This is a genomic window from Deltaproteobacteria bacterium HGW-Deltaproteobacteria-6 (assembly GCA_002840435.1).
GTDB lineage: Bacteria > Desulfobacterota > Syntrophia > Syntrophales > Smithellaceae > UBA8904.
In genome coordinates this window covers 863220-920890 of sequence record PHAT01000005.1, presented here as the reverse complement: position 1 = coordinate 920890, position 57671 = coordinate 863220, and the positions used below count along the sequence as shown (strand labels likewise).

Genomic DNA, 57671 nt, shown 5'->3' with positions numbered 1-57671 from the left:
AATGTCCGGGACCACTCACACACCCTGTTTGCTTCCATGACCGGTATCGTGGCCACCTTTCGCAACCATCCGGCGAAAAATGCCGACCAAGTGATGCAGCACCGCCAGAAAATCGCCCGCCATCTGGCTTTGCTTTTCAAAAAACCCTGAAATAAAAACTTCGCCTAAAAAGCTCCCTCTTTTTAAAAGAACAATAGAGGGAGATGACCCGGCTTAGAACAACCCTGCCCCTGCTTTCCGAATTACATCATAATTATATATGTAATATTAATAATTTACAAAATAACCGCAAATTTCCCCTTGAAAAATAAACACCGTTCATATATGTAAACAGCGTTTGAGTAATGGTGGAAATTACAATAGCCAACTTAAAGGCTGATTTGAAAACCCCAAAGGAGGTCTTCTATATGGGAACATTACAGGCGGTTGCGGCAAAGCAGGTTGATACGGTGGATATGGACAAATTTTTTAACCCGGCTTCCGTGGCCGTCATTGGCGCATCCAATGTTGCTTTCAATCTGGGGGCGACCATTTGCAAAATACTGAGTGATGAGGCTGTCGGCTACCGGGGCCGGTTGTATGCCGTCAACCGCGCGGGTGCTGACGTTTTCGGGGCCAAAGGTTGCCGGTCGCTGGATGAAATTTCCGACCCGATCGACCTGGTGGTGATCATTACACCTGCCTTTATAGTGCCGGAACTGATCCGCAAATGCGGTGAAAAAGGGATTCAGAATATCGTCATTGAAAGCTCGGGATTTTCGGAAGCAGGCCCGGAAGGAAAGCGCTTGCAAAGTGAAGTCGATGAAGCCGCGCGCCCGTATTCGATGCGCATCATCGGCCCGAACTGCCTGGGCATTCTCGACAACCACAGCCGGTTTTGCTGTATGTTTGGCGCCAACGAGCTTGCGCCAAAAGCGGTGCAGCACCAGGGCCTGGTATCTTATATTGTCCAGAGCGGTGGGATTGGCGGATTGATCGTGGAGCGCCTGCTGGACGATGTCTCGGGCATCAACAAGATGGTGTCCCTGGGCAATAAATCGGATCTGGACGAAGCGGAGTTCATCGACTATTTCGACGGAGACAAAACCCGGGTGATCGCACTTTATCTCGAAAGTGTTAAAGACGGACGGAAACTGATGCAGGCGGCAAGGCGGACCAAAAAACCGGTGCTGGTCTACAAGACGGGCAAAAGCGAAGCGGGAAGCGCGGCGGTTTTATCGCATACGGCGGGCATGGCTCAAAACGATCCCGTCTTCGACGGCGCCTGCCGCCAGGCGGGTATGATCCGGCTTCGGACGCCTGAAGAATTATACACTCTGCCGAAGATGCTGACCGAAATGCCGCTTCTCCCCGGGAAGCGTATCGCCGTCTTTACCAATTCCGGCGCGTTCGGCACCATTGGCGCGGATATGCTCTCGGAAACCGATCTCGTCATGGCGCCATTTTCCGAAGAGACAAAAGCCAGACTAAAAAAGCTGCCGGGTGTTTTCAATGCGAGCAATCCGGTCGACATCGGCCCCGCCCCGCCGGACGTTTATCTGGAAATTTACAGAATCCTTCTTAGCGCGGGCGAAGTCGACGGTATTTTGCACATGGTGAGCATGTGGCGCGATTATGTCACCGATGTGATGGAGGCGCTGATCCGGCTTTGCAGACAGTATCAAAAGCCCGCCGCGATGTATGCGTTCAGCGCCCTGGACAGGCTGCGCGCAGCGCAGCTGGAAAAGGGGCTGCCTCTTTTCGGCGAGGTCGAAGACGCGGTGCGGGCGCTGGTGGTCTCTTATCATCAATATTCGTATTTGCAAAAAAAGGAGGAACCTCTGTGGAACAAATAATTCAAAAGGCGATGGCACGGGGACAGAAAGTGCTCTCCGAATATGACTCCAAGCGGATCATTGCAGCCGCGGGCATTCCCGTCAACCGCGAAAGGCTTGCCTGTTCGAGGGACGAAGCCGTCGAATATGCAAACAACATCGGCTATCCGGTCGTGCTCAAAGGTTGCTCGGACAAGGCGGCGCACAAGACGGAAATGGGGCTGGTGAAGCTCAAACTGGGCAGCGCCGGAGAAGTTGCCAAAGCCTACGATGAAATTACCGGCAAGGGTTTGGACCTGGACGGCGTGCTGGTCTGCGAAATGGTCCAGGGCGATCGTGAATTTGTTCTGGGGTTGAGCCACGATCCGCAGTTCGGCCCCTGTGTGATGTTCGGCATCGGCGGGATATTTACGGAAGCGATCAAGGATGTGACGTTCCGCGTTGCGCCGATTACCGAGCGGGATGCCCAAGAAATGCTGGATGAAATTCGCCTTTCCAAATTGCTTGCGGCCTTTCGCGGGAAGCCGGCTGTGGATCGAAAGGCGCTGGTCCGGGCGCTTACGGCGATCGGGGATCTGGGATATCGCTGCAACGAGATCGCTGAAATCGACATCAATCCTGTTATTATATCCGGCGATCAACCGGTTGTCGTTGACGCACTGGTTGTTTTAAACCACCCCTGAGCGGAAAGCACACCGGTCGATAAGAACTCGATTCCGAAAGAGTTGCGGAACAGTTTCGGATAAAGATTATTGGAAAGTTATATGATCACGGCCATTCATGGTATCGCGCCGGGAAGAAGAAAAATTTTTAACGGCAACAAGGGCGCCCTTCGGGACGCCCTTGTTTTATGTGTTGTCATACCGGCGAAGGAGACTGTGTCGTAATTCATTTTCATGTCATTTCGAAGCGAAGCGAGAAATCTTGCTCTTAATAAATTCAAGGCATTAAGATTCCTCACATACGTTCCGAATGACAATGATTACAATTGTGACACATTCTCGAAGGCCGGCATCCAGAATTATTTAAACTGGACCCCAGCCTTCGTAACCTGAAGGTCATCACACCGAAGGTGGCACAGTAAGACCGGGGTGACGATTGTATTGAAGACTGGTCAAATTTCATATTAACAAATTTAAAAATGAAATCAGGACTGCTTAAAAAAATCTGCGATCATCGGATTAATCTTCTCCGCCTGTTCGTGCTGAATCCAGTGGCTCACGCCGGGAAATTTGATGAGGCAACCCTCTTTGCAGTAAGGCATGCTCTCGTCAGCCAATTGGGGAAGCATGGCGACATCATCTTCGCCCCACATTAAAATCATGGGCATGGTCACGTCAAAGCTCGCCAGCGGCTCCTGCTTCGTCTGAACCATCGCCCGATACCAGTTGACCATCGCCGTAAAAGCGCCGGGCTGCCTGAAGGCTTTTCTGTATTCATCGAGTTCGGCAGGTGTAAAGGCCCCCGGATTGGCCGACGTCGTGATCAGATCGACAACCCATTCATAGTTGCTTGCGGATGCCAGATGATCCACCGCGCCGGGGATCTGAAAATAGAAAATGTACCAGCTCTTTTTCATCTGCTCTACATCGGTAAAAACGTGTTTGGCCATCACCTTGGGATGAGGCACGTTCAGGATGACCAGTTTCTTGATGCGGTCGGGATATTTCAACGCGACCCACCAGGAAACAGACGCGCCCCAGTCGTGGCCGACCAGGAAGATCTGTTTGCGGCCGTAAGCGTCGATGAGGCCGACAATATCTTTGGCCAGTTCATCAATTTTGTAGGCGGCAATCCCCTGCGGTTTGTCACTGAGGTTATAGCCGCGCTGATCGGGCGCGACAACCAGATAGCCTTTATCGGCAAAGTACTGAAGTTGTTTGCGCCAGGCGTACCAGAACTCGGGAAAGCCGTGGAGAAATAAAATCATCGGACCATCGGTAGGCCCCGCTTCCATCACATGCAGTTTGACTCCATTGGTTTCAATAAAGCGTTCACGTAAATCCATATCGATCTCCTTACATAGAGGGTTTTAGGCTGAAGACCGAAGGCTGAAGGAAAAACACGTATGGGACTGCAGAATAAAATGAGCGGGTGCGAAGCACCCCTCAAAATAGCCTTCAGCCCTCGGTCTTCAGCCTCGTACGCAGCCTTTCTTTAGATCTCCCAGGCCGCTTTGGCCCCATCCGTTGTCGCCTCAATAATTCTCCTGGGCGCCGAGGCATCGCCGACGATGAAATGCCGGATGCCGCTTTTCGCCAGCATGTCTTTGAGCGTATTTCTGGGCGTGACGCCGATGGCGACCACAACCTGATTGACCGGTGCAAGCGTCGTATCTTCGCCGTTTTTGGTGACAACAACCGATCCTTCCGTGATTTGTTTGACCGTTGTGCCGAGCAGCAGCTTAATTCCTGCTGTCTGAAGACGTTTGTGCAGCATGTAGCCGTGCGCCGCCAAGGCCAGAACCGGTGACGCGGGCAGCATCTCGACAACCGTGATGTCCTTCACATTCTTCTCGCGCAGAAAATCAGCCGTTTCCATCCCCACCAGACCGCCGCCGATAATGACAACATGATCCTTGGGCGCAACTTCGCCATCCAGGATCTGCCAGGCATCACAAACCACGTTCGAATTGATGCCTTCGGCCGGACAGGTGGATTTACCTGCGCCGATGGCCAGGATGACGGCATCGGGTTTTCCTGCTTCGATCATGGCCTCGGTAACTTCCGTGTTCGTTTTGATCGTCACACCCGCCTTGATGACTTTTGCCGTAAGAGTTTTAATGTAGCGGCCATACACCTCTTTGTGGGGTGCTTTTGCGGCGTAAAGAACATTTCCGCCTGTTGCTTTTTCTTTTTCAAAGAGCGTTACCTGATGCCCCAGGCGTGAGGCTTCGTATGCCGCGGTCAGTCCTCCCGGTCCGGCACCTATGACCCACACATTGCGGCTGACAGCCGCGGGGCCTGCCGGGTAAAGCAGTTCCTGACCCGTCTGCGGATTAATGGCACAGCGAATCGGCAGCGCCTCGAGTGACAGGCGTTCAATACATCCCTGATTGCAGGCCAGGCATTCCAGGGTATCTTCCGGATGTCCTTCCCGGGCATTTTTCAGAAAATCGGGATCAGCCAGATGCTGTCGGGCCACGGCGATAAAGTCGGCGTCCCCCCGGGCAATCACTTCATCCATTTCATAGGGATCGACGTAGCGTCCGACGGAAATGACGGGAACCTTCGTGACTTCTTTAATTTTCCTGGCCAGAAACGCCTTGAAGCCGGACTCATATTCAACCGGTGCGCTCGGATTCGGCGTATCGATATTCACGGCCGGGCTGCCATGCGTGCCGAAGGATACATTGATGATATCCGCGCCGGCGCTGACCAGATCAGGAATAATCGTTTGCATATCGGAGATGGTGTAGCCGTTTTTGATGCACTCCTCGCCGGAAATCCGGATGGACATGGGAAAATCCGGACCGACCTGTTTGCGGGCTTCCTTCAGGCATTCGATCATAAAGCGGGACCGTCCGCGGAAATCGCCTCCGTATTGGTCCGTGCGCTGATTGCTGTTGGCCGAAAGAAACTGCATCAGCAGATAGCCATGGGCGCCGTGCAATTCAACAGCGTCAAATCCCGCCTTCTGCGCCCGGAGGGCCGCACTGCCGAAAGCGGCAATGGTTTCCTCGATTTCGGCAAGCGTCATCTCGCGCGGCGCTCCCATGAAACCGAAGATGTAGCTCGGGATGGCGGAAGGTCCGATCGCCAGTTTTTTCTTTTGCAGCAGATAATTTTCACGGCCGGTATGGTGAAGCTGCATGGCGATTTTACTGCCTTCGGCATGCACAACGTCCGCCAGTTTGCTCAAGCCGGGAATGAATTTATCGTCCCAGACGCCGATGCAGCGCGGTGAAGCAAGCCCTAAAGGGTGCACTTCCGTGATCTCCGTGATAATAAGCCCGGCGCCGCCCTGGGCCCGGCGTTTGATGTAGGCCAGGTTTGCATCGCTGACCGTCGAATCAGGATTGCCCAGTGCCGTTCCCATCGGCGGCATGACCACCCGGTTGGGTATTTCCAGCGATCTGACCCGGATTGGTGCCAATAAATGTTCCAATGTCTTCATGTTATCTCCTTTAATTTTTATTGTTGTCATAAACAAGATTCCAGGGTTTCCGTGCTTTTACGCGATACCCGGTTTATCGCAGAAAGTATTTCGTTAACGATCCGCTCCCGGTGCAGCGGGGAGAGGTTTCAGAAATACATCCAGTAAAAGGGAAATACTCCGGCGGATGGGCACGGTCGAATTCTCGATCTTCATGCGCAACAGGCCGCCTTCCCACGTGTCCCAGCAGAATCGGGCAAGGTCCGCTGCCGGAATATCCCGGCGTACGGTGCCTTGCAGTTGGGCGTGTTCCAGAAGCCCGGCCACACGGTCGCACCATTCCGCCATAACCGATTTCATGGCGCCTCTGCATAATGCGCTGGATTCCGCCAATTCCCCGGACAAATTGCCGATCAGACAGCCTGTCTTGATGCTGCAGCCATCCTGGTTCCGGATCATAAACTCGAAAACGTTACGCAACATTTTAAGGGGGTCATTATCCGGCCCTTGGGCAATCAACCGGTCCCACATGGCGGAGATCTGGCCGGCATAGTGTTTGACAATTTCCGAGGCAAAACCTTCTTTACTTTTGAAATAATTGTAGAAGGATCCCTTGGGAACTCCCAGGGCATCGACAATGTCCTGAATGCCTGTTCCATGATAGCCATGTTCACAAAACAATCCGATGCCGACTTCAATCAGCTTTTCTTTTACATCCGCGTTTCCCTTGATCATTTTCATATAATATGACCGGTCGTCTTAGCTGTCGATGGCAATAAATGTTGCAGCGCTTTCACGAAATGATCTCCTTGTCTGAAAAGAAACGGACAGAGGATGTCCGCTTGGCGAAACAGCCCTCCGGCCGCCACCCGTGTCCGGGCAGCGGCTGGAGGCGTCTTAAATTAGTTGAAAGAAAAAACGATTGCTTTTCCTACGCGCTCAGGTGCGTGCTTAAAAGCAGTGCGCCGTCGATGACAATCTCGGTGCCCGATGTATAACTGGATGCATCGGAAGCCAGGTAAATGGCCGCTCCGGCAATTTCATCCGGTACGCCGATCCGGCAGGTGGGCAGAAGCGCGCACAATTTTTCGCGTTCTTTTGCCGCCTCTTCCGGCGTCAGGTTGAACCAGTGGGAGTTCATCATCTTCGTTTCGATCGGACCGGGTAAAATCGTGTTCACCTGGATGTTATCACGAGCCAATTCCATAGCGAAAGCTTTCGTAATATGGCGAACCCCGGCTTTGGAAATGGAATAGACGCTGACGAACGGTTCAGGATTAACGCCGTCGATGGAGGCGACGTTGATGATTTTTCCGCCGCCCTGTTTTTTCATGACTTTGGCTACAGCCTGGCTCATGAAGTAAACGCCTTTCAGGTTGAGGTTCATGATGGTATCCCAGAGGCGTTCATCGGAATCAAGCACCGATCCCATGGCGGGGCTGGCTCCGGCATTGTTGACCAGAATATCGATGCGGCCGAATTTCTGCAAAACCGTGTCCACGACACGCTGATATTCTTCGAACTTACCCAGATGCGCGGGGACAACCAGAACTTCACAGCCAATGGCCGTCATTTCACAGGCGGTTGCATCCAGATCCTGCGCCTTGCGGCTGGTAATAACCACTTTGGCTCCGGCTTTGGCGAAGCCATAGGCGATGGCCTGGCCGATGCCGCGGCTGCCGCCGGTTACTATTGCTACTTTACCTTTCAATGAAAATTGAGAAAGATCGAACATGGAAAAATCTCCTTATATTGTTTTCTTTAATCAAAAACTACCGTCGCCCCGGACTTAAAGCCGGGGCAACGGCACACGATAAACATTCTAACAAAATTGTTTCTATTTAGCCGTTTTGGGCGCCAGTGCTTCACGGTCGCCGCCGCTCATGCCGGCGATGTACTTCACCAGCTTCTTGCGGGACTCGATGTCGTACTGCGTCGTGATGGCAATCTGCTCCATGATCGGGGAACCGCCGCCGTGGTAGTTGCCGATATTCATGATGCCGCCGGTGGCGGAGCACAGATGGTCGCCCAGATAACGCCAGAACTGCGCCTGATCTTCAGCCGACATATTGGGATTACGCTTCGTGTATTTCAAAAGCGCTTCGCCGGTGGCCGGATGCGGGAAGGTCGCCGTGACGCCGCCGGAAATATCGCAAAGAATTTCCGCTTCGCGCCATACCGCTTCACCCGACAGGCAGCGGCCGACGTTGCAGTATATGGAATGCGGAATGTAGGAACCGGGTCCATAAGGAACAAAGCCGATGCCGGGAACATAAACTTCCGGCTTGCCCAGGGATGAAGCCGTATAACCCGCGGCGTAGCCCAGTTCGATGACCATAATGAGTTCCGCCAGTTTCTCGCGGACATGTTCAGTCTTGTGGATGTTGTTCACTTCCGCGGCCAGAGCGGCTGTTCCCAGCAGGACATCGCCGATCGCCGGTTTGCAGCCGGAGTAGGAATGACGATGGAACAGGGCAAACAAAAGCGCGCAGGCGCCGCCGTGCTGATATTCGCCGGCCAGGAAAACCCGTTCCCAGGGAATAAAACAATTCTCAAAAATCATGTAGGAATCGGTCGCACCCGGCATAAAGCCCCGTTTGTAATGCTCACGGGGACGCAGGTTGTGGATCGTCGTCACCTGCTTCAAGCCATCCCAGTCTCCCGGTACGGCAAAAGCAACGGCATAGTCCTTATCTTCTTTGCGCAGCGCCCGGGTGGGAACAACCAGGACTTCATCCGCCACGGAAGCTTCAGAAATATGAACCTTGCAGCCCTCATAGGAAACATTGTAAATGGCGTTCGTGCCGTCAATGCCCATGCAGCGCTGAATGCAGCCGCCGACCTTCTGGCACAGCATTCTGGTCATGTCCTGTTTCTTATGCAGGTCGTCCGTGTTCTGGTGAATGTGCGTATAGCGGTTGATTCTCTCGCCCGTCAGGTGGGAGATCGCCGTACACAGATCCTGGTTCTCCGGCTTGGCCGCTTCGTCATAGGTTGTCCCGATCACATTGAGACAATCCATCTGGAGTTCATCGTCACGGTCAATTAGCTGCCCATCAAAATAAATGTTCCGTTTCATTTTGGAGAGGCCTTTAATATAATCCTGCTTTGTTCTCATGGCGCCATCCTTTCTCTTAAAAGATTTTGATACATAAAGGGGCCTGAATGCTCAGGCCCCTTCTTCTTGCTTAACTTACTTTGCTTTCTTGGGAGCCAATGCATCCCGGTCGCCGCCGCTCATGCCGGCAATGTACTTCACCAGCTTCTTGCGGGACTCGATGTCGTACTGCGTCGTGATGGCAATCTGCTCCATGATCGGGGAACCGCCGCCGTGGTAGTTGCCCACGTTGGTAATGCCGCCGGTAGCCGAACACAGCGTATCGCCCAATGCGGGAAGGTCGCCGTGACGCCGCCGGAAATATCGCAAAGAATTTCCGCTTCGCGCCATACCGCTTCACCCGACAGGCAGCGGCCGACGTTGCAGTAAATGGAATGCGGAATGTAGGAACCGGGTCCATAAGGAACAAAACCAAAACCGGGCATATAGACTTCGGGTTTGCCCAGATCGGACGCGGTATAACCCGCGGCATAACCCAGCTCAATGGTCATGATGATCTCAGCCAGTTTCTCGCGGACATGCTCGGTCTTGTGGATGTTGTTCACTTCCGCAGCCAGAGCGGCCGAACCCAGAATCACGTCGCCGATCGCCGGTTTGCAGCCGGAGTAGGAATGACGATGGAACAGGGCGAACAGTAAAGCCAGAACGCCGCCGTGCTGATGTTCGCCGGCCAGGAAGACTCTTTCCCAGGGCACGAAACAGTTGTCGAAGATCATGTAGGAGTCCGTGGCGCCCGGCATGAAACCGCGTTTGTAATGCTCGCGCTGACGCAGATTATGAACGGTGACAACCTGCTTTAACCCGTCCCAGTCGCCCGGTACGGCAAAAGCAACAGCGTAGTCCTTATCGTCCTTGCGCAGAGCGCGGGTAGGCAGCACCAGGACTTCGTCCGCTACGGAGGCTTCGGAAATATGAACCTTGCAGCCTTCAACAATAATGCCGTCCTTGGTCCGTTCCTTAATACGCACATAGGAACCGGGATTCGGCTGTTCGGCGGGGCGCAGCATGCGGTCGCCCTTGGTGTCCGTCTGGGCGCAGCAGCTCATAGGAAACATTGTAAATGGCGTTCGTGCCGTCAATGCCCATGCAGCGCTGAATGCAGCCGCCGACCTTCTGGCACAGCATTCTGGTCATGTCCTGCTTTTTGTGCAGATCGTCCGTGCTCTGGTGAATGTGCGTATAGCGGTTGATTCTCTCGCCGGTGAGGTGGGAGATCGCCGTACACAGATCCTGGTTCTCCGGCTTGGCCGCTTCGTCATAAGTTGTGCCGATGGTATTGAGGCAGTCCATCTGCAGTTCATCGTCACGGTCAATTAGCTGCCCATCAAAATAAATGTTCCGTTTCATTTTGGAGAGGCCCTTGATGTAATCCTGTTTTGTTCTCATTGTGTTACTCCTTTCGTTCTTTGTACATCCTTTAGTTATTGGTATTTCTTTTTGTCACTTTTTTGTTTTTTGAAGTTTTGGCGCTTTTATCCTGGTCGAGAAAAATCTGCCCCAGAGCCTGGGCATCTTCTAATTTCAGGTGCAGGGTTAGTCCTTGCTCCTGCTTCCTGGCGCGGATCCCGGAGAGGACGATTTCCATAAACGGGTCGAGCATGTCCATCATGCTTTTTTCACGTTTGGGCATCCCCTGCATGTGCCAGTGGATAAAGATGTGTTCAATGGTGCCCATCAGCATGGAACGAATCAGGTATGCGTCGGCATCAGCACGGAATGTTCCGTTGGCGATCCCATCGCGAATACAATCGAGCAGCCGGTGCGCGGAACGCCGGATGGCTTCATGCGCGGCGGTTTGCCGGAAGCGTTTGTTGGACATGAGTTGAAGTAAAACCAGCGCGGAATAATGAGGATTATTCTCATAAAGCCGGACATAGCTCAAAAGAACGGCGCGCATCCGGCCTTCAACATCCTTAATATAGGGCAGGACAGCTTCAGATTCTTCAAACGTATCATTGGAAATTTTTTCGGGGATGGCAAACAGCAGATCTTCTTTGGTGCCGAAATATTCGTAAATGGTGGCGTCGGAAACACCGGCTTCTTTACTGATTTCAGAGATGGTGGCCTCCTGGAAACTTTTCTCTGCAAAAATACGCAGCGCCGCTTCCATGATGCGGTCCTTGCGGGTTTTTGTTCGAGCGTGGTCTGCCATAATGACACCTTTTCCCTCTTGGGCATTAAGCTACATCACCATAGTGCCACTGTCAAGTATTATTTTATTTCATAGTGAGACTCTGTTTTTATTACCGATATTCATAGTGAATGGTCAGTTAATGAGGCTATCTGCTGGTTTTTGCTTGGATAACGAGCAAGGCGCGAAGGCACAGAGACGCAAAGGCACAAAGAAAAGAGGTAATGGTAGGGGCAAAAGATTTTCTGCCCCTTCAGCGTTGGGCTGGTTCAATCGTCCTTCGAGTGAACCGTTGTGTACCAAAATTTCATAGTCCTTGATTTTATGGTGAATTTTAATTTGCATTCGGTCTGAAAAAGAGTAGGATTGCAACAAATCCCGAAAGAAACTTGCCATCTATGTTAATTGATATAAAAAGGAGGAAAATTGATGAAAAAGCAATTGTTGATTGTTCTCGTAGCCCTTATTTTGTCATCACTGGACTGCTTTGCCGAGGATGTTCCGAAAATCATTGAAGATGGATTGGCAGCTTACAAAACATCTGGAACGGATATGGCAGTTACCACTTGGCTCAAGGGATCCCCTTTAGAAAATGAAAAAACTGTGGTGGCAAACATGAAAGGGGGAATTGTTCAGATAGAATCAATGTGTGGGAAGATGAAACTGGTTATGAGATATTAAGGTCCGTCAAGGTGTCATCTGTTAGCAATCGTACATATGCGGTCATTCAATATGAGCAATGTCCTCTATACTTTTTTATTGATTCGTATAAAACACCAAATGGATGGATCATTCCCAAAATGATTTTTAATACCGATGCAGATAAGATACTGCCTGACAGTATGCTTAGATAAAATCATATATCTGGATCAATCCAGCCGGTCACTGCGCTCCGGATGATCTCATCATTCGTTAGAGAACAAATGAAGATAAAACATCTATACCCGATCGCTTTTGTCATCTGCGCCATTATCGGCGCCATCGTCGGAAAGACAACCGGCTATGGCGCATTGCGTGGCATGACCGATGGCATCATCATCGCGGCCCTGCCTTTATTTCTCATTATATTGATTTATCCTGTTCTGACGGCGTGGCGGCCGGTTCTGCCCGTCTGCCGATGCGGAAAATCTCGTGCCAGAAACTACCTTTACATAGGGCCTGCCGACGCGGCTCAAACCGACGGCAGCGTCCGGTTCAAGTGTCCGACGTGCGGAAGGATATACGAGAAGGATCATAATAGGTTTAATGAACTGATGCCGGATGGGAAAATGGTTCCTTACATGAGCCACAGTAAATGGGGAAGATGGAGGCAGACGCCAGCCAGCCAGCCTTCTCCCGGTGACGCCGCTTCCTGAGCCGCGCCTGCGAAGTGACATAAGGCCAACCAGAAGGGGTAATGCTCAAAAGGGCCTTGACATCTGCCGATGCCAAGGCCCTTCTTTAAATCACAACAGTGCTTTGTGCCTTTGTGCCTTTTTTCTATTTCTTTCTCGCCGCCGCCAGTTTCGCCTGAAGGGCATCAATGCGCTGATGATTGTCTTCCGAGCCGATATAGGTCCGGAAGAGCCATTCCTGAATCCGCATCGCGCCGTCGAGGTCTTCATTGAGCACTTTATTGGAAAGGGCTTTGGTTTCCTTGAGACAGCCCCGGTCGTACGTCGCCATCTCGCGGGCGATTTCTCCCACGGATTCCAGAAGCTTACCTTCCGGAAATACGCGGCTGACATAACCCATCTTTTCCGCTTCATGGGCGTCGTAAATCCGGCCCGTGAGTGCTACTTCTTTCGCGCGGCCCAATCCGATGATACGCCACAGCGGATCCATCACCGGCGTGAGCGACAGCACGATTTCGCGCTGGCCGAACTTGGCGCGCTCGGAAGCATAACGGATATCGCACATCAGGGTAAGATCAAAACCACCGGCAATGGCCGCGCCGCCAACGGCGCAGATCACCGGCTGCGGGCAAAACAGGATGGCCCGGTACGCCCGGTGAAACAAATCAATGTAGGCTTCGTTGGAAACTTTCTCCAGCTGGCGGATTTCATTGAGGTCAAACCCGGCGGAAAAATACTTCTCGCCGCCGGTGAGCACAACAACATTAACGTCTTCGCGCGAGGCAATCGACGTAAACACCGTCGCAACCTCATCGAGCACTTGCGGCGCCAGCGCGTTGCCCTTATCCGGCCGGTTGATCGTTACCGTCGCTACCTTCGCGTCGACACTCAGCAATAAATATTTTAAATCCATATTTTCCCCTCCATCATTTCTTATTTCTTTTATTTTGTGAACGACCGCGGCGGCTATCTGTTCTTCCGCCAGCTCCCGGGAATTAACGGTTTTGCCGGCAACAACAACCCAATCTTTGGTCAAATCATTCAGTTCGGGCTTCCTCGCGCAGGCCGTCCCGCAACCGCAAATCAGAAAACCTGCTCCAAAAGATCCAAGGGAAGCGTCTGTCGTAAGGTGATAACCGGTCTGAAGCGAGCTTTCAATATCCCTGATGATCTTTGATCTGTCGATTTGACAATTACAACCGCCGCAGTATTTAACTACAATTTCCAAACGTATTGAACTCCGAATTTATCAATTTTATACAGGAAGGCAGGACTGAATGAAACTGTCAATCTGCTTGTCATTCAGGCCAATACCGGGTCTGCCGTCCAGGCGCTTGACGGCCTGGCCTTTTTCGAAAAGGATCAGCGTCGGCACGACATCGATGCCGTATAAATCGGCGACATGCTCCTCATCGTCGGCGACCAGAAGCAGATTCTGCCGGGTTTCGCGCGCCTGCTTTTCAAACACGGGCAGGACTCTGCGGCAAAAAGGGCACCAGGACGCGTAAACCATGGCGATCACTCTGTCCTTTTCCCTGAGAGCCTGTTCCAGATCACGAAGGTTGTCCACTGATGCGCATGACTCGTTTTCGCCCATAGATGCCTCCCTCTCTGATTAAAACTGCAGGGTGATGTCACGTTTGTTCTGTCATTTCGACGAGTACCCTCCGCGTCACCTTTAGGTGATTAGGGTAAGGAGTTTTGACGGCTGAGAAATCCTGGATTTCTCCCTGCCGTCGAAATGACACTGCCTGGTTGACATAACAGTAGAGAACGGCCGCGATAACCTAATACCCTAAAGGGCACGCGAGGTCACAAGCCGTTCTCTACATTGGCAAAATTATTTTTTTAATGGCGCTCCCTGCATAAATCTCTCCTGCAGCCTGCGCATTCCCTGAAGCCACCGGGTATAATCCGCCGCTTTTCTCTGCATGTAAGTTTTGACTTCCTTATGCGGCAGAATCAAAAATTCGTCGGCCGCAAAGGACTCCATCACGGCGTCCGCCAACTGTTCGGGTTTCATCAGGCCGTCCACTCCTGCCACGCCGCCGCCTTCGGCACCGCGCGTCATTTCCGTGTCCACAGCCTGCGGGCACAGGGCAAACACCTGGATGCCCTGATCGCCGTACGTAATGGAGAGATTTTCCGCAAGCCCCACCGCCGCGTGTTTGGTGACGGAATAAGGGAGCGATCCGATCTGACTTAAGAGTCCGGCCGCGGAGGCTGTAATCAGGAAAGCGCCGCCGCCCCGTTTGATCATCCCGGGCATAACCGCGCGCGCCGCAAAAACGTGGGCCAGCACGTTAATTTCCCAGATGCGCTGCCAGGCTTTATTATCCACTTCATAACCGCCAATGGCAATGATTCCCGCGTTGGAGCAGAAGATATCGACGCCGCCGAACTTTTCTTCGGCAAACTTCACCAGACGGATAATATCCGCTTCTTTGCTCACATCACAGACAACGGCATCACCCTTAACCTCATCGGCTACGGCTTTAGCGCCCGCTTCATTGACATCCGCCGCGATGATCGCCCTGGCGCCTTCTTTCGCAAATCTCTGGCACAATGCCCGACCAATACCGGAAGCCGCGCCGGTAACAATAATAACCTTTCCTGATACTTCCATATGACATCCTCCACTTTTCTATATTTTCCATAATCTTTTTATCTAATGTAATCCGTGCGGAAGCAAATCCCAGACGGGTTGAATTTCTTTTTGTCTGGGCTCTGCCTTCAAAGCGTCCAGAACCGATTTTCTGGTCAGTTCACTATTGGACATGATGATTTTGGCCTTTTCCAGATCCGCATCCAGCAGAATCATTTTGGGAAGCCCCTGAATATTGGACCAGGGCAGCCATGTGGTTAAACCGGAACCTTCCCTGTTGGGATCGCCGGTCCGGGCAAACTGCGCCCAGTAATCCATCATGGCATTGGACAGCGCGACACGGCCGGGGCGGTTGTCGTCATTAAAAACATACGCTCCCAAACTCGCATTGTCCGTCCCAAAAACAAAATCAATTTCCATCGCATGACACGCACCCAGCATGATACTCAACGGACGTTTAATGACGTTGTTCTTTCTGCCGTCCGCCCCCCATAAGAATTGGTAGGCGAAGATCGGAGGCTGGTTGCTGTTGTTTCGCATAATTCTGGCGGGATTATCCACGGCCATTACTTTCCAGGCGTCGCTGCCATGTTTGGCGGTCAGATCATATAATTCCATCTGATCAGGCTCTTCATACAAGGTGTAATACTTCAGCCACTCCTTAAACGGCTCAAAGTTTCTGATAAAAAGTTTGGCTTCTTCTTTGTTGCTGCCCATGATCATCGGAACTTTGTTGTAATGGCCCGTCGTCAGCGCATCATAGAAGTCAACGGGCAGCACTTTGCCGTCTCCGAAAGCCGTCGGAAATTGAATCATGCCGAAAGCTTTGCCTTCAGGATAGACTTCCAGAAAATCCTGCGGTTTCTTTGATCGCAGATAGGCGGCAAGGTCTTTAGCGGGCATGGCGGCAAGCAGGGCCGCGGCCTCTTTTTCACCGGCTGCCTTTCCTTCCTGCACCATGATTTTAGCCAGGATGCGATTGATATGGGCGGCGCCCTGCTCAGGCGTGGAAGGACGGATGACGCCGCTTTCGGAAATGGCGCGATGGAATAACCCGCCGGCCATGGGTGAAGACAAGAGGCAATAGACATTCTGTCCCCCCGCTGATTCGCCGGCAATCGTGACATTGCCGGGGTCGCCGCCGAATTGATTAATGTTGGCCTGCACCCATTTCAGGGCCGCAATCAAATCCAGAATCGCGAAGTTTCCGGAATCACCCGCGGCATCGCCGGTCTTTAACGCCGGATGGTTGAAGAATCCCATGTGACCGAGCCGGTAATTGACGGTGACGACCACCATGTTGCCGCGATTGGCCAGGATGCCGCCGTCCATCCCCGACAACAGGGGCCACTGGATGCTGTTGCCGCCGCCGTGGATCCAGAAAAATACCGGCAGGTTGCCCTTTGCGTTTTTGGGCGACCAGATGTTCATATATAAGCAGTCTTCGCTGCCTGTGACGATCTGGGATGTGGCCGGATTGTGGTCATGATCAATATACTGCGGGCAGACCTGGCAGAATTTATCGGCCTTCAGGGGTTCCGAACGTTTTTCCGGCGCCCGGGGCGCCATCCAGCGCAGGTCACCGACCGGCGGCCGGGCATAGGGAATCGCCTTCCAGGAATAGGTATTGGTCGCGGCGTTTTCCTCGCCGATCACGATACCTTCCGTGGTTTGAGCCGCTAAGGTAACTGCTTTGTCCGGCCCCTGCACGCTGTTAAGACCGCTGCATCCCGGCAAACAAAGCAGGGACACGACACAAACAAGCAAGGCAAGCCGCGCAAAATACCAACGAACTGAAACCCGTTTCTTTCCCGACATCGTTTCTGATCCCCCTTTAACTTTTTATGAAAAAATTATTTTTGCTGATCACTGATTTATTTTGCCTGGGCCAGTTCCTTCGCGCGTCTGGCCGCGGCTTCCACTGCAGCCATCAGCGTCGCGCGAATCTTTCCCTCCTCCAGCACTTTTAAACCGGCGGCGGTGGTGCCTCCGGGCGACGTTACCATGTTTTTCAACTGCGCGGGATGCTGTTTGCCGGTAAGACAAAGACGCGCCGAACCCAGCATCGTCTGCGCGGCAAGTTTCTCGGCCAGATCCCGTGACAGGCCCAACTGGACACCGGCATCCGCCAGCGCTTCGATCATGACAAAACAATAAGCCGGACCGCTGCCGCTCAATCCGGTCACGGCGTCCATCAGTTTTTCATCCACTTCCACGGCAAGACCGACGGCGTTTAAAATAGCCAGCGCATATTGCGCGTCGTCTTTTTGAGCAAAATGCCCCCGGGCCACGGCAGCAGCGCCTTCACCCGCCATCGCGGCGACATTGGGCATCACTCTCAAAACACGCGGGGATTTGGACAACAGCTTTTCGATGGAATCCGTCGTGATACCCGCGGCAATCGATATAAACAGTTTTGATTTATTCACGACCGGACGGATTCCCTTCAGGGTTTCCGGAAAATTCTGAGGTTTGACGGCCAGGATGATAATATCAGCATCCTTCACCGCTTTTTTGTTGTCGGCGGTAACCTGCACTTTCAGCGAAGCGTGCAAGTCTTTGAGCCTCGAAGGGTCAATATCCGTTACGGTGATATTCTGCGCGGAAATAATTTTGCGGGTAATCATTCCCGCGGCGAGAATACCGCCCATCTTTCCGCCTCCGATAATAGCTACTTTTTTGCCTGTAAACATAGTCTTTCAGCCCTCCGGGATAATGGCAGATACATGCACTTTTTTCCCGCATCCTGTCAATATAAATCCATTCTTCCATTGCATAAAAATTTGCTTTTATGATAGTCATTTCACGGAGGGCGATATCCGATGTTGAAATATTTCAAGGTAAAGGAAAATAACGTGGCCTGCTGGATCAATCCACAGGATTTCGGCACACATGAAAAGAGCCTCGTTTTCATTCACGGCTCCGGCGGCAATTCCAGCGCCTGGTCCGCTCAATATTCAAAATTGCATAAAAAATTCAATATCGCCGCGGTTAATCTGCCCGGCCATGGAAAGTCCGGAGGCGTCGGCGAACAGGACATCCCGGCCTACGTCCTCCGGTTAAAGGAAATTCTCGACGTTTTAAAACTGGACCGCCCCATCCTCATCGGCCATTCGCTGGGGGCCGCGATCGCACTTTCATTTGCCGCAAAGTATCCGCGGGATTTAAGTGGTGTTGTAACCGCGGGCGGCGGCTTAACCATGCCGGTCAACCCCGATATGCTGGACGGGTTTCGCAAGCAGCCTGCGCTTGTTCTGGACATGATGTGCAAATTTTCCCTGGCCAGGGAAAACCGCCCGGAGTTTTTCGATGCCCTGCGCGCAAGCCTGGGCGAGGCCAATGTCGATGTCGTGGCCGGCGACATGCTGGCCTGCAGTAAATTCAACCTCACAGGCGACCTCCAAAAAATCATCGCACCCGTTCTGGTCCTCTGCGGCGCGGAAGATAAAATGACGCCGCCCGCTTGCTCGGAGCAGATCGCCGCAGGCATTGACGGAGCCACGCTGGTCATCATCGAAGGCGCGGGGCACATGGCCATGATGGAAAAGCCGTCGGCGTTCAATGAGGCCCTGCAGGATTTCGCCGCGGCGCTGCCGCGGACGATTGTGAAATAAGAAAATAAAGGCGGAGGTTTCATGCTATCAATTGGTACGGGTAACTTTATTATCGCACTGGCAAAAATTATTGATATCGTTCTAACGGTCTATATGTGGATCATCGTCGCCCGCGCGCTGATCTCCTGGGTGAATCCCGATCCCTACAACAAGATTGTCATCTTTTTGTACCGCGTGACGGAACCGGTGCTGCGCCCGCTTCGCCGGCTCATTCCCCGGCACAACCTGCCCATCGATTTTGCGCCGCTGGTTGTTTTGTTGATCATCATCTTTTTACAGTACTTTCTGGTTCAAACCATGATTCAAATGGCGCGCATCTTATAGGAAGGCTATTGATTTTGACCCAGACCATCCAGCTTCGTGAAACAAAGAACGGTGTGTCCTTTGACATCCATGTCAATCCCCACGCGTCACGGGCCGGCATTGCAGGCCTTGCGGAGGGCATGCTGAAAGTAAAAGTCACCGCGCCGCCGGTGGAAGGGGCGGCCAATGAGGCCGTCATCGCGCTTTTGTCCAAAAAACTGGGACTCCGGAAAAGCCAGATGAAAATATCCGCAGGCGCCAAAGGACGCAAAAAAACGATTCTGGTCGGCGACATCAGCAGAAGCGATCTGGAACGGAAGATCCATCAACTGGATATTGATCAGACATCATAAAAAAATATCAGCGTCAGGGTTCAGCAAAATACGCGGGAACTGAAATGAGACTATGAGCAGCCCGGCAGAAAAATCAGAAAATGCCAAAGTCGCCAAAGCGGCGGGAATTGTCGGCGCCGCGACGATGGTCAGCCGCGTTTTCGGGGTCATCCGGGACATGGTGATTGCCGCATTATTCGGCGCCAGCTGGATGACCGACGCTTTCTGGGTGGCGTTTCGCATTCCCAATATGCTCAGGCGCCTGCTGGGTGAAGGCTCGCTGACTGTTTCCTTTGTCCCGGTTTTTACCGAATACCTGCAAAAGAAGACAAAAGAAGAAGCTCTGGAACTGGCCGAAAACGCCTTCACCATCCTGTCCGTCATCCTGGCCATTGTATCGGTCGCGGGAATTCTCCTGTCGCCGTTGATTGTCGGTCTCATCGCGCCCGGCTTTATCGCCAAACCCGAGCAGTTCACCCTGGCTGTTTTTTTAAATCGCCTGATGTTTCCCTACATCTTTTTTATCGCTCTGGTGGCCTTATGCATGGGCATCTTGAATTCCTTCCGGCATTTTACCGCGCCGGCGCTGTCGCCGGTGCTGCTCAACATCGCCATGATCACCGCCGCGCTGACGCTGCGCGACTTGTTTGCCCAACCCATCACGGCGCTGGCCGTGGGGGTGCTCGCAGGCGGCGTGCTGCAACTGGCCATGCAGTGGCCGGTATTGCTGAAATTCGGCGTTAAATTCAAATTCCGCTTCAACCTGCGGCATCCGGGTATTCACCAAATCGGCCTGCTCATGCTGCCGGCGATACTCGGCGCGGGCGTAGGCACCATCAATGTTTTTGTGGGAACGATTCTGGCCTCCCTGCTGCCTTCCGGCTCCGTCACCTATCTTTTTTATGCCGACCGGATCATGGAATTCCCGCTGGGCATTTTTGCCATCGCCATCGGAACGGCCGCGCTGCCCAGCTTTTCCAAACATGTTGCCGCAGGCGAAATGGACAAACTGAAATCAGGCATTTCTTTTTCCCTGCGGCTGATGCTTTTTCTGACCATTCCGTCGATGGTAGCCCTGATGGCGCTTCACCTGCCGATCATCTCCGTCTTATTTCAGCGCGGCGCGTTTGACGCGCAGGCAGCCACTTATACCGGTCAGGCCCTGTTCTGCTACGCGCTGGGCCTCTGGGCCTACTCCGTGTTGCGCGTTTTTGTTTCTTCCTTTTACTCGCTTCAGGATTCCAAGTGGCCGCTGAAAGCGGCCGTCATCACCCTGATTGTCAATGTGATTTTTAGTCTGGCCCTGATGTACCCTTTAAAGCACAATGGCATTGCTCTGGCCGGCTCCATCTCCGCCGCCGTTAATGTTTTGATTCTGGCCATTGTCCTCCGAAAAAAAATCGGGCCTTACCTTGACCGGGCCTTTTATACATCCGTATTGAAAATTATCGCATCCTCCGTCGCGATGGCGGCCGCCATCGGGCTGATTGAATATTTTATGCCGTGGAACACCTCCGCCTCGTTTAAAGCAAGATTGATCTATCTGGTCAGCACAATAATTGTTGGAGCCGGCGCATACTTTGTATGCACCTACCTGTTGAAAAGTACTGAAATTCATGCCCTGATCAATATGCTTCAAAAACGGTTAAGACGCGCCTAGTATTGATCCAGCCGATAAAACAATTGACTTCAACCCGTCAAAGTGATAGGAAAATCCGTCTTTGGCAAGGTTCATCAGCAAAAGGCTAAAGGGTAAATTATGTTAGACATTAAATACTTAAGGCAAAATATCGACTTGGTTCTCAAAAAGATGGATGAACGTGGTCAGAAGATTGATTTTGGCCGGTTTATCGATTTGGAAGCGAAAAGACGCGACACCCTGCAGGCGGTGGAAGCCCTGCGCAACGAACGTAACAGCGTTTCCAAGCAAGTCGGGGAACTCAAGAAAAAGAAAGAGGACGCATCCCAGCTCATCGAGAAAATGGGCGATGTTGCGGCCAAGATAAAAGAATATGACGAAAGTCTGCGCGTTATAGAAGAAGAGTTAAACGCTTTTGTCATGATCGTGCCGAATATTCAGCACGAATCCGTACCACAGGGCAGCGGTTCAGAAGACAATAAGGTGGTACGCACCTGGGGTGAAATACCGGTTTTCAATTTTGAACCTAAACAGCATTTTGATCTGGGAGAAAGCCTGAACATTCTGGATTTCGCCAGAGGCGCTAAAATCACCGGAGCGCGTTTTACACTTTACCGTGGAGCGGGCGCTCAACTGGAGCGGGCGATCACCAACTTCATGCTGGATTTACATACGGGACATCATGGATACACGGAAGTATTTACGCCTTTTATGGTCAATGCCGAGAGCATGACCGGCACAGGCCAGCTGCCCAAGTTCAAGGAAGATCTTTTCAAAATTGAAGGCATGGAATATTACCTGATTCCGACGGCGGAAGTTCCGGTGACGAATATTTTCCGGGATGAAATCCTGGAAGAAGAGAAATTGCCGATTTATTTTGTGGCTTATTCGGCCTGTTTCCGGGCGGAAGCCGGTTCCTACGGCAAGGATACAAGGGGATTGATCCGTCAGCATCAGTTCAACAAAGTGGAAATGGTCAAATTTTCCAAACCGGAAACGTCTTACGATGAGCTGGAAAAACTGACTGCCAATGCGGAAGAAGTGCTCAAGCGACTGGGAATTCCATTCCGAACGGTATGCCTGTGCACGGCCGACCTTGGTTTTTCTTCGGCCAAAACGTACGATGTGGAAGCCTGGCTGCCCGGACAGAACACTTATCGGGAAATTTCATCGTGCAGCAATTTTGAAGACTTTCAGGCGAGGCGTGCGGCCATTCGCTACCGCCGCAAGGACAACGGCAAGGTGGAATTTGTCCACACATTGAACGGCTCGGGACTGGCTGTGGGCCGTACCGTTGTAGCAGTCATGGAAAATTATCAGCAGGCGGACGGCAGCATCATCGTCCCCGAAGCTTTGCGTCCCTATATGAGAGGTCTTGAACGGATTACTCTTTAAGGAATTTTCCCGAAGCATGATTTAATAATATGGAGGGATGGCCGAGTGGTCGATGGCGGCGGTCTTGAAAACCGTTGGATGAAAGTCTCGCGGGTTCGAATCCTGCTCCCTCCCGGAGAGATGGCTGAGTGGCCGAAAGCGATCGCCTGCTAAGCGATTGTACGCCCTTTAAAGGTGTACCGCGGGTTCGAATCCCGCTCTCTCCGCCAGTTTTACGTCTTTTTTACTATTACATCCGACACAACGGCAATAAAGGCCTCTACGGCAAAATCAAATATCATGTATGGGTTTGGCCGTCGCAAGACGTGCACCCGGAGACTTCCGGGCGAATCCCGCTCATCTGTTGAATTCTTTGAATTTGAAACACAACGAAATCCAAGGATCTCTTAACTCCGACGCCGGTACTTCCCGCCATCCCCAAGGATACATATCTGCCTTACCGTTTTCAGACAAGAGCAATCGTTTTTTATTGGTCTGTAATGAATCAAAAGGATATTAATTTTTACATTTGCTTGAACAGATGCAGATACTGGCGGCTGACGGTCAGGGGGTCCGGTCTGTTTTTCAGTTTGAGAACACCGCGCCCGGTCAGTGAACGGCCGACATGCTCAATTTTGGAGACGTTAACAATCGTCGACCGGTGGATCTGCCAGAACCGGTGGGGGTCGAGTTCCTGACTTAATTCCTTAATGCTCTTTTTAATCAGCGATTCACCATCCGCCGTTATGACCAGCGTGTATTTATCATCGGCCTGGAAATAATCGACCTCTTCCACGGGAATCAAACGAACCGCCTCTTTATGCTGCGCTTTGATCCAGCGCAGAAAATCCGCGCCGCTCCGGCTAGGCAAGCTGGCAATGACCTGTGACAGCATGGCAGCCAGACCAGCGGATGGCGCTTCGTTATTCTGAAGTTCTTTTTTTAAGCGCAAAATGGTCTGCATCAGCCGTTTTTTGGTCACCGGCTTGACCAGATAGTCGATCGCTTCGTGTTCAAAAGCCTCGACCGCATACTGATTATAGGCCGTTACAAATACAATACGGCATTCATCAGCGATTTTTTGAGCTACGTCCAGACCGGAAAGACCCGGCATCTTGATATCCAGAAAAATAATATGCGGCTGACAGGCGTCGATCATTTCCAGGGTTTCCCGGCCATTGGCCGCTTCACCGCAAATCGCGAGCTCAGGCCAGGCTTCGGCAAGCATGGTTTTGAGGTATCCTCTTAACTCTTTTTCATCATCGGCAATAATGGCCTTATACGTCATGGGTCGGCACCTCGATGACAGCTTTGACGCCCTGCGGTTTGTTTTCCTCGATCGTCAAACGGCCTTTTTCTCCATAGAGCAGCCCCAGGCGTTCACGCACATTGGTGAGCCCCACACCGGGCTGGTTAAAATCAGAAAATCCCATGCCGGTATCCACGACCTCGATCCTCAGAATATTGTTTTCTTCGACGGCGGCAATCAGAATATCACCCCCGTCAACTTTGGGTTCCAATCCGTGCTTGACGGCATTTTCCACCAGCGGTTGAAGCAACATGGGCGGAAAAGCATGCTGCCGTAAATGATCCGGAACGTCAATTCTAAAATTCAAACGCTCATCCATCCTTATTTTTTGTATATTGAGATAAGCTTTGATCATTTCTATTTCCTGATGCAGCGTTGTTTTTTCCGGTAAAGTCCGGGACAAAGATGTTCGCAGGTATTTGGTTAGATCCAGAAGCATGGACTTACCCTTGGCCGGCTGTGTATCGATCAGACTGACGACATTGGAAAGGGTATTGAAAAGAAAATGGGGCTCGATCTGGGCCTGCAGCATTCTGAGAGATGCCGACAGGGCTTCTTTCTCCACAGCCATCCGCCTGTTTTTTTCCTGTTCGAACATTTCATTGCGGCGTCTCAATCTGGCATTGGAAATGAAAGAATAGGATGCGGCGCCGCTGAAAACAACGGCAACAAAAATTATTTTCAGCAGATCTTTCATGGGAAAATTCAGACTGATGGCAAAGATCATCTCCAGAATATAAAAACCGATGTTGAGCCCCACAACAGCGCCGCAGATGGTAGCGGCAGACATAATTAATATTAATGTCGGCCACTGCCGGGGCCTGAATATATGCAGCATAAGCGTGATCAGGGAGCAGATGGTGAGTCCAAACGACTGCGCCATGATAAAACTGACGGACAGGTGTGATGTGGGATTGGAAAAGGCTATGACAAATGCAATCGCCGTACAGACGATTATTGTATAGAAAAAATCCATTACAATATTTTTACGGCGGAGATGAAATTCTACGTCAAAGGCCCCTGTCTGTTCCATATGAAGATTACCTTACACGTTGAAGAGCCTTGTAAATTCTTAAAGCGTATACTTTAAACCAAACATTAACTGATAATCCAGGGTGCTGCGAAATTCCGCATCCCCGCCTCCCGCACTGACCATTCCGGAAGAAAACAACTCCAGATGATTGCCCAGAGAATATGACACAAGTGTGAGAAATTGACCAGACCCATCATCCAGATTTTGTGTCCAGCGCAACGTCAAATCGATTTTATTTTTGATGTTGTTTTGAGAATACTGAAACATGCCGTAATGCTTCCGGAGATACCTGAGGCCCGGATTGATGGTCTGCCCCAGTGTGCTTTGTCCCAGTAATCCGGCCAGCCCGCCCATGTTGAAAGCCGCAGCGCCTCTGCGCCTCAGGGTGCAGTATATTTCGGCTTCGTCACGGTTATAGCCGGGGCCGTTATAAGCGTATTCCAGCGAAAACGTGCCATTGGCTTCCAGGGTATAGGAACTGCCGATTAACATAATCGGTTTAATATCGGAGTCGTTCTGATGGATTTTTTGCATGGAAGCACCCAGAGAGGAACCATCGGTCCGGGGATACAAAGCATTGCTTCCTTTCATGAAGCTTCCTTCGCCATAGATCAGCACGGCGTCGGAGATCGTCCATCCTCCGAAAAATCCCAATGTCTTATTATAATCTTTCTGGGAAATAATGATGGACGCGTAATTTTCCCGGCCCGTATAATCGGCTTTGAGTGCGTACGTTTTTTCAAAGGGATCGGTTCCCAAAAGCGTGTTGCGCCCTTCGTCCGTATTGACAATGGCGGATACCGTCCAGGAACTGTGGGGGATAAATACCAGACGGCCGAATTCCATGCCCTGAACTTCCACGTAAGGGTTGCTGCGGCCATTATCCCGAAAGAAGGGATTGGAAGGAGAAAAAAGAAAAGAAGGCCCCCATTGCAGGTTTTCCCGGCCATAGGACACAAAAAGATTTTCCCTTGCTTTTAAACGCACCAGCCATTCATTGACATACCAGTCATCTTTCCATTGCGTCTCTCCGCGGCGGTTTCCTTCTTCCCATATCCGGAATTCCAGCTTCGCCCGGGGTTTAGCCGATAGTTCCAGAAAGTTCAGATCCAGCTTGAAATCCGGCCTTAATTCCAGATTGGCCGTGTAATGCGTAAGATTCAGAAAATTATTATCCGGATTCTGCGTCGATGTGGCCGGTTTCTGTACAATGCCGTATGGCATGATCCGCAAATCCGCGGAAAAACCGTCTTTAATCATCCGGATAACCGATGGCTGCGCCTCTTTGGCATCGTCAGCGTTGACGACCTGCGGCTGCCATCCCCCGGCGGCGATGAACAGGAAAGTAATGATCAAAAGAATCTTTTTAATACACCGTGGCTTCATGAGGTCATTCTATCTCGTCAGCAGGTTGAGGTTGAAAGTGGCGTCCGATACTTTTTTGAGCACGGGCTTGCTGTAGTTCAACGTCGTTACATCCGTTTTGATGACGGCGCTGGTAATCGTCATCTTAGAAATGAACTCCCGCGGTTTATCATTAATGGTGATGCTGTTTTCATATTCGAAAACAGCCGTTTTAAACATTTTACCGGAGACCGTGTAAAATTCAGCCTTCAGACCCACAATACGCTCTTTGGATATCCAGTACTTAATCCGATCATAAGTCGCCCGGCTGTCCACCGCCTGCAAATCCATCATGAGGCAGGACTCGCCGCCTACTTTACTTTCCGTTGTGTGGGTGATTTTGTAGTCGGCCGAATAGTTCGTGGAGGCAATATCGCCATTGGCCGCGCCGCCCATCAGCTTTTGCCGCGGAGAGATGGGAACGGCCTTGGAAAGCCCCGGTTTGGCAAACCACATGTTGCGGTCCTGCATTAACAGCTTTTGACCTTTGATATTAGCCGGCGCCAAAGTATCGGCCAGGGAATTATAACCTCTGGCGTATACCCGCAGTTTCCGATGCTGTTCACGCCCTCCCTCAATGGCATCGATGACAATTTCCCATTGGATTCCTTCGGCGTTGCCGCGGGCTTCATCCGCCTTTTTGAGCATCTCCTTGGGACTCATTTCCGCGTAAACCACTGATGCGGAAATACACAGACAGAATATCAGCATCACGCCCAGTGCGAGGCGATAAATCTTTTCATTTTTTTTGTTCATTATCCTTCTCCTTTTCATATTTAAACATGTCCCAAAGAATCGACAATATTCCGCTTGGCCGCGCCTCTGGCCGGAATGATTGCCGCGATTAAAGACAACAGCACCAGGCTCAAAAGCAGAATAAGCAGCATGGCCGGCACCATGTCCACCTTCATGTCTACAGGCATGGAAAAACCCGCGGGTGTATATCTTGGCGGATACTTTTTGATCAGCGCCCACACGCCTGTATGCAGGACAATCCCCAGGATACTGCCGAAAAATCCTATAAAGGCTCCTTCCAGGGCAAACAGAAAAGATACCCCTCTGCGCTTCAATCCCAGAGCCCTCAGCGTCCCGATTTCCCGCGTTCTCTCGAGAATGGTCATCCCCATCGTGTTCACCGTGGTCATGACCACAATCACCAGAACGATGGAAAAGAGAAACATAAACATGACCCGGAGAAAAGCTTTCTGTTTCGTAAAGTACAGCGATAAATCTTCCCATGTTCTGATTTCACAATTGATGCCGGCCGCTTTCAGTTTCGCAAGAAAAAGGGCGCGCATCTGATCGGTATCCTGCCAGTCCATAAGCAGGATGACTATTCTTTCCGCTGCCTGCGTGTCCAGCAGAGACTGTGCGAAGTAATAATTGAAGCGCATGAATTTATCGTTAGAGAAATCGGAGCCGGTATCGTAAACGCCATTAATCTTGATATCCAAAGCGTTCATTTGTCCGCTTAAAGTGGGCGCCATCACCACGCCATCCTTGCCCTCAGTCAGGTTAAGATACCTGCTCAAATCTTTCGCTATTTCGACGCCATAGCGTGTCTCATCATTCAGGGGTTGTCCTTTGACCGGCATAAATTCAGCCCAGGCTCCTTTAATCATCCTCTCATCTTTAGGAATGACGCCCTGAGCAATAAAAATAGTCGAGGTGATTCCATTGGTGACAATACCGGTCAGCTGAATTTGCGGTGTGGCCAGTCTGACGTTCTCCTCGGCCGTAACAATTTCGATAATCTTTTGCGTTTCCTCTTTGGAGAACATGTATTTTTCCGGATCGTTCTTTCCCTTTTCCTTCCATCCTTCCTTGTTAATCCTCAAATGACCCAGGCCCTCTGCGTGAATGGCCATAAACCGGAGGCCCTGATACACGGCGTGCATATAACCATAATAAAGACTGATTGAGGCAAAGCCCACGGCGATCGCAATCAGCGTAACCAGAGAGCGGCGCTTGTTCCTGAAAATATTGCGAACGGCCAGTTTGATCCATTTCATCATTAGTTTTGTCCTCCGTTAACGATCTTGCCATCTTCCAGACGCACCAGTCGTTCGACGCGGTCCAGCAGTCTTTGATCATGGGTAGAAAAAATAAAAGTGGTGTGGTCTTTTTCGTTCAACTCGCGCATGAGATCGATGATCATATGGGCGGTTTCCGAATCCAGATTGGCCGTCGGTTCATCGGCAATCACGAGCGACGGGTCGTTCACCAGCGCCCGCGCGATCGATACCCTTTGCTGCTGGCCTCCCGACATTTTTGCCGGACGCTTATGGACCAGGTCGATTAAGCCCACTTCCTCCAGGCGAGCTATCGCCTGCTTTCTGGCTTCTGCTGCCGATGCGCCCTTGATCTGCAGCGGCAGCATGACATTTTCCAGCGCGGAAAGAACCGGAACCAGATTGAACCCCTGAAAGACAAACCCGATTTTTTCATTGCGATGTGCGCTTTTCTGGTTATCCGTCAAAGACCGGACATCCTTGCCGGCAATAGCCAGTTCTCCGGTGGTTGGTTCATCAATGGCGCCGATCAGATTCAAAAGGGTGGTCTTGCCGGACCCGGACGGCCCCCAGATGGCCACAAATTCTTTTTCATCAATTTGCAGATCAACCCCTCTCAGGGCGTGCACCACCGTTTCCCCGAGATGATAATCTTTGGTAATGTTTTTCATATCAATTAAAGCCATACTACTTCTCCTTTCGAAAGACCCTGAGGCAGATCTGTATAAGTACGTTTTAATCTAATATTTAAGCTTCTCTGGAATTTGAGTTACATTGGCATAAATATCCGTCATTGTAAATCTCCCGGCGACCAAGAGACGGATAAGGGGATAAAAAGGCAATCATTAGAAATGAAGTGGCGAATACATGTATTGTGTATATCAGAATATGAATACGATGGCATTCATCCGGAAAGTCAGACCTGCCCCTGCGGATTAATGCGGTAATGTTTGCTTATCCTTCCAGACATATCAAACATTGAAGCGGAAATTGATGATGTCGCCGTCCTGGACGATGTATTCCTTTCCTTCCAGGCGCAGACGACCGGCGGATTTGACCTGTGCTGCGGAACCGTTGTGAGCGATAAAATCGTCATAGGACATGACTTCGGCTTTGATAAAACCCCGTTCGAAATCGTTGTGAATCGCGCCCGCGGCTTTGGGGGCTTTGGTCGCGACCGGAATGACCCAGGCCTTGACTTCGTCTTCACCCACGGTAAAAAATGACATGCGGCCCAGCAGAGCAAAAGCCGCGCGGATGATCCGGCCAAACGCCGGCTCCGCAATGCCCATCGAAGACAGAAATTCTTTTTGATCAGCGGCATCCAGCCCGGTCAGTTCCGCCTCGATCTTGCAGCAGATCCCCAGGACCGGTTCTGTGAGTTTTGCCTCGGCGGCAAAAGTTTCGGCAAATGAAAGATTATCTTCCCCGACATTGACCACAACCAGCTCCGGCTTGATGGACCAGAATGAAAAACTCCTGAGCATAAATACTTCCGCGGGCGTTAGCCCTGCCGCGCGCAGCGGTTTCCCCGCTTCCAGGCAATCTTTTAACCTGGGCAGCAGATCGTTTTGCGCCGTCTCCTGCGGCGAAATGGCCTTTTTGGGTGTTTTGGCCAGACGCTCCAGCTTTTTTTCTATGATCAAAAGATCGGAGAGAACCAGCTCATCTTCCAGCTTGCGATAAGCATCAAGGGCAAGTGAAATATCGGGCAGAGAAAAACCATCAACCACATGCAGGATACTGTCGGTGCCGCTTAAGTTCTGCCGGATGGCATCCCAGGGATGCTCGCCTACGGCATGGACATCTACAAAGGGAACTTTGGCGGGCGATACTTTGACCGGTTTGTAGATCGCGACCAGTTTGTCAAAGCGCTCATCCGGTACGGACGCCTGGCCGCGCACAACCGTTTCATTGTGCGACTGGCTGCTTTTCACGCCGGTCATGATTTCAAACAAGGTGCTTTTCCCGCTCTGGGGAAGGCCAACAATACCTATTTCCATTTTCTATTACCTTCTATTTAACCGAATCATAAACACACAGGATAATTATTACTTATTATTTACTGGATTCCCGCTTGCGCGGGAATGACAACGATAACGACGTTTTGCATAAAAAGCAGAACAGGGTAGCATCCTATCATTGTTTCATTTTAAGCTCATTCAATAACGTCGCAAAAGGCTCTGGAGGCAAGGCGCGCAAAGCCGAGGAAGTGAGGCGTACAGTTCGTACGCCGCAACGCCCGAGGCTGCAGTGCAACGCAGCATACAGACCTTTTCCGGCGTTATTTCACAAATTCTTTTTCGATTCGCCCCATCGCTTCTTTCAACCGGTCATCCGGCACGGTGAGCGAGATGCGGATAAATCCTTCGCCGTACTGGCCGTATGCCGTACCGGAGGCCACAACGACGGCGGTTTTATCAAACAGACGATTGGTGAATTCCAGCGACGTCATGCCCTTGGGCGCCGGCACCCACAGATAAAATGTACCGCGCGGCGGATTAAAATCGATGCCGATTTTCTTGAGTGTTTTCAAAACCAGCTCTCTTCTGCGGCCATAGATGGAGAGCATTTCCTCAATAAAGCCCGCTTCGTTATGCAAGGCCTGAATGCCCGCATACTGAACCGCGTTGAAAACTCCGGAATCCGTATTTTCCTTCACTTTGCTGATGCCGGCAATCAGTTCGGGATTGCCGGCTGCCATCCCCAGCCGCCAGCCGCACATATTAAATGGTTTGGAAAGAGAATTCAGTTCCACACCCACATCTTTTGCCCCCGGCGCCATCAGAAAACTGATGCGTTCCTGTCCGGCAAAAACAATTTCACTATAGGGGTTATCATAACAGATGGCAATGTTATACTCGCCGGCAAAGGCTACCAGTTTGTTTAAAAATTCCAGGGTGGCGCAGGCGCCCGTCGGGTTATTCGGGTAATTCAAAAACATCGCGCTGGCTTTCTTAGCCACATCCGTCGGAATGTCTTCCAGCACCGGCAGATAATTATTTTGCGGAAGGATGGGAACATTGTAAGGAACGCCTTCCGCCATCAGAATGCTGGACCGATACGCCGGATAGCCGGGATCGGTCATCAAAACCGTATCGCCGGGATTGACACGCGCCAGCATAAAGTGATGGCAGCCTTCTTTGGAGCCGATCAGGCCCAGAATTTCGTTTTCAGGGTTGAGGCTGACGCCGTAACGTTCTGCATACCAGCGGGCAATCTCCTTGCGGAAGGCCAGCATCCCCTTTTCTTCATCGGTGGGATAGCGGTGATTTTGCGGATCACGGGCAGAGCGGCACAGTTCATTAATGATGGAATCGGGTGTTGCTTCGACCGGGTCGCCGATCGCGAGCGATATCACATCCACGCCCTCGGACTTGGCTTTATTAATTTTTTTCCGGAGCTCCATAAAAAGATATGGCGGAATTTTCTTTAATCTATCAGCAGTTTGCACAGTTATCGTCCCTTCCTGATCAGGTTTATTTGTACGCTTCTTCAAAAAGCATTCCCTGATAGACTATTTTCACTTTACCTTCAAGATAAATCTCTTCAAAACGACCGTCCCGCCGGGAAAAATAAACGCGTAATATTTCGCCGCTTTGCACAGTCACGTCCACCGGTGATTCCACAAGACTCCGCCCGGCTGCCGCCAGAACGGAAGCGACAACTCCGGTGCCGCAGGCCAGCGTCTCATCTTCGACACCGCGCTCGTAAGTCCTGACCTTCATCTGGTGCGGGTCCGATACTTCGGCAAAATTCGCGTTCGTCCCTTTGGGCTGGAAATAGTCATGCCGGCGGATTTGCCTTCCGGTGGCGACAACATCGGAAGCCTCAACGGATTCCACAAAGCAAACGGCATGGGGCACACCGGTATCGATGTGATCCAATCCGCATGGGCCGCCTTGCAGAAACAGACTGACATTCTGCTGTAAAAGCGACGGATCGGTCAGTCGAACTTTAACCGTATCATCCGATACTTCGGCGTCAATAATACCGGCCAGCGTTTCAAAGGACAGTTTTGCCCCCGTAACACCGTTTTGATAAGCCCAACGGGCCACGCAACGGGCGCCGTTGCCGCACATTTCCCCCATGGAGCCGTCGGAATTAAAGAACCGCCATTTGAAATCAACGGATGCCGAGGGTTCAATCAGGAAAAGGCCGTCGGCGCCGACGGAAACTTTGCGCGCGCAAATCCGGCGGGCAAATACCGGCAGATCACCGACATCGAGCGACAGATCACGGTTGTCGATAATGATGAAATCGTTGCCGCTGCCGCTCATTTTCCAAAAGCTGATGAAACGTGTTTTATTCATGCCCATATTTTCACCTTGTTGGATTCCCCATATTTTACAGTGGGCTCATCAGAAATTCGCCGGTTTGCAAATCACTTCACGGACTTTAACATCAAGAAAGGAGCTGGCGTTGGCCGGCCGCAAAACCAGCGCCGTATCAATTCCGGAAGATGACCCTCCGGTGGAAATGACATCTTCGCTGGTCCGCATGCACCCGGCATCCGCCGCCATCAAAGCGGCTTCGATCGCCACTTTGGTTCCCTGACCGAAAATACGCAGGGTATAGGCAATGATTTCATCGACCTGCCAGGTACCCAGTTTTTTACGAACCGAGCGTCCCACCCCTCCCAAAGCGTGCGTTCCGGTTACCACCTGCATCCCCATGGCCAACAGCTTGCTGCGCATGGCGTCCTTCATGGCCTGAGCATCAGGTTTTTCAAAGCCGTATGCCGTAGTCACGGCAATGATGCGGGCAGGCTCCAGGACTTTAGACGCCCGGAGCGCTGTTTTTCCAGAATAAGTCGGAATAATGATTTTTTTGATATCCAGCTGAGCGGCGCGCCGGACTATTATTTCCAGCACCGCATCGGTGTTTCCGGCGCCGGGCCGGTCAAAACTGCGGCAGATGTTATCCGTATAGGTGCAAATTTGTTTCATGACTTACGTCCTCTGGTTTTTCTGATCCGTCCAAATGCCTGATGTAATCTATGCCAGTGGCTTAACATAATTTAAATGATGATACAAATGGTTCCACCGCTTCCGGCCCATGCCCTTTCATCACCAACATAAATTTAAAGCGTCGAAAACCCGGCCGGCCTCTTGTGTCGGGATGCCGGACAATACCGCCGGGATGAATGGATTCTTTAAGTTTTGTTCACATGGATTCACCAGGCTCGCGCACACGGCTTGGAATGATTCATGATCGCTGCAATGCTGAGGATACCACTCTGCTGAAAAAGCAAAGGCCCGCCCATGAGCCCCAACCGGCCTACTTCATCTTCCGGATGCGCAGTTCAATGCCCTTCTCGTCTTTGAGCAGAGCGGCAAGCTTTGATGTATCCGTTTCACCCTGATGATAGGGATACAGAATTTTCGGCTGAAATGCGCAGGCTGCGTCGGCCACCATTTCCGGCGTCATGGTATAGGGCAGGTTCATCGGCAGAAAAGCAATATCGATATTCTGAAGCTGTTTCATCTCCGGCGTATTTTCCGTATCTCCGGCAAGATAGAGCCGCAAACCGGCAAAGTTTACAATGTAGCCGTTGCCTGTGCCTTTCGGATGAAAAGGTTTTCCCGGCTCAGCCATATGCCTGATATTGTATGCGGGCACGGCTTCTATCTTCAGGCCGTCAACGGTTTTAACATCGCCGTTTTTCATGACGATCGTTTCGGGAATTTGTTTTCCGACATCCGGGTTGCCGACAATTTTTGTCGCGGCGGTTTTAATATGGTTCACGGCTTTCAAATCCAGATGGTCATAGTGGTCGTGGCTGATAAGCAGAATGTCCGCCTTGGGCAGTTTTGCGTAATCCGCTTCACTCGACACGGGGTCGGAATGAATCGTTTTGGCGTTCCAGGACATCATCAGTGAGCTGTGCCCCAGAAAACTGATGACCAGATCGCCTTGAGAAGTTTTAATCGTATCGGATTCCATTATTCTCTCCTTTGCGTTGCAGGTTGACAAAAAGTGTGAATAAGCAAACCAAAGAAAACAAGATCGCCCGCGCCCGCATTTTTTTCTTTCGGCGGCAGACGCCGGCGTGATGGACATGTGTTGTAAAAATCTTCCTAAACACCTTCCGCTTTTTGATTTTGCGACAGACGGGCGATGGTCTCCATATAACGGGCGGCCAGCTCCTCCACCGGCTCCAGACACAAACATCTCAGATAGGACTTCACAAACCCTTTGAGAAAAATGGCCGCCGGCAGGAGCGCCACACGATCTTCTTCAATGCTCTTCAGATGATCATTCCGGATTTTCGTCTCCTGCGCGATTTGTTCAATGAGCACCCCGAGCTCCGTGCGGATCGCTTTCAAGTCCGTACCGCATATTTCATTCCGGGCTAGAATGCTGCCGATCATCTGACTTTGACTGATCTTGTTTTTTAAAATCTCATGGTTCATCAAAACGGATTTAACGGCGGGGCTGCGGCTGATATCAAAAATACTCACCGGCTTTTTAGGAGCGGGCGGGGCTTCCTTTCTGGCGCTGAGCTCTCCCCTGCTGATCAATTCATCGTCGTAATCTTTCCGGGTATGGTCATTAATCAGTGTCCGATAGGCTGTTTCGATGAGGGACAGGATATCCCGTCTTTCATCTTCCTGGAAGAAAGAGTAGCTCGCGAGGGCGCCGGGCTGGTAAATCTGCAGAGCGGCGTTATAGGCATGGCGTATCTCAAACGCCACCGCTTCCGGCTTGATGTCCAGCATTTCATAATAATTTAATTGGGCAAATCCTTTCTGCATGCGAAAACTCCATGGGCGTTGCTTTTCCGATGAAACCCCTTGTCTTCCTTACATGTACTGGAACATCAATTGTTTGCCGGCATTCTGCACGACCTGTTTACCCACTTCACGCAAGTCACACGCGGTCTTCGTGCAGGGATAGCGTTCCAGAAAAGGAACCCGCTGACAAATTGCGTCATGAACATGATCATCATACGCCACGTTTCCGGCGAATTCGATATGCAATCCCAGATGCTTCTCGATCATCCTGCTCATCTGCATTCCCAACGCGGCGTTGTCATGCTTGCGCATCTGATTAATAATGAGCTTGAACCGAAACGCATTAAACTCATCCTGCAGCTGCGCGTATTTTTCCGGATGCGTCTGGGCAATGACTTTGATCATGCACTCAGGCTTGTTGAAGGCGCCATCGCCGAACTGGTCCTGCACCTCTTCTTCCAGCTCTTTAAAGGCAGCCACACTGAAGCCGTATCGAATCTGACGGAAATAAATGGAACGAATGAGCCGATAAACATTTTCAATGGATGTCGGCTCCGGCGTGGTAATAAAAATGCCGTGCTGTGATATCAGAAAAAAGTCAAGCGTATTGAAAGACGTCCCGGCGCCCAAATCCAGCAGAATGCAGTCGTAGTCCAATCTGGTGATAGCCCGGAGTGTTTTGATTTTCTGTTCGTAAGGCAGATTGGCGATATCGAAATTGTCCTGAGCGCCGCTGATGAGAAAAAGGTTTTCAAACGGGGTCTCCACCACCGTATCTTCCAGTTGAACAATTCTTTTGCGGATAAAATCGGAAAACCCTTTTTGCGGAGAAGGAACACCGACCAGGGTGTGCAAGTTTGCCGCCCCCAGATCAAGATCGATTACCAGCGTTCTCTTGCCCAATCCCGCCGATAACCGTCCCAGTGAACTGGTTAAAAAGCTCTTGCCGGAACCGCCTTTTCCCCCGCCGATAGGCCAAATCTGCGCCATAAACCTCCCGCTGATCGTTTTGCAGCGCATTTTACATGACAAATTAATAATATTCAAGCAATAAGTTCAATAATTGCGGATAATTTCGCCCCATCGTCTGAAAAAAACCGGCGGTGTGTTTGCGGACAGACTTTTTTCGCAAGAAGGGATGAGAGAGGAGCGATAACTTTCTTGACTTATCATCTCATTGCTTCTAAAAAAGCCGATAACTATTTAAGACCAGGTTGTACAGGACCCGGTATAACCCCGCGGATGAAGGCATGATCAATAGCGAACCAAAAATTAAAGTGGCTCTGCTGCAATACGCCCCCGAAGCCCGTTTACAGCTCACCGGTTCTTTTCTTCTGCCGGACGGCCATGCCGTTACGGGCAGACTTTCCGCCCGCGCCGCAGACGGACAAGTCGTTCTCCTTGATTCCAACGGTCTGGAGATCATCCGCCGCCATGAACTTCTGCTGACCCCCGATGCGTTCGCTAAAAATTTTTTTACCGTTCTGGATATAAAAATCGGCATCGATTTTCACTGGCAGAGAGTCCAGGAGCAATCATTTCGCGGTGCGCTTCTTCTGTCCGGGCATAATGAAACCACTTTCCATCTCATCAATATCATCCCGCTGGAAGAATACCTCGCCTCGGTCATCTCGTCGGAAATGTCCGCCGAGGCCCCCCTGGAATTTCTCAAAGCACAGGCCGTTACGGCCAGGAGCTGGCTGATCGCAATGCTGGCCAAAAAGAAATCCCCCCGGACCCTGCCTGAAAAAAAAGATGATGAAATTCTGGTCTGGCAGGACGTAAATGATCATCAGGAATTCGACGTCTGTGCCGACGACCACTGCCAGCGCTATCAGGGCATTACGCGGATTATCTCTGATCAGGTGGCCCGGGCCATCGACGCCACGCGCGGCACTTTTCTGACCAGCGCAGGCGAAATCTGCGATGCGCGTTACTATAAATGCTGCGGCGGCCAGACGGATGTTTTTTCATCCGCCTGGGAAAACGAATCCCCTCCCTATCTGCAAAGCATCACTGACAGCGGGCGCCCGCACCCGCCTGTTTCATCGGAAACGGACGCGGCGGACTGGCTCTTCAGTACACCGCCTGCCTACTGCAATACAACGGACAAAGCATTGTTAGGCAGGATACTGCCGGCCTTTGATCAGGAGACGCCGAATTTTTACCGCTGGCAGGTCACCTATACCCGGCAGGAACTGGAAGCTATTTTAAAGAAAAAATCGGGCATCGATTTTGGCGAGCTGCGGCACATCATTCCACTGGAGCGGGGTCCATCCGGCAGAATTTACAAATTGAAAATTACCGGGTCCCAAAAAAGCGTCATCGTGGGCAAGGAACTGGAAATCCGTCGCTGGCTGTCGGAAAGCCATCTGTTCTCCAGCGCCTTTGTTGTTATATCGGAACATGCGGCGGACGGCGGCATTCAGCATTTTATTTTCCATGGCGGAGGCTGGGGGCATGGCGTGGGTCTTTGCCAGATCGGCGCGGCGGTCATGGCGGCCAAAGGACACAAAACCGAAGAAATTCTGGCGCACTACTTTACCGGTGCGATTTTGAGGAAATTTTATTGAGCAGCGGGCCGGCCATAAAAATAATCTTCCGCGTAATTTTCGTCATGCTCCTGGTCCTTTTCATTGCCGCCTGCGGCACGTCTCACAGGCAGGCGCTGCGCACCGAAAAAGATTATCAACGGGCCTTCAATGAAGCCTATTTCCGGGGCAGGGCTCAAATGGAAGTCCATGTAAAATACGGCCGGGTTGATCTGTTGAGTGATGATTATGCCATTGAAGTGGACAACCCGGATAATTTTCATGAAGCCATCGGCCAGGCCCTGCACTACGCGAAGGAGACCGGTAAAAAGCCGGCTGTCGCCTTTTATATCGCGGATCAAAAACACGGTGATCGGGATAAATTAAAATACGCCATATGGCTTTGCGACACCTATAAGATCAAAACCTGGTTCATTAATGATGAACTGAAAAAAGCGCGCAAAAAATAATTAGGAGCCGTTAAAAAATCACTGTTCCATTTCTACCCGTTTCATTACGGCCCCTTATGCCGGTTATGATATTAGAATGTTACAGTTATTATTGAACGACGGCCTAAAGGAATTCAATGTCCCCATCAAACGAAAAAGCAGCCGCAACGCGCAATCCCTGGTTCTGGGTGCCTTCCATCTATATGGCGGAAGGCATTCCCTACATGATCGTCATGACCGTCAGCGTCGTGATGTATAAAAATCTGGGGCTCTCCAACACCGACATCGCCCTTTATACCAGCTGGCTCTATCTGCCCTGGGTCATCAAACCGCTGTGGAGCCCTTTTATCGACCTTTTCCGCACCAAGCGTTTCTGGATTGTCGCCATGCAACTGGCCATCGGCGGATCTCTGGCCTGCGTCGCTCTGACCCTCCCCGCCGACGACTTTATCCGCTATACCCTGGCGATGCTCTGGATCATGGCCTTTTCTTCCGCCACCCATGACATTGCCGCCGACGGCTTTTACATGCTGGGGCTTACCACCCCCGAGCAGGCCGCCTTTGTCGGCGTGCGCACGGTTTTTTACCGCGTGGCCACCATCGCTTCCAAAGGCGGGCTCGTCATCCTGGCCGGCACGCTGAAGGATTACGGGTATCCGGTCGCCTCCGCCTGGTCGATCACCTTCGTGGTCATCGCCGCGGTTTTTCTGGCCCTCTGCCTTTATCATTTTTTTGTTCTGCCTGTCCCCGAAGCCGATCACAGCGCGCCTTTGGATAAAGGCAAAGGCGTTGTGGCCGAATATTTCCGGATCATCACCCTGTTTTTCCGGCGCAGGGATATTATCGTCATCATCTGTTTTTTTCTTTTTTTCCGCTTTGCCGAAGCGCAACTGGTCAAGATGGTCGCGCCATTCCTGCTGGATGCGCGCGAAAAAGGCGGGCTGGGATTGTCCACCGCCGAGGTCGGCTGGATCTATGGCACCGTGGGTGTTGTGGCGCTGATGCTGGGCGGCCTGCTGGGGGGCTATGTCATTTACCGGAACGGCTTGAAATTCTGGCTGTGGCCGATGGTGATCATCATGCACGTCCCGGATCTCATTTTCGTGTATCTCTCGCACGCGCAGCCGGAAAACCTGTGGCTGATCGGCTCCGCCGTGGCAGTGGAGCAATTCGGCTACGGCTTCGGCTTTACCGCCTATACGATGTATATGATCATGGTTTCGCAGGGCGAGTATAAAACCGTCTTTTACGCCATCGGCACCGGCATTATGGCGCTTGGCATGATGTTCCCCGCGATGTCGAGCGGCTGGATTCAGGAAAAGCTGGGGTATATTAATTTCTACTACTGGATCTTATTCACAACCATCCCCGGTTTCATCGTTACGGCGCTGGTGAAGATCGATCCGGACTACGGAAAAAAGGCTGAAGGTTGAAGACTGAAGGAATAAGGTTCACAGTTCAGAGTTCAAGACCCAAGAAACTTACAGAGGCATCAATGGGCTCATTCTTCATGGCAGCAGGGAGAAAGAATTAACGTGCCGTCAAAAATAATTAAAACCGCCTTCATCCTGGGAGCGGGGCTGGGGACAAGACTCCGGCCGCTTACCGAAAATATGCCCAAACCGCTGTTGCCCATCGGCGGCAGGCCGATGATTACTTATGCGATGGAGCATCTCTGCGCCGTCGGCGTGCAGCGATTTATCATCAACACGCACCACTGCGCCGAAAAATATCAGGAGGTTTTTCCGGATGGCAGCTGGCAGGGCATCCCGATCACCTTTCGCCATGAACCGGTGCTTCTGGACACAGCGGGCGGCATCAAAAATATTGAAGACCTGATTGTGTCCGATGAACGCATCATCGTTTACAATGGTGATATCATAACCAATCTGCCGCTTGGGCCGCTTGTGAACAGACATTTTGAACTCCGGACTCAAGTCACCCTGGTGCTCCGCAGCCGGGGCCCCCTCCTCAATGTCAATATTGACTCCGGGGGCTTTATCTGCGATATGAGAAACCTGCTCAAACATCCGGGAATTCAGAGCTGCCTTTTTGCCGGAATTTATATTTTGGAAACAACTTTCCTGCGGCAGTTGAAGGCGGGAAAGATAGAATCGATTGTTTTGCCGTTGATTGAAAGCATCAGGGACAAGCCCCGCTCAATCGGAGGAATTGTCGTTGATGACGGTTTCTGGTACGACTTGGGAACAATTGAAGAATACAACAGGTTAAATGCGCCGGGAATCAGTTCTTTTTCATTTCGACCGTAGGAAGAAATCCTTGTCCTGATATAATCATTGCGGAGTACTTGGATTTCTCAGCGCTGCCGTTTTTCGAAATGACCTGTTTGATATAGAAATGTCCATTAGGAAGCCTATGAACAAAGAAATACGAAAATTTTTAAATGATCACCTGAGCGTTGTGGATTTTCAATATGATCCCATCAAAAAGGGAGGCTCCGACCGCAACTTTTATCGCGTGCGCCTGCCCCACGGTCCAACTTTCATTTTCATGGAATACGGAACCGATGTCGAGGAAAATGCCTACTGGGCGGCCATCAACCGCTTCATGACCGAAATAGGCATCACGACCCCCAGGATCATCGCTTACGACCACCGGCAGCGATTTTTATTGCTGGAAGACCTGGGCGAAATTGATTTGTATTCCCTGCGCAGTCTGCCCTGGCATAAACGGCGTCACTATTACTTGAGCGCGCTGTCGGAAATACACAGGCTTCATCGTCACGCGCTGACGGACCTGCCGGCCGATTTGAAACTGACCCGGGGTTACGACCGACCGCTCTATCTGTGGGAGCAAAACTACTTTAAGGAAAATTTTGTTGAAGCGGTCTGCGGACTGGATTTGTCCGATCAAATGATGCGCGACTGGACGGAAGAATCAAACGCCCTGATCGACCGCCTTCAAAAAGTTTCACCATGCCTGATCCACCGCGATTTCCAATCCCAGAATATCATGATTAAAAATGACCGGCCTGTCTTCATCGATTTTCAGGGCATGAGGCCCGGCAATCTCTTTTACGACCTGGGCTCGCTGATCTGCGATCCCTATGTGGTGCTGAGCCAGAATGAAAAAAATGAACTGATTGCCTTTTATTACCGGATCATGGAACCGAATTACAGCCTCGATCAATTTACCGATTACTTCTGGGAAGGCGCCGCCCAGAGGCTGATGCAGGCGCTGGGCGCCTACGGGTTTCTGGGGCTCAAAAAAAACAAGCCGGATTTTCTCAAGCACACGGCGGGCGGCATTAAGAATCTGGTAACCGCCACCGCCAACGCCGGCACTCTGCCGGTTTTAAATGAACTGTCCAAAAGCTGCATGAACCGCCTTTCCTCAAAGCGCGGCTGATTCGCTTTCCGGCGGCAAAAGGCGGCGATTGGGCAAGACTTTTCTCCGAATAGCTTCCCGTCAGACCATTCATGCGGCATTTCAAGCATCTATCCTGGAGCGGCATCTGCTCCGGCAACGGCGCGCCCTGCCGCGATAACGAAGGACTTGCCTAATGACAGCGGATTTGGTACTTGTTATTCAGGTATGATCTTAAATCAGAAGGAGTCGTTTTTGTCATGGCCCAAAACCCTGCGATAGTCCGGAAACCATCCATTCTGCTTCTATCGTCAATCGTCTGCTCGGTACTCTTCTTTTTATTCGCGCCTTGCACCTCCGCCGAAACCGATACCGGAGATTTGCGGGAGGTCATTGCTGAAGGAAGGGCGATACTCGGCGATGACACAACGCCGGCCCAGGCAAAAGCCCTGGCCCTGAACGACGCAAGACGGATAGCCGTGGAAAGGGCTGCGGGGGTGATGGTCAGAAGTTCCAGCGTTGTTTACAATTCCGAGCTCATCAGCGACCTCATATCGGCCTTTTCCAAAGGATTGATCGTTAAAGAGGATATACTGTCTGAAGGACTCAGGACCGAAGAAGGCCATGCCGCCTACGTCTGCCGGATTAAAGCCACCATCAAACCCCTCCGGCAGAGAAAACAAAAGGACATCCGGATTATCAAAGCCGAAGTCTCAAGGGCGGACCGGCCTTTTTCTTCGTCCGCACCTGTCTTTCAGGATAACGATGAGATACGCATCAGGGTAAAGACCGAAGGTGATCTGAATATCAATGTCTTCAGTGTCAGCCAGGACGGCAGAATTGCCCTGCTTTTGCCCAATCCTTATGTAAAACTAAAACAGGTATCGGGCGGACAGGACTTTATTTTTCCCGACGAGTCCATGAGAAGCTCGGGATTCAAACTCCGGGTCCATACGCCGAAAAATCTCACCAGAGCCTACGAAACAATTGTGATCATCGCGACAAAAGAGCAAAAGGATTTTCTTTCCTCGAAAGACCGCGATGCAACGCTCTCCGATTTAATGGGAGAACTTTCTCTGCTGGAGCAATCTTCCTGGGCGGATGCCACCATCGGTTATGAAGTAAGGAGATAAGATCGAAATGAAAAAAATTATCATGCCTGTCGCCCTTGTGCTGCTTATTGCGTTGATTTCCGGCTGTGCCACGATAAAGCCGCAGGTCGTCCAATTGTGCCGGGGTGAGCGCTGTGAAACGCTGGGAGAAGATAGGGCGGCCCGGGAGGCCCTGCTCGTGAAGATGGCCCGGTTCATCAAGGAGAATCTCAACCGTGATATCCTTCTGTATGAAACGGGGTCCGCAGATGAATTCCGCCCGGAAAAGGGTCCTGAATCCCTGGCCAAAGGAATTTCCTGGTACGTTCAGGGCGGTCCGATGCCGGGCCTTGCGGTCGCTAAAATAATGAGGTTCACCGACCTGCTTTATATGGACCGCGAAAACCTGGAAATCAAGTTCAAGGCCAAACCCGAAGCCACGTGGATCGGAACGCCGGTGTTCATGGCCGAATCGGAAGGAACCATCACCATCCGGTCCGCGACGGAAGTCCAGTATGTTTGTACCTATCTGGGATCATGGCTGATAGCCGCCGGAGGCTGGAAGCATGAATGGCTGATTGATTATATCGATTTCGACAGGGGAATTCTGGCCGGCAATTTCTCCGTCGCCGGAGGCGGCCTGATGAACGTCGGAGGCGGCAAGGGCTACCAGCTGGCCCGCGGGAAAAAGGAACAACAGGACACGGCAGTCGCGGCGGACAGGAAGCCCCCTCCGGCGAAGCCCTCGCTTGTTTATCAGGTCAGTTTCACGGAAAGCTCCGGAGACGGCGTGATCGAAGGAGGCGAAAACGTTTCACTGAAAGTGGAAGTGGAGAACAAAGGGGAAGGAACTGCCAAAGATGTTCAGGTTCTTCTGTCCGGCCATCAGGGTCTGCTCAGTTATCTGGGCACTATGAAAGTGATTGGCGATATTCAGCCCGGCGAAAAAAAGGCCGTCGAATACAAGGCTTCTCTTCCTTTGAATCTGAAACGGGAAACCGCCGACCTCAAAATAGAAGTCGGGGAAGGCCGGGGATTTTCGGCTTCCGAGATAAAAACGCTGAAGATTGCCATGAAACCCGGAAAGTCCGCGACAAAGGAAACGCTGGAGGTGATTTCTCAATTGCCTCTTCTTGCTTTTTCGACACAGCTTACGGATCAGAACAACAATCGTATTCTGGAAAGCGGCGAAGAAGTGGAGATCAGAGTCACCATCGAGAACAGGGGCGATGGGATCGCGCGAGGCGTCGGGGTCACCCTCTCCGGCAACCCCCTGCTGGTCAGTCTTTTTGGCGGGAAGCGCCTCATCGGGGACATTGCGGCGGGAGAGAAGAAAACAGCGGTGTTTAAAACGGTGATGCCGGGCCGCATCTCCACGGAAACAGCAAGCCTCAGGGTCTTGGTCAGCGAAGGCGGAGGTTTTGCACCGTCCGAGGCGAAAACATTGCGCGTAGCCATGAGGTCGGTTGAAGTCAGGGAAACCGTGGAAATGATCTCGGAAGTCAACGTGGATGACATCCCGCTGAAGGTCAGGGAATATGAGAAAAAAGACAACATCGCCATCGTCATCGGCATCAGCAAGTACCGGGAAAAGATGATTCCGGAGGTCAAGTATGCGGTGCGGGACGCGGAGGTTGTGGCGAGATATCTGGAAAACGTGGGCGGCATACCAAGAGCCAACATAAAAATTCTGACGGACGACAAAGCCACCAAGAGCGATCTGGAAGCAAATATCAGTGACTGGCTCCCCAGACGGGTGACGGCCAATTCCACCGTATTTGTTTATTATGCCGGACATGGGGCGCCGGGCCCGCAGGGCAGGGAGGCGTTCGTCGTCCCCTATGAAGGGCATCCCGATTATCCCTCTCAACTTTATCCCCTGCAGAAGATGTATGACGAGCTCAACAAACTGCCCGCCCGGGAAGTTGTCGTCATGCTGGACAGCTGTTTCTCCGGTGCAAAAGGCCGGAGTATTACCGGCGAGGGAACAAGGCCTGTCAGCATTTCCATCGAAAACCCCGTTCTGGCTAGCGGCAAGATTATGGTCCTTGCGGCATCTTCCGGCGGCCAGATGAGTTCGGATTACGACAAGGTCAAACACGGCCTCTTCACCTACTATCTCCTGCGGGGCATGCGGGGGGAGGCATCCAAAGATAAAGCGGGAACAGTTGAACTGGGCGGCCTCTACGATTTTGTCAGGAAAAACGTATCGGAAACGGCATCTCTGGAGATGAACCGGGACCAGACGCCCGTCTTGCTCCCGTCCGAATACGCCGTCAGGAATAAACTGAATATTCCGGTCTCCAGGGCAAGATAACCGCTTTTCGAAGCGCCGAAGAAAACTGCATGAGACCCGATTCAGGCAGTAAATAGAATGGGCCGTTTCACCTGTTGTCAGCGGGTAATGGCGTGTTCTTCAATTCAAGCCGTTCCTTTGCTTTATGCGGGAGCGGCCTTTTATTTCATCCCCTATACCCTGCTGATCCGACCTGCTGACAATCCGATGACCTGACCCCTGAAGGGGGCGCAGGGTCACACGGGGCAGGTTAGAACAGGAGGCGATCTGCGTATTTTATAAAGCCATTGCACTCACCCCTCCAATATGTTAAGCAAATCGCCTATTAATATCAGTTGGGAGCATACCATAGCCATGAAATACGAACCGATCGCCATCGAAGAAAAATGGCAAAAGAAGTGGGAAGAAGAAAAAGCCTTTAAAGTCACCGAAGACCCGGATAAAAAGAAATACTATTTGCTGGAAATGTTTCCCTACCCGTCCGGCAAAATCCATATCGGCCATGTCCGTAATTACACGATAGGCGATGTCGTCGCCCGCTACAAGCACATGAAAGGGTTCAATGTCCTGCATCCGATCGGCTGGGACGCCTTCGGCATGCCCGCGGAAAACGCCGCCATCGAACACAAAATACATCCCTCCAAGTGGACCCACGAAAATATCGATCATATGCGCAAGCAACTCAAGCGCATGGGTTTCAGCTACGACTGGGACCGTGAACTGGCCACCTGCGAGCCGAAATACTACCGTTGGGAACAGCTCTTCTTCATCTGGATGTATGAAAAAGGCCTGGCCTATAAAAAACGCTCCACCGTCAATTTCTGCGGCAAGTGCGATACGGTGCTGGCCAACGAACAGGTCGAAGGCGGCCTGTGCTGGCGTTGCGGCACGGAAGTAACGGAAAAAGTTCTCGATCAGTGGTTCTTTAAAATTACGGCTTATATCGAAGAACTGCTGGAATACTGCGACAAACTTCCCGGCTGGCCGGAACGCGTCATGACCATGCAGAAAAACTGGATCGGCAAAAGCTACGGCTGCGAGGTGGATTTCCCCATGGCGGACGGCCCCGGGGCGATTAAAGTATTCACCACCCGTCAGGACACGCTTTTCGGCGCGACCTTTATGCTGGTGGCCGCCGAGCATCCGCTGGTCATGGAACTGGCCAAGGGCAAACCCTGCGAGGGAAATGTCCGCCAGTTTGTGGAAAAAGTGAAAAAGCAGGATAAGCTGATGCGGACCTCCGAGTATTATGAAAAGGAAGGCCTGTTCCTTGATTCTTACTGTCTCAATCCGCTGACCGGCTGGAAAATGCCCATTTACGCCGCAAACTTTGTGTTAGCCGATTACGGCACCGGCTGCGTTATGGCCGTTCCCACGCACGATCAGCGCGATTTTGAATTTGCCAAAAAATTCGACCTGCCGTTGATCGTCGTCATTTCACCGAAAGACAAAACGCTTGACCCGGCAACCATGACCGAAGCTTATGTGGATGAAGGTATCCTGGTCAACTCCGGACAATTCAACGGCATGGAAAACACCAAGGTGATGAATGCCATCGCCGATTTTCTTGAATCACAGGGAAAAGGCCGGCGCACGGTACAATACCGCCTGCGCGACTGGGGCATCTCGCGCCAGCGCTACTGGGGCGCGCCCATTCCCATGATTACCTGCGAAAAATGCGGGATTGTTCCCGTCAAAGAGGAAGACCTGCCGGTCGTCCTCCCGGAAAATGTCGTCTTCAGTCCGGAAGGCGGATCGCCGCTCGCGGCGCTTCCGGAATTTGTCAATACGACCTGCCCCAGGTGCGGCGGCCCGGCCGCGCGCGAAACGGATACGATGGATACCTTCGTCGAATCCTCCTGGTATTTCGACCGCTATTGCTCCCCTCACTACGACGTCAAGCCCGGACTCGATCGTAAAGCGCTTGATTACTGGATGCCGGTAGATCAATACATCGGCGGCATCGAGCACGCCATTCTGCATCTGCTTTATTCCCGGTTCTACACGAAGGTGCTGCGCGATTTCGGCGTGATCGGTGTGGATGAACCCTTTACCAATCTGCTGACCCAGGGCATGGTCTGCAAGGAAACCATGAAGTGCAAAGAACATGGCTATCTGTTCCCGGAACAGGCGGAAGGCGGCAAATGCCATATCTGCGGGCAGGACGTTATCATCGGCAAAACGGAAAAAATGTCCAAATCCCTCAAAAACGTGATTGATCCGGATTATCTGGTCAAGACCTACGGCGCGGACACGGCCCGCATCTTCTGTCTTTTTGCCGCACCCCCGGAAAAAGATCTGGAGTGGAGCGAACAGGGCGTGGACGGGTCCTTCCGGTTCCTCAGCCGCCTGTGGCGCATTTTCGATGAATATCTGGAAGACATCAAGGCGGTTTCGCCGGCAAAGGGAAACATCGCGCTCGAAGGCGATCTCAAAGCGCTGAGAAGAAAGACGCATCAGACCATCCGCAAAGTCACAACCGATATTGAAGACCGCTTCCACTTCAATACCGCCATCAGCGCGGTGATGGAACTGGTCAACACCCTGTACGCGGTGAAGCGTCCGGAAAAAAATGATCAAGTCGCTCTGTCCGTGATCCGTGAAGTGCTGGAATCGGCGGTGCTGCTGCTTTCGCCCATTGTGCCGCATATGACCGAAGAACTCTGGCAGATGCTGGGACACACGGCAGCCGCGGCTGATACGCCCTGGCCGGACTATGATCAAGCCATCGCAAGCGATGAAGAAATGACCATCGTCATTCAAATCAACGGCAAGCTCAGGAGCCGGATGACCGTGCCCGTCGATTGCGACGCGGAAAAGATAAAGAGCGACGCGCAGGCGGATGAAAAAATCACAGCCATGCTTAAGGGAGCGAAAATCGTGAAAGTCATTTATGTGCCGAAAAAACTGGTCAACATTGTTATCGCACAGTCGGGTAATTAACCTATGAAAAAACAAACGGGATCTCTTTGGATTAAACGCTCGCTCATCAGCCTGTCCTGCCTGCTGCTGTTCGGCTGTGGCTACGGATTCGCGCCGCAGGGTGAACATATCGATCAACGCCTGAAAAATGTTTATGTCGCGCCTTTCGGCAACAAAACGGCGGAGGCGGAAGTGGAAAATTTCATGCGGACGGCGTTCATTAATCAGATCATCCAGAGCAAACGGTTTAAAGCCGTATCCAGCATCGACCAGGCGGACGCGATCATCAGCGGTAAAGTTCTCAATCTCAGCACGGCGGCCCTTTCTTACCAGAGCAATATCCTGGCCGCGGAAGAAAGAATGACCGTCACCCTGGAGATTGATTTACGCGAAAAGGACAGCGGCAAAATCATCTGGTATTCACGAAATGTCGTCGGGACAACCGATTACAAGGTGCAGGACGTCAATAATCCGCGGCCCGCCAGAAAACAGGCCCTGACCAAGCTGTCCCTCGACACGGTGGAAAATGCTTATAATCTGATGATGTCTGATTTTTAACCACTTCCGGGCGTATCCATCATGAAACCTTCGGTTTATCAATGGGGACATTTTTTACTCTGGGGCGCGGCTGACGAAAAGCAGGCGGCGGAAACCTGGCCTGCAGAGGCCATGACGTTCCGAAAAATACTGAGGCCTTCGCCGTTCTTCAGCAACCTGCCATCCGATTATCTGCTGGTAACCGACACGGCAACGGACATTTCATGTGAACCGCGGTCTTTAAAAAAACTGTTTTCCATTGCCCGTAAAACCCGCGCCGGGCTGATCTATTCGGACTTCCTGGCAAAAACAGAGAAGGGGCTTGCCCCGCATCCTCTGAATGATTATCAGCCGGGATCCCTTCGCGAGACTTTCGACTTCGGGCACTTTTTTATCCTTGACGCGGCCGCCATCAGACAGGCTTTAAACAAGTACGGCCCGTTGCCCTCTGATCCTGACAACGCCTTTTATGATTTGCGCCTGAAAATTTCCATCGATCATCCCCTGCTGCATGTGCCGGAAGCCTTATACACCGTATCTCACAAAAAGCGAAAACCGGTCAAAAAATCCGGCCGGCCAACAGAGTCGCAATTTGCCTATGTCGCCAGGGAAAATGCCGTCCGCCAGAAAAAGCTGGAAAAAATTGCGACGGCGTATCTGAAGCAGATCGACGCCCACCTGCCGCCGCGCACCAAAACAGCCGGCCGGGAGGCGGACGATTTCCAATGGAAGGCCAGCATCGTCATCCCCGTCCTCAACCGGAAAAAGACGATTGCCGACGCTCTCGACAGCGCTCTTACGCAGAAAACAAATTTCGCGTTCAATGTCATTGTTGTGGATAACCATTCGACCGACGGCACCACCGGCATTTTGAAGGCATTTGCCGCCAGGTATCCCCACGTTCACCACATCATCCCAAAGCTGCGCGGTCTGGGCATCGGCGGCTGCTGGAATGAAGCGATTCACTCGCCTCTCTGCGGACGCTACGCTGTTCAACTGGATTCCGACGATCTTTACAGCTCGCCCTCCACCCTGCAAAAAGTCGTGAACAAGCTGCGCCGGGGGTCATACGCGATGGTTGTCGGATCTTATACGCTGGTCGACGAAAAGCTGAAACCCATCCCGCCCGGCCTCATTGATCACCGGGAGTGGACGCCCAAAAACGGCCACAATAATCTACTGCGAGTCAACGGCATGGGCGCGCCGCGCGCGTTCGATACGTCCGTCCTCCGCCGATTCGCTTTCCCCGATGTGAGTTATGGCGAAGACTATGCCGTGGCGCTCCGGATATCCCGCGAATACCGCATCGGCCGGATCTATGAAAGCCTTTATCTGTGCCGCCGCTGGTCGGACAATACCGACGCGGGGCTTTCCGTTGAGAAACAGAACCGCAACGATGATTACAAGGACCGTCTGCGAACGATGGAAATCAAGGCAAGGCGGCAAATCAACTGTAAGGAACGGTCGCGACCGTTCCCGACAGAAACGAACAAAATTTTTGCCGAATTTCCCGGGGAGGCGCAGGCAACCTTACCCGCATTGAGTCACATTTTTTTTGAATCGCAAAAGAAAAACTGGCCCGGACTTTCCTCGGCCTGCCGCGATCTGGCTGCGGTGCGAACCAGAGAATTCACGTGCGGCAACGATTCCATCGCGCTGCAATACAATCCGGCGCGGCAGGTCAGCAGCGGCGCCGCTCTGGATGAGGAATCCATCCGGAAACGGCCCTGCTTTCTCTGCGCCGTCAACCGGCCTCGCGAACAGCACGGCATCCTGTACCGCGACACGTACCTGATCCTCTGCAACCCCGCGCCGATTTTCGGTCACCACTTTACGGTAGCCAGTCTCACGCACGAACCTCAGGATATCACCTCCGCTCTGACCTGCTTTTTGCAGTTGGCCGCCGATGCCTCGCCGGATTATACGGTCTTTTACAATGGCCCGGCCTGCGGAGCATCCGCCCCAGACCATCTGCATTTTCAGATGATCCCGTATGATACGCTGCCCTTCCTGACGGAATTGACCAAACTGCCGGTAATGAAAATTGACGATTCCGTCTGCGTCTCCGCCGGAGAAAGTTGTGGCCGCACCGTGGTTGTGATGGAATCGAACAATGCCGCCGCTTTAAAAAAACACTTCCTGCGCCTTTTAAAAGCCGCCCAAACGGTTCTTTCATCAGGCGATGAACCGCGGGTAAATGTTTTTTGCCGATACGAAAAAAACCGCTGGCGGTTGACCAGTTTTCTGCGCCGGAAACATCGCCCCGACGCGTATTTTGCCGAAGGCGGCCAGAGGATTTTTGTCTCGCCCGGAGCCATTGATATGGCGGGTGTCATCATTACGCCGAGGCTTGCGGATTTTAAAAATCTGGATGGCGATACGGTGCGGAACATTTACAGGGAAGTCTCGCTGGACGGAGAATCCCTCGATAAAATAACACGGAGTTTAACCAAATGCCCAACGAAGAAATAATTATCGACAGCGCCATCAGTTTTGCCGAAGCCATTGAAGGCAGCACCGCGCCGCTGGAGATCATCGATTCCTTATCCATGATTGACGTGAACTACTATTCCTTCGATGGCCTGCGTCATCAGGGACAAATCCTTGTGGAAGCGCGGCTGGAAGATGACATCTATGAAATATTCGAACTGATCAATCAGCTGAAGTTTCCCGTCGGGAAAGTGATTCCCATTGTTGCTTACCGGTGGGACGACGGCGATTCGATGGCCGACAACAATTCATCCGCTTTCAACTTCCGGGTCATCGCCGGCACCAACAAACTGTCGCTGCACTCCTTCGGACGCGCCGTGGATATCAATCCCGTTCAAAATCCGGTCATCTATCCGGCAGACCTCATCGCGCCCGAAGGCGCCACTTACCGCCCTCACAATAAAGGCACCTTCACCGCCAAACATCCCATCGTGCAGGAATTTCTCAAGCGCGGCTGGCACTGGGGCGGCAATTTTGAACAGCCGAAAGATTATCATCATTTCGAAAAAACGTGACACCGCTTCCAACTCAAAGCGCTATCTTTGTTGGCTGCGTCGGCCGCATCCTCAGCGTATATACAATACGCCTCGTCGCCTCCTCCTTGCCGCCGCGATATCATCTTTGATTTGAAAGCGGTGATTTTCCTGCCGGTTCAATCATCCGTTGATTGAAGCCGAATATTTCATAGCAACCAGAAGGTTTGCTCCGGCATATAAAAAAATATATGAATTACTATTTTTTTTCGCGAAGCTTTTTTGCCGATATAAGTACTGGTTTCTCAATTGCATGCCAGGAAACAAAACCTGCTGAACAACTAAGCGGTAACGATAGGGCAAGGCTTTCATATGCAGTCATCAAAGGCAACTTAAATGCCAGCAGTTGCTGAATCAAGAAGCCATATATATAAATGCCATAGGAATAATCACCAGGCAGCACCACCCTCTTTGATATCTTACTCGATGCCAGAACAAGAACAGAGTATGCAAGAAAGAGATAAAACAGCGTCGAGCTGAAGCCAGTATTCATACCAGACAACCATAGGGCGAAAAAAAATACCGATAGCCTTGCATCGAGAATAATAACTTTTCTGTAACTATAAGCAAGCATCCCTGCCAGAAAGAAAGCATAACACCTGACGCCTAAAGGAGTGAGTCCCCCCATAAGATATGATTGAAAAATATAATAAGTGATTTGCCCTGCAAAATACAATTGGGAAAAAAAATAAACGCTGATGATGCCTAATACGGCCAAAGTCACCCACTTCCAATGTCGCAGACATCCTATCAAGCCTAAAACCGCTACCAAAGCGTAGCACCTGACCAGCACAGGAAGAATCCACAATGAACCATTGACTGAATCATTATACCAATTGTAATCAAATACGCCGGGTAGATTGTATCTGACTTCCATCAACTTGATATTCGTCAACAAATAGTTCCATGTTTCATGTGAGCTGAAGTACTCAGAAATCGTAAGAGAAGTGACCAAAGGGCCGACGATAAATACAGTAATCAGGATACAAACAATCAGTGCGGGCCATATCCGACCGATTCGCAGAATAGCAAACCTAAGGAGGCTTCTTGATCGGTCATAACTGGCAGTGACAAATATTCCGCTGACAAACAAGAACATAAACACCGCAACGGTTCCAATGTAGTCGAATTGAATAAGTTTTCCAATCGGTTCAGCATGTCCATTCGACGGATGCAACGCAAAAGCATGTCCAAATACTACAGATAAAGATGCTACTAACCTGATCAGCTCAAAACTATTTTTTCCCCGTCCGAGAATGTCTTCTAAAAAAACGGGTTTCGAAAAGAAAAGACTTTTTAGGGGCATCATTTTCACTTGATGAGTCATTGATTGATAGGAACTTTCTTTTTTCGCAATGGAGTATAGTAAGCGCGTTATTGCGTGTCAAGAAAATCCTGAATACGAAATGTGGGGCGGCATAAAAAGTGTTGATTGCACTCCTTCGGACGCGCCGTGGATATCAATCCCGTTCAAAATCCGGTCATCTATCCGGCAGGCCTCATCGCGCTCGAAGGCGCCACTTACCGCCCTCACAATAAAGGCACCTTCACCGCCAAACATCCCATCGTGCAGGAATTTCTCAAGCGCGGCTGGCACTGGGGAGGCAATTTTGAACAGCCGAAAAATTATCATCATTTTGAAAAAACATAAAAAGGTGGTTAGACTGAAGACTGGAGGCCGAAGGGAAAGACAGACACAAAGTTTCTGTGTATGTTAATAAAGCAGCATAATCTCTATTTATACGCCACAACGTCACCTGATCACCTGAAGGTGACACGAGGTGATAAACAGCATACGGACTCGCGTGCCCTTCAGGGTATTTTACGGTGCCATTCGCTTTGCCAGCTCCAGCGCCCTTCTCATAATCAACCTCGCGGATTGCAGGCCCGCTTCATCGTTTTCGATGCCCAGCGTCACCTGCGGGTCGAAGTCGCCTGACCCTCCGGGGCTGGCGTAGGCCGAGGCGCCCAGGGGGCTCACGCCTTTATGAACGCTGGCCGGAATCATCTCCATTGTCAGGAATGCCAGAATATGCGTCAAATGCGTTGTCTCGATGCCGCCCTGACGAAGCCAGGAGACGGCCATGCTCACACCGATCTTGTTTTTCGTGCGGCCCGCCGTCAGATTGCCGAAGACAAAAACGCGGAACCGGTCGATTATCGCCGCCATCCGCGCGGAGCTACGCATGAAATACACGGGGCTGGCCAGTACGATAATATCCGCAGCCTCCGCTTTCTCAAAAATGGGTTGCGCATCGTCTTTGATCGCACAATATTTGCCCGGCGTCTGTCTGGTCAGGCAGAAATTGCAGTGAAGGCAATCCCGAATTTTCAAGCCGGAAAGATGGACAATGTCATATTCAATATTTTTCGCCGGCAGCCCTTCCATCGCCCGGTGCAGAAATGTTTCCACATTGCCTTTTTTAACCGGACTGCCGGAAATGCCCAGAATTTTGTATGTCATATCGCTTTCCCCTTGATCAGTCGTGCTGAACGTAGATCAGTTTGTCCGTGTCAAAACCCAGCGCCGCCGCTTGGGCTATCAGAAGCTTCTTCGTTCCTTCAGCCAGGCGCGGACTTCTGGCCAGAATCCACAGATAGGATTTGTCAGGGCCGCACACCAGCGAGTAAGTGTAATTTTTTTGATCCAGTTCGAGAATAACATAGGACCCGTAAAACGGGCCGAAGAAGGAAACTTTCAGAAATCCCTGATCGGAACGGTTTACAAAATACGCCCTGCCTTCCGCATCTTTCCATTTGCTTTCTTTGGCCGAATAACCCCGGTTAAGAACACGGATACCGCCGTCCTCACGCATGCTATACTCGGCCGTGACACGGGTTAACCCTCGCTCAAATGAATGATCCAACCGGGCAATCTCATACCACTTCCCCAAGTACCTCTCAGCCTGGAAACGATCGACTGGTTTAACGCCATCCGGCACTCCGACACAACCCACAACCAGCAAAACAAACATAATGGCCAATTTCTTCATGATAGACTGTCCCGGTCCTTTACAATTCAATACCGAAGCCTTACTTTATCCGAAAGCACTATAAAATCAAAGGAGGAAATATGAAGCTCAGCGAATATTTTGACAAGGCCGACGGATTCGGCGTTCTTTCCACGGCGGATCAAAGCGGCAAGGTTGATGCGGCCATTTACGGAAGACCGCACTTTATGGATGAAGAAACGGTCGCTTTTATTGCCGCCGATAAACTGACCCATGCCAATCTGCAGGTGAACCCTCATGCCGTCTATATTTTCAAAGAAGCGGGACATTATGAAGGCCGACGACTCTATATCACCAAGTTGCGCGAAGAAAAGGACAGTCCGCTGATTGAAGAAATCCGCCGCAAGAAATATCCCGAAGTGGAAGGCAAATACAAGAGCGGCTCCAAGTTCCTGATCTATTTTCACCTGGACAAGGTATTGCCGCTGATCGGCGAAGGAAAATAATGATCAGGAGGACATTATGAAAATCTTCATGACAGGCGGGACGGGTTTTGTCGGGACGTATCTCGCCAAACGGCTCATCCTGGAAGGGCACGATATCACCATCCTCACGCAGACGCTCACCGGTGCGGAAATTCAGTCAACCGGCATTTCCTATCTGACCGGTAATCCGAACCTTCAGGGGCAATGGCAGGAAGCCGTTCGTCATCATGATGTCATCATCAATCTGGCCGGGGCTTCCATCTTCAGTCGCTGGACGGATCAGCAAAAAAAAATTCTCCTTTCCAGCCGCATCGATACCACCCGGCATCTGGTCGAAGCCCTGCCGGATGATTCAAGACACATCACTTTTTTCAGCACCTCCGCTGTCGGATATTACGGGTTTCATGAAGATGAAGAACTTACCGAATCGGCACAGGCCGGCAATGATTTTCTGGCAAAGCTCGCGGAAGACTGGGAAAAAGAGGCCTTGCGGGCCAAAGAAAAAGGCGCCCGCGTGGTGATCACGCGCTTCGGTATCGTGCTCGGTCAAAATGGCGGCGCGCTGAGCCAGATGATCCCTTTGTTTAAATTTTTTCTGGGCGGGCCGCTGGGCGGCGGGCGTCAGTGGTTTTCCTGGGTACACATACAGGACCTCGCCGCAGCGTTCAGCTTTGTATTGCATCACCGGGAAATATCCGGTGCGATCAACCTCTGTTCGCCCCATCCGGTCCGTAATAAAGAACTGGGGCAGGCCATCGGCCGGGTGCTGCATCGTCCCGCCTTCCTGCCCGCACCCGGCTTCATGATTAAACTCATTCTGGGAGAATTCGGCTCCGTTCTGCTCAAAGGCCAGCGCGTAATCCCGCGACGTCTGCTGGATTCCGGATTTCAATTTCAGTATCCGGATATTGAAGAAGCGCTGAGAAGCATCATCCTTCATTCATGACATCATTTGCTTCCGTCATATCACTGAATTTCTATTGACTTGTTTTGGGTTTGCATTTAAAATCTCCATTCAGTCAAGGCATTAAGCAAACATCAACCTCATGGGAAAAACAGTTCGGGTATAGCCGTTATGCTTCTTGAGCACGCCGCCAAAAGATCCTTTTACAAATACTTAATGTTCGGCCTGATCATCGGGGTCATTCTATCGGCTGCAGCCGTCGGGGCTTATTATCAATCCGGCGACGCAAGATTTTGCGGGTCCTGCCACAGCATGAAACCCGTGCATCAGCAATGGAGCATGTCCCATCATCGTCAGTTTACCTGCACCGAATGTCATTTGCCGGACACCCATATTGCCGGCAAAGTCGCCTATAAAACCCGCGCCGGACTGAACGATCTTATTCATGAAGCGGCGCGTGATTATCCGGCAGACATCAATCTCACCACCCATGGCCGTCGGATTGTCAACGGCAACTGTGTCCGCTGTCATGCGTCAACCATCGCCGAAACACCCATGGCGCAGGGCGGCGCTGATTGCCTGAAATGTCACCGCTATCTGGTTCACGGCAGAGGGCCGGACGAAGGAGGAATTAAAATTGAAAAGTAAAAACGGTTTCTTAAAAATTCTGCTGGGCATTGCCCTGATTGTGCTGATCGTCATTCTGGTCCGTGTGTTTCTTCTGCCGCCGGCCGCAGCGATAAAACTTGCCGCCATACCGGATACCGAATATGATCCGGCCGTCTGGGGAAAGCATTATCCTCTGGAATATCAAAGTTATTTAAAAAACAAAGAAATGGCGCCCTCCCCCACCGGATTCGGCGGCTCCGTCAAAGATCAGAAATCCATCAAAGAGCCGGAGATCCTCATGAACTTTAAAGGAATGCCCTTCAGCAAGGATTATTCGGAAGACCGCGGGCATCCTTACGCAATGACGGACTTAAAAGAAACCAAGCGGATCGGCCCGGCAACACCAGGATCCTGCATGACCTGCAAAACGGCCAACCTGCGCGATATCTACAAGGACATGGGATGGAATTATGCGAAGACCCCCCTTGCTGAATTACTGCCAAAAATCAAGCATCCTATTGTCTGCGCCAATTGCCACGATCCACAGACCATGAAGCTGCGGGTCATCAACCCCGCCTTCATTGAAGCCATGGAAAAACGCGGCATCAACGTTGCCAAGGCGCCGCGCGAGGATATGCGCAGCTATGTCTGCGGGCAGTGCCATGCGGAATATTACTTTGAACCGGAAACCAAGCGCGTCGTTTTCCCGTGGGCTAAAGGGTTGAAGCCTCAGGACATGTATGCCTATTACAAGGAAGTCCCGTCCGGATTCGTCATGGATTGGCAGCATCCCGACTCGCTGGGCAAAATGCTTAAAGCCCAGCATCCTGATTACGAACTGGCCGAAAGCGGTGTTCACGCCAGATCCGGCGTCTCCTGCGCGGATTGTCATATGCCGTATATGCGGCAAGACGGCCGCAAATATTCATCGCATTGGGTAACCAGCCCGATGAAGCATATTCAGGCCTCCTGCCGTACCTGTCACACGCAGTCGGAACAATGGCTTCTGGAACGAGTCAAGACAACGCAAAACAACGTTTTTCAACTGCAGAGAATAGCGGGTCAGACCATTGCCCGCGCGCATGAAGCGATCGCCAAAGTGCGCGCCGTGCCCGCTCCCAGAATCAATCAGAAAGAGTTGGATGCGGCGCGGGAGCTGGTCCGCAATGCGCAGTGGCTCTGGGATTTTATCGCGGCGGAAAACTCCATGGGGTTTCATAATCCCGATCAGGCGCTCAGCACGCTGGGCCAGTCCATTGATCTGGCGCATCAGGCCATTGCCGCTGCCGGACGCGCGGCGGGAACACCATACTGATTTGATATTATTTTCGAGTTAGAGGCTAGATGAAGCAGCAGCGGCCAGTGCCGCTGCTGCTTTTTATGTATTCAGATGGCTGCCGCAAGCAGACCAGACGATATGCCTTGCTTCAGGAAATTAGACCCGGTGGTGAATATTTTTTAATCATCGGTTTGCCGGGCTTCGGCATTATCGGTTCTTCATTATCGGCGACAAGCTGCGGGCCTGCGCCACCTTCCACAATCGTCAACAACTTTTCCACATAATTTTTCATCTGCAAGGCCTGGGCGTTCATTTCTTCCGAGGCGGAAGCCGATTCCTCGGCATTGGCAGCCGTCTGCTGCACCACTTTATCCATTTCCGCCACGGCCTTGCCGATTTGTCCGATCCCCTGC

At 51.6% G+C, this 57671-nt stretch carries 54 protein-coding genes, 2 tRNA genes and 1 pseudogene (2 of these 57 cut by a window edge); 28 read left to right on the top strand and 29 right to left on the bottom strand.

Translation table 11 applies throughout. From position 1 onward, the window contains the following. The 3 genes from CVU71_14470 to CVU71_14460 all read left to right on the top strand — a co-directional run. Positions 1 to 150, top strand: the end of a protein-coding gene (locus tag CVU71_14470) for a hypothetical protein (GenBank protein PKN18671.1). The gene continues 456 nt to the left of window position 1, outside the view; the window shows 150 of its 606 coding nt (coding positions 457-606); the start codon falls outside the window, past its left edge; the stop codon is at positions 148 to 150. Between the two features lie 194 nt (positions 151 to 344). Then, positions 345 to 1835 carry a hypothetical protein gene (locus CVU71_14465; protein ID PKN18670.1) on the top strand — a complete coding sequence of 497 codons (1491 nt, stop codon included), beginning with the start codon at positions 345 to 347 and terminating at the stop codon, positions 1833 to 1835. 11 nt (positions 1836 to 1846) lie between these two features. Then, on the top strand, positions 1847 to 2497 hold the full coding sequence (locus tag CVU71_14460; protein ID PKN18743.1) for a carboxylate--amine ligase: 651 nt from the start codon (positions 1847 to 1849) through the stop codon (positions 2495 to 2497). A 464-nt stretch (positions 2498 to 2961) separates the two neighbouring features. Here the strand turns inward: CVU71_14460 and CVU71_14455 are convergent, their stop codons facing one another. From CVU71_14455 to CVU71_14425, 7 genes and pseudogenes are all read right to left on the bottom strand, one after another. Then, positions 2962 to 3801, bottom strand: a complete 840-nt coding sequence (locus CVU71_14455) for an alpha/beta hydrolase (GenBank protein ID PKN18742.1) — start codon at positions 3799 to 3801, stop codon at positions 2962 to 2964. 170 nt (positions 3802 to 3971) lie between these two features. Next, positions 3972 to 5960: a hypothetical protein gene (locus tag CVU71_14450; protein PKN18669.1), complete on the bottom strand. Its 1989-nt coding sequence runs from the start codon at positions 5958 to 5960 to the stop codon at positions 3972 to 3974. A gap of 63 nt (positions 5961 to 6023) precedes the next feature. Continuing rightward, entirely contained in the window at positions 6024 to 6650 is a 627-nt protein-coding gene (locus CVU71_14445) for a TetR family transcriptional regulator (protein ID PKN18668.1), read from the bottom strand. Between the two features lie 190 nt (positions 6651 to 6840). Next, on the bottom strand, positions 6841 to 7644 hold the full coding sequence (locus tag CVU71_14440; GenBank protein PKN18667.1) for a short-chain dehydrogenase: 804 nt from the start codon (positions 7642 to 7644) through the stop codon (positions 6841 to 6843). A gap of 102 nt (positions 7645 to 7746) precedes the next feature. Continuing rightward, complete coding sequence (locus tag CVU71_14435; GenBank protein PKN18666.1) at positions 7747 to 9027, bottom strand: hypothetical protein; 1281 nt, start codon at positions 9025 to 9027, stop codon at positions 7747 to 7749. Positions 9028 to 9102: 75 nt separating this feature from the next. Further along, positions 9103 to 10413: pseudogene (locus CVU71_14430) on the bottom strand (aromatic ring hydroxylase). 31 nt (positions 10414 to 10444) lie between these two features. Continuing rightward, positions 10445 to 11179, bottom strand: a complete 735-nt coding sequence (locus CVU71_14425; GenBank protein PKN18665.1) for a TetR/AcrR family transcriptional regulator — start codon at positions 11177 to 11179, stop codon at positions 10445 to 10447. 408 nt (positions 11180 to 11587) lie between these two features. On the opposite strand from CVU71_14425, the gene CVU71_14420 reads away from it, so the two are divergent. Both CVU71_14420 and CVU71_14415 read left to right on the top strand, forming a co-directional pair. Further along, positions 11588 to 11839: a hypothetical protein gene (locus CVU71_14420; GenBank protein ID PKN18664.1), complete on the top strand. Its 252-nt coding sequence runs from the start codon at positions 11588 to 11590 to the stop codon at positions 11837 to 11839. 242 nt (positions 11840 to 12081) lie between these two features. Then, positions 12082 to 12513: a hypothetical protein gene (locus CVU71_14415; GenBank protein ID PKN18663.1), complete on the top strand. Its 432-nt coding sequence runs from the start codon at positions 12082 to 12084 to the stop codon at positions 12511 to 12513. Between the two features lie 124 nt (positions 12514 to 12637). Here CVU71_14415 and CVU71_14410 read toward each other — a convergent pair whose 3' ends face one another. From CVU71_14410 to proC, 5 genes are all read right to left on the bottom strand, one after another. Further along, positions 12638 to 13405, bottom strand: a complete 768-nt coding sequence (locus CVU71_14410) for an enoyl-CoA hydratase/isomerase family protein (protein PKN18741.1) — start codon at positions 13403 to 13405, stop codon at positions 12638 to 12640. A gap of 342 nt (positions 13406 to 13747) precedes the next feature. Further along, positions 13748 to 14089, bottom strand: coding sequence for a hypothetical protein (locus tag CVU71_14405; GenBank protein PKN18662.1), 342 nt, complete (start codon positions 14087 to 14089; stop codon positions 13748 to 13750). Positions 14090 to 14332: 243 nt separating this feature from the next. Continuing rightward, positions 14333 to 15118, bottom strand: coding sequence for a short-chain dehydrogenase (locus tag CVU71_14400; protein ID PKN18661.1), 786 nt, complete (start codon positions 15116 to 15118; stop codon positions 14333 to 14335). Positions 15119 to 15160: 42 nt separating this feature from the next. Beyond that, a complete protein-coding gene (locus tag CVU71_14395; GenBank protein ID PKN18660.1) occupies positions 15161 to 16915 on the bottom strand; it encodes a carboxylesterase in 1755 nt (584 codons plus the stop codon). A 56-nt stretch (positions 16916 to 16971) separates the two neighbouring features. After that, positions 16972 to 17790, bottom strand: coding sequence for a pyrroline-5-carboxylate reductase (gene proC, locus CVU71_14390; protein ID PKN18659.1), 819 nt, complete (start codon positions 17788 to 17790; stop codon positions 16972 to 16974). Between the two features lie 129 nt (positions 17791 to 17919). Here proC and CVU71_14385 point away from each other — a divergent pair, with 129 nt between their 5' ends. The 7 genes from CVU71_14385 (at position 17920) to CVU71_14355 (ending at position 22589) form a co-directional block, all read left to right on the top strand. Continuing rightward, positions 17920 to 18711, top strand: coding sequence for a hypothetical protein (locus CVU71_14385; protein ID PKN18658.1), 792 nt, complete (start codon positions 17920 to 17922; stop codon positions 18709 to 18711). A 21-nt stretch (positions 18712 to 18732) separates the two neighbouring features. Continuing rightward, entirely contained in the window at positions 18733 to 19035 is a 303-nt protein-coding gene (locus CVU71_14380; GenBank protein PKN18657.1) for a hypothetical protein, read from the top strand. Further along, positions 19032 to 19367, top strand: a complete 336-nt coding sequence (locus tag CVU71_14375; protein ID PKN18740.1) for a YggU family protein — start codon at positions 19032 to 19034, stop codon at positions 19365 to 19367. The genes CVU71_14380 and CVU71_14375 overlap by 4 nt, the downstream gene beginning before the upstream one ends. 52 nt (positions 19368 to 19419) lie before the next feature. Next, a complete protein-coding gene (gene mviN, locus CVU71_14370) occupies positions 19420 to 21006 on the top strand; it encodes a murein biosynthesis integral membrane protein MurJ (GenBank protein PKN18656.1) in 1587 nt (528 codons plus the stop codon). Positions 21007 to 21105: 99 nt separating this feature from the next. After that, positions 21106 to 22380 (top strand): serine--tRNA ligase, encoded by a 1275-nt coding sequence (locus tag CVU71_14365; GenBank protein PKN18655.1) that lies wholly within the window; start codon positions 21106 to 21108, stop codon positions 22378 to 22380. Positions 22381 to 22411: 31 nt separating this feature from the next. Further along, positions 22412 to 22494: transfer RNA gene (locus tag CVU71_14360), tRNA-Ser, on the top strand. Further along, positions 22495 to 22589, top strand: a tRNA-Ser gene (locus tag CVU71_14355). A 293-nt stretch (positions 22590 to 22882) separates the two neighbouring features. Here CVU71_14355 and CVU71_14350 read toward each other — a convergent pair. The 13 genes from CVU71_14350 to CVU71_14290 form a co-directional block, all read right to left on the bottom strand. Next, a complete protein-coding gene (locus CVU71_14350; protein PKN18654.1) occupies positions 22883 to 23647 on the bottom strand; it encodes a DNA-binding response regulator in 765 nt (254 codons plus the stop codon). Beyond that, positions 23637 to 24701 (bottom strand): sensor histidine kinase, encoded by a 1065-nt coding sequence (locus CVU71_14345; protein PKN18653.1) that lies wholly within the window; start codon positions 24699 to 24701, stop codon positions 23637 to 23639. Before CVU71_14345 ends, CVU71_14350 begins: the two co-directional genes overlap by 11 nt. A gap of 39 nt (positions 24702 to 24740) precedes the next feature. After that, positions 24741 to 26087, bottom strand: a complete 1347-nt coding sequence (locus tag CVU71_14340; protein ID PKN18652.1) for a hypothetical protein — start codon at positions 26085 to 26087, stop codon at positions 24741 to 24743. Positions 26088 to 26096: 9 nt separating this feature from the next. After that, positions 26097 to 26879 carry an outer membrane lipoprotein-sorting protein gene (locus CVU71_14335; GenBank protein PKN18651.1) on the bottom strand — a complete coding sequence of 261 codons (783 nt, stop codon included), beginning with the start codon at positions 26877 to 26879 and terminating at the stop codon, positions 26097 to 26099. 2 nt (positions 26880 to 26881) lie between these two features. Then, complete coding sequence (locus tag CVU71_14330; protein PKN18650.1) at positions 26882 to 28120, bottom strand: ABC transporter permease; 1239 nt, start codon at positions 28118 to 28120, stop codon at positions 26882 to 26884. Continuing rightward, positions 28120 to 28803 (bottom strand): lipoprotein-releasing system ATP-binding protein LolD, encoded by a 684-nt coding sequence (locus tag CVU71_14325; GenBank protein PKN18649.1) that lies wholly within the window; start codon positions 28801 to 28803, stop codon positions 28120 to 28122. Before CVU71_14325 ends, CVU71_14330 begins: the two co-directional genes overlap by 1 nt. A 285-nt stretch (positions 28804 to 29088) precedes the next feature. Continuing rightward, positions 29089 to 30120, bottom strand: coding sequence for a redox-regulated ATPase YchF (locus tag CVU71_14320; GenBank protein PKN18648.1), 1032 nt, complete (start codon positions 30118 to 30120; stop codon positions 29089 to 29091). Positions 30121 to 30401: 281 nt separating this feature from the next. Next, complete coding sequence (locus tag CVU71_14315; protein ID PKN18739.1) at positions 30402 to 31571, bottom strand: LL-diaminopimelate aminotransferase; 1170 nt, start codon at positions 31569 to 31571, stop codon at positions 30402 to 30404. A 25-nt stretch (positions 31572 to 31596) separates the two neighbouring features. After that, positions 31597 to 32430 carry a diaminopimelate epimerase gene (locus tag CVU71_14310; protein PKN18738.1) on the bottom strand — a complete coding sequence of 278 codons (834 nt, stop codon included), beginning with the start codon at positions 32428 to 32430 and terminating at the stop codon, positions 31597 to 31599. A 48-nt stretch (positions 32431 to 32478) separates the two neighbouring features. Next, positions 32479 to 33066: a hypothetical protein gene (locus tag CVU71_14305; GenBank protein PKN18647.1), complete on the bottom strand. Its 588-nt coding sequence runs from the start codon at positions 33064 to 33066 to the stop codon at positions 32479 to 32481. Between the two features lie 331 nt (positions 33067 to 33397). Beyond that, a complete protein-coding gene (locus CVU71_14300; GenBank protein ID PKN18646.1) occupies positions 33398 to 34063 on the bottom strand; it encodes a metal-dependent hydrolase in 666 nt (221 codons plus the stop codon). 134 nt (positions 34064 to 34197) lie between these two features. Next, the gene (locus CVU71_14295) at positions 34198 to 34875 is read right to left on the bottom strand and encodes a hypothetical protein (protein PKN18645.1); all 678 of its coding nucleotides are present in this window, start codon (positions 34873 to 34875) and stop codon (positions 34198 to 34200) included. A gap of 48 nt (positions 34876 to 34923) precedes the next feature. Continuing rightward, on the bottom strand, positions 34924 to 35901 hold the full coding sequence (locus tag CVU71_14290; GenBank protein PKN18644.1) for an ATP-binding protein: 978 nt from the start codon (positions 35899 to 35901) through the stop codon (positions 34924 to 34926). A 203-nt stretch (positions 35902 to 36104) separates the two neighbouring features. On the opposite strand from CVU71_14290, the gene CVU71_14285 reads away from it, so the two are divergent. The 11 genes from CVU71_14285 (at position 36105) to CVU71_14235 (ending at position 51012) form a co-directional block, all read left to right on the top strand. Then, positions 36105 to 37427 (top strand): amidase, encoded by a 1323-nt coding sequence (locus tag CVU71_14285; protein PKN18643.1) that lies wholly within the window; start codon positions 36105 to 36107, stop codon positions 37425 to 37427. Beyond that, complete coding sequence (locus CVU71_14280) at positions 37424 to 37855, top strand: hypothetical protein (GenBank protein PKN18642.1); 432 nt, start codon at positions 37424 to 37426, stop codon at positions 37853 to 37855. Before CVU71_14285 ends, CVU71_14280 begins: the two co-directional genes overlap by 4 nt. Positions 37856 to 37971: 116 nt before the next feature. Then, positions 37972 to 39267 carry an MFS transporter gene (locus tag CVU71_14275; GenBank protein ID PKN18641.1) on the top strand — a complete coding sequence of 432 codons (1296 nt, stop codon included), beginning with the start codon at positions 37972 to 37974 and terminating at the stop codon, positions 39265 to 39267. Between the two features lie 96 nt (positions 39268 to 39363). Next, on the top strand, positions 39364 to 40104 hold the full coding sequence (locus CVU71_14270) for a hypothetical protein (protein PKN18640.1): 741 nt from the start codon (positions 39364 to 39366) through the stop codon (positions 40102 to 40104). Between the two features lie 88 nt (positions 40105 to 40192). Next, complete coding sequence (locus CVU71_14265) at positions 40193 to 41203, top strand: hypothetical protein (GenBank protein ID PKN18639.1); 1011 nt, start codon at positions 40193 to 40195, stop codon at positions 41201 to 41203. Positions 41204 to 41421: 218 nt separating this feature from the next. Continuing rightward, complete coding sequence (locus CVU71_14260; GenBank protein ID PKN18638.1) at positions 41422 to 42294, top strand: hypothetical protein; 873 nt, start codon at positions 41422 to 41424, stop codon at positions 42292 to 42294. 7 nt (positions 42295 to 42301) lie between these two features. Beyond that, positions 42302 to 44569 (top strand): hypothetical protein, encoded by a 2268-nt coding sequence (locus CVU71_14255; GenBank protein PKN18637.1) that lies wholly within the window; start codon positions 42302 to 42304, stop codon positions 44567 to 44569. A gap of 333 nt (positions 44570 to 44902) precedes the next feature. Continuing rightward, entirely contained in the window at positions 44903 to 47491 is a 2589-nt protein-coding gene (locus CVU71_14250) for a leucine--tRNA ligase (protein PKN18636.1), read from the top strand. 3 nt (positions 47492 to 47494) lie between these two features. Then, a complete protein-coding gene (locus tag CVU71_14245; protein PKN18635.1) occupies positions 47495 to 48028 on the top strand; it encodes a hypothetical protein in 534 nt (177 codons plus the stop codon). A 21-nt stretch (positions 48029 to 48049) separates the two neighbouring features. Beyond that, positions 48050 to 50479 (top strand): DUF4922 domain-containing protein, encoded by a 2430-nt coding sequence (locus CVU71_14240; GenBank protein PKN18634.1) that lies wholly within the window; start codon positions 48050 to 48052, stop codon positions 50477 to 50479. Next, on the top strand, positions 50461 to 51012 hold the full coding sequence (locus CVU71_14235) for a hypothetical protein (protein PKN18633.1): 552 nt from the start codon (positions 50461 to 50463) through the stop codon (positions 51010 to 51012). Before CVU71_14240 ends, CVU71_14235 begins: the two co-directional genes overlap by 19 nt. A gap of 217 nt (positions 51013 to 51229) precedes the next feature. Here the strand turns inward: CVU71_14235 and CVU71_14230 are convergent, their stop codons facing one another. Continuing rightward, on the bottom strand, positions 51230 to 52357 hold the full coding sequence (locus tag CVU71_14230) for a hypothetical protein (GenBank protein ID PKN18632.1): 1128 nt from the start codon (positions 52355 to 52357) through the stop codon (positions 51230 to 51232). A gap of 105 nt (positions 52358 to 52462) precedes the next feature. Here CVU71_14230 and CVU71_14225 point away from each other — a divergent pair, with 105 nt between their 5' ends. Then, positions 52463 to 52681, top strand: coding sequence for a hypothetical protein (locus CVU71_14225; protein ID PKN18631.1), 219 nt, complete (start codon positions 52463 to 52465; stop codon positions 52679 to 52681). Between the two features lie 171 nt (positions 52682 to 52852). On the opposite strand, the gene CVU71_14220 is transcribed toward CVU71_14225, so the two are convergent. Then, positions 52853 to 53494, bottom strand: a complete 642-nt coding sequence (locus tag CVU71_14220; GenBank protein ID PKN18630.1) for a hypothetical protein — start codon at positions 53492 to 53494, stop codon at positions 52853 to 52855. Positions 53495 to 53510: 16 nt separating this feature from the next. Further along, on the bottom strand, positions 53511 to 54023 hold the full coding sequence (locus CVU71_14215) for a lipocalin (protein ID PKN18629.1): 513 nt from the start codon (positions 54021 to 54023) through the stop codon (positions 53511 to 53513). A gap of 80 nt (positions 54024 to 54103) precedes the next feature. Here CVU71_14215 and CVU71_14210 point away from each other — a divergent pair, with 80 nt between their 5' ends. The 4 genes from CVU71_14210 to CVU71_14195 all read left to right on the top strand — a co-directional run bounded on the left by CVU71_14210 (position 54104) and on the right by CVU71_14195 (position 57294). Beyond that, the gene (locus CVU71_14210) at positions 54104 to 54487 is read left to right on the top strand and encodes a pyridoxamine 5'-phosphate oxidase (protein ID PKN18628.1); all 384 of its coding nucleotides are present in this window, start codon (positions 54104 to 54106) and stop codon (positions 54485 to 54487) included. Between the two features lie 16 nt (positions 54488 to 54503). Further along, positions 54504 to 55412 (top strand): TIGR01777 family protein, encoded by a 909-nt coding sequence (locus CVU71_14205; protein ID PKN18627.1) that lies wholly within the window; start codon positions 54504 to 54506, stop codon positions 55410 to 55412. 129 nt (positions 55413 to 55541) lie between these two features. After that, a complete protein-coding gene (locus CVU71_14200; protein PKN18626.1) occupies positions 55542 to 56018 on the top strand; it encodes a cytochrome C nitrite reductase in 477 nt (158 codons plus the stop codon). After that, a complete protein-coding gene (locus CVU71_14195) occupies positions 56008 to 57294 on the top strand; it encodes an ammonia-forming cytochrome c nitrite reductase subunit c552 (GenBank protein PKN18625.1) in 1287 nt (428 codons plus the stop codon). The genes CVU71_14200 and CVU71_14195 overlap by 11 nt, the downstream gene beginning before the upstream one ends. Positions 57295 to 57406: 112 nt before the next feature. Here CVU71_14195 and CVU71_14190 read toward each other — a convergent pair whose 3' ends face one another. Then, positions 57407 to 57671, bottom strand: the 3' end of a protein-coding gene (locus CVU71_14190) for a methyl-accepting chemotaxis protein (protein PKN18624.1). Its footprint extends 1583 nt past the window's final position; 265 of the gene's 1848 nt are visible here — the last part of the coding sequence; the start codon falls outside the window, past its right edge; the stop codon is at positions 57407 to 57409.

Coding starts and splice junctions, on each gene's coding strand:
- CVU71_14245 (PKN18635.1), top strand. CDS start 47,495: ATGAAAAAACAAACGGGATCTCTTTGGATTAAACGCTCGCTCATCAGC.
- CVU71_14305 (PKN18647.1), bottom strand. CDS start 33,066: ATGAAACAAATTTGCACCTATACGGATAACATCTGCCGCAGTTTTGAC.
- CVU71_14450 (PKN18669.1), bottom strand. CDS start 5,960: ATGACAACAATAAAAATTAAAGGAGATAACATGAAGACATTGGAACAT.
- CVU71_14235 (PKN18633.1), top strand. CDS start 50,461: ATGCCCAACGAAGAAATAATTATCGACAGCGCCATCAGTTTTGCCGAA.
- CVU71_14250 (PKN18636.1), top strand. CDS start 44,903: ATGAAATACGAACCGATCGCCATCGAAGAAAAATGGCAAAAGAAGTGG.
- proC (PKN18659.1), bottom strand. CDS start 17,790: ATGTTTACAGGCAAAAAAGTAGCTATTATCGGAGGCGGAAAGATGGGC.
- CVU71_14335 (PKN18651.1), bottom strand. CDS start 26,879: ATGAAAAGGAGAAGGATAATGAACAAAAAAAATGAAAAGATTTATCGC.
- CVU71_14440 (PKN18667.1), bottom strand. CDS start 7,644: ATGTTCGATCTTTCTCAATTTTCATTGAAAGGTAAAGTAGCAATAGTA.
- CVU71_14325 (PKN18649.1), bottom strand. CDS start 28,803: ATGGCTTTAATTGATATGAAAAACATTACCAAAGATTATCATCTCGGG.
- CVU71_14275 (PKN18641.1), top strand. CDS start 37,972: ATGTCCCCATCAAACGAAAAAGCAGCCGCAACGCGCAATCCCTGGTTC.
- CVU71_14220 (PKN18630.1), bottom strand. CDS start 53,494: ATGACATACAAAATTCTGGGCATTTCCGGCAGTCCGGTTAAAAAAGGC.
- CVU71_14465 (PKN18670.1), top strand. CDS start 345: ATGGTGGAAATTACAATAGCCAACTTAAAGGCTGATTTGAAAACCCCA.
- mviN (PKN18656.1), top strand. CDS start 19,420: ATGAGCAGCCCGGCAGAAAAATCAGAAAATGCCAAAGTCGCCAAAGCG.
- CVU71_14215 (PKN18629.1), bottom strand. CDS start 54,023: ATGAAGAAATTGGCCATTATGTTTGTTTTGCTGGTTGTGGGTTGTGTC.
- CVU71_14400 (PKN18661.1), bottom strand. CDS start 15,118: ATGGAAGTATCAGGAAAGGTTATTATTGTTACCGGCGCGGCTTCCGGT.
- CVU71_14240 (PKN18634.1), top strand. CDS start 48,050: ATGAAACCTTCGGTTTATCAATGGGGACATTTTTTACTCTGGGGCGCG.
- CVU71_14350 (PKN18654.1), bottom strand. CDS start 23,647: ATGACGTATAAGGCCATTATTGCCGATGATGAAAAAGAGTTAAGAGGA.
- CVU71_14445 (PKN18668.1), bottom strand. CDS start 6,650: ATGAAAATGATCAAGGGAAACGCGGATGTAAAAGAAAAGCTGATTGAA.
- CVU71_14255 (PKN18637.1), top strand. CDS start 42,302: ATGAAAAAAATTATCATGCCTGTCGCCCTTGTGCTGCTTATTGCGTTG.
- CVU71_14425 (PKN18665.1), bottom strand. CDS start 11,179: ATGGCAGACCACGCTCGAACAAAAACCCGCAAGGACCGCATCATGGAA.
- CVU71_14395 (PKN18660.1), bottom strand. CDS start 16,915: ATGTCGGGAAAGAAACGGGTTTCAGTTCGTTGGTATTTTGCGCGGCTT.
- CVU71_14385 (PKN18658.1), top strand. CDS start 17,920: ATGTTGAAATATTTCAAGGTAAAGGAAAATAACGTGGCCTGCTGGATC.
- CVU71_14330 (PKN18650.1), bottom strand. CDS start 28,120: ATGATGAAATGGATCAAACTGGCCGTTCGCAATATTTTCAGGAACAAG.
- CVU71_14260 (PKN18638.1), top strand. CDS start 41,422: ATGGCCCAAAACCCTGCGATAGTCCGGAAACCATCCATTCTGCTTCTA.
- CVU71_14410 (PKN18741.1), bottom strand. CDS start 13,405: ATGGATTTAAAATATTTATTGCTGAGTGTCGACGCGAAGGTAGCGACG.
- CVU71_14230 (PKN18632.1), bottom strand. CDS start 52,357: ATGACTCATCAAGTGAAAATGATGCCCCTAAAAAGTCTTTTCTTTTCG.
- CVU71_14415 (PKN18663.1), top strand. CDS start 12,082: ATGAAGATAAAACATCTATACCCGATCGCTTTTGTCATCTGCGCCATT.
- CVU71_14205 (PKN18627.1), top strand. CDS start 54,504: ATGAAAATCTTCATGACAGGCGGGACGGGTTTTGTCGGGACGTATCTC.
- CVU71_14300 (PKN18646.1), bottom strand. CDS start 34,063: ATGGAATCCGATACGATTAAAACTTCTCAAGGCGATCTGGTCATCAGT.
- CVU71_14380 (PKN18657.1), top strand. CDS start 18,733: ATGCTATCAATTGGTACGGGTAACTTTATTATCGCACTGGCAAAAATT.
- CVU71_14200 (PKN18626.1), top strand. CDS start 55,542: ATGCTTCTTGAGCACGCCGCCAAAAGATCCTTTTACAAATACTTAATG.
- CVU71_14435 (PKN18666.1), bottom strand. CDS start 9,027: ATGAGAACAAAGCAGGATTATATTAAAGGCCTCTCCAAAATGAAACGG.
- CVU71_14320 (PKN18648.1), bottom strand. CDS start 30,120: ATGGAAATAGGTATTGTTGGCCTTCCCCAGAGCGGGAAAAGCACCTTG.
- CVU71_14295 (PKN18645.1), bottom strand. CDS start 34,875: ATGCAGAAAGGATTTGCCCAATTAAATTATTATGAAATGCTGGACATC.
- CVU71_14265 (PKN18639.1), top strand. CDS start 40,193: ATGTCCATTAGGAAGCCTATGAACAAAGAAATACGAAAATTTTTAAAT.
- CVU71_14460 (PKN18743.1), top strand. CDS start 1,847: ATGGCACGGGGACAGAAAGTGCTCTCCGAATATGACTCCAAGCGGATC.
- CVU71_14310 (PKN18738.1), bottom strand. CDS start 32,430: ATGAATAAAACACGTTTCATCAGCTTTTGGAAAATGAGCGGCAGCGGC.
- CVU71_14365 (PKN18655.1), top strand. CDS start 21,106: ATGTTAGACATTAAATACTTAAGGCAAAATATCGACTTGGTTCTCAAA.
- CVU71_14210 (PKN18628.1), top strand. CDS start 54,104: ATGAAGCTCAGCGAATATTTTGACAAGGCCGACGGATTCGGCGTTCTT.
- CVU71_14405 (PKN18662.1), bottom strand. CDS start 14,089: ATGGGCGAAAACGAGTCATGCGCATCAGTGGACAACCTTCGTGATCTG.
- CVU71_14345 (PKN18653.1), bottom strand. CDS start 24,701: ATGGAACAGACAGGGGCCTTTGACGTAGAATTTCATCTCCGCCGTAAA.
- CVU71_14340 (PKN18652.1), bottom strand. CDS start 26,087: ATGAAGCCACGGTGTATTAAAAAGATTCTTTTGATCATTACTTTCCTG.
- CVU71_14420 (PKN18664.1), top strand. CDS start 11,588: ATGAAAAAGCAATTGTTGATTGTTCTCGTAGCCCTTATTTTGTCATCA.
- CVU71_14285 (PKN18643.1), top strand. CDS start 36,105: ATGATCAATAGCGAACCAAAAATTAAAGTGGCTCTGCTGCAATACGCC.